Here is a 56266-nt window from a genome sequence, read left to right as displayed (position 1 = left end):
AGTTTTTACCTAGGCCGCCGCAAAGCTGATTGGCATTGATTGCACGTCTCCCGATTTAGGCCCTGAATTGCTTGAGTTTTCCCGGCAGAGAAAATGAACGCTCGAAACGGGGGCCACGGGTCATGCCGCTAGCTTCCGCGACAGATCTGGCTGCAGCCCGGAACTGATATCCTGCACGGCATTCGCATACTCCGCTGGACTTAGCGCGCCACGCAAGCATTACTGATGCCACGCCCGGACGCCGTCCCGGGCTTGTCTTGGTACCGCAGGCTGGCATGTCGCCGCCCCGGAACTGCATGGAAACAAACCGATGACCCGCCCTCAAAAACTTACCAAGATTGAGACCGTACGCCAGATGCTGACTGCACCGAAAGGTGCCAGCCTTGCGCAGATTTGTGCCGCGACTCGCTGGCAGGCCCACTCGGTACGAGCGGCAATTAGCGGCCTGCGCAAGGCGGGCTTTGTGATTGAGCGTGGTGCCGCCACGGAAATCGGTGGTGGACCGGTTTATCAGATCTTCGCGTCGTCCATCGCCGTTGAGGAGGTGCAATGGTCACAGTTCTCACCGTCGCGGGTATCGCTGCAATGAACCGTGACGCGCTTGTGCAGCACTGGCCCGGTCTCATGGGGAGCCAAGTCCCAAAGGGATTGAGCCAACCTCTCATGCGCCGATATCTCGCTTTTGCCGTCCAAGCCCGCGGCTCGGGCGGGCTGCCGAAGGCACTCAAAATGCGGTTGGCAAAGAACGAGACCGACAAAATCCGCATGAAAGCACCAGCAATGCGTCCGGGCGGGCGGCTGCTGCGGGAATGGAATGGCGTGACCCATGTTGTCGATGTGACAGCGGATGGTTATCTCTGGCAGGGCAAATGCCATCGCTCGCTGTCTGCCATAGCTCAAATTATCACGGGCGCACATTGGTCAGGCCCACGCTTCTTCGGCCTGAATGCGGTGCAGGCTAAGGTTAGGGCGATGGCATCACCTGCTAAGTCTGGGCGCCGGTTATGACCGTAAAGCCAGTGATCCGCTGTGCGATTTACACCCGCAAATCCTCCGAAGAAGGGTTGGAGCAGGCCTTCAACTCGCTGGATGCTCAGCAAGAAGCCTGCACCGCCTATATCGTAAGCCAGCGGCACGAGGGCTGGAAACAGCTTCCCGAGCGCTACGACGACGGCGGCATCTCAGGTGGCACGCTTGAACGCCCCGCGCTCCAGCGATTGCTTGCCGACATCGATGCCGGGCGTGTGACCATGGTGGTCGTTTACAAGATTGACCGCCTGACCCGCGACCTGGCTGATTTCGCCAAGATCGTGGAGCGCTTCGATGCGGCAGGCTGTTCGTTTGTCTCAGTAACCCAAGCGTTCAATACCTCGACTTCAATGGGGCGGTTGACGCTCAACGTGCTCCTGTCCTTTGCGCAGTTTGAACGCGAAGTCACCGCCGAACGCATCCGCGACAAGATTGCCGCATCCAAAAAGAAGGGCCTTTGGATGGGGGGCATCGTCCCGTTGGGCTATGACGCAGATCCCGACCCCAACGTGCGAGGGCTGGTGGTAAATCGGCCTGAAGCAGAGAATGTCACCACGCTCTTCGAGCTTTACGATCAGCTCGACTGTCTACGGCGTGTAGAGGACGAGGCGAAACGTCGCCGCATCCGCTCCAAATTGCATCTCTTTGCCAGCGGCAAAAGCCGCGGGGATGTCGACCTGACGCGCGGCATGATTCACTATCTGCTCACCAACCCCATCTATCTTGGCCAAATTCGTCACAAGAAACATCTCTGGCCGGGACAGCAAGCCGCGATTGTAAGCCAAGACCTCTGGGACAGGGTGCAGGCGAAGTTGCAGTTGGGAAGTGCTCGCAAACGTGGTGTGCCAACTGCGGTTGATGGTGCGGCAAAAACGGATAATTCGTCGCCTCTGGTCGGCAAAATCCGTGATGAAACCGGTGATCGCCTCACCCCAAGCCACACTGCCCGTCATGGCCGACGTCTGCGATACTACGTTTCCAACCGTTTACTGACAGGCAAAACAACAGTTGGTTTGGCAGAGCCAAATGGTCGCGGCTGGCGCCTGCCGGCACAGGCGTTCGAACAGGCGGTAGCAAAGGTTATCGCCGATCATCTCGGTACGGCCGCCGCCGGGCAATATGTTCTTTACGCACCTGATGCTGCGACGGCCTCGCGCATCGCAGTCTCCGTCACATCCCTCGCGGAGCGCTTGCGCCAAGATGACAAAGCCACTCTGCGCGCGCTCGTCTCAAACGCCCAGATTAAAAATGGTGCAATCACGATCATTCTAGATCCTGCAGAACTTGCCGCTGCAATCGGCGTCCTTACTACAGAACTGAAGCCAGAGCTATCGATCGTGTCGGGGCCTTTCGCCCTTCGGCGTCGCGGCATCGAGGCCAAGATCATTGCCGGATCACAAGTCCCCGCGTCCGACCCTACACTGGTGCGGTTACTGACAAAGGCGCATCGGTGGGTTCTTGCCCTTGAAAACGGCACCCAACTAGCCGAGATCGCGAACCGCGATGGGCATTCAGACTCTTATGTCCGCACGCGCATCGCGCTCGCCTTCCTATCGCCCCGGATCCAGGCCGCAATATTGGACGGCAACCAACCTCCGGATATGTCGGTAGCGCGGATTCTGCACATCGGCATCCCGCTCGATTGGAGCGAGCAAGAGCGCGCCTTCGGTCTTAGCCGTTAAAGAACACCCGTGCCTGTTGTACAGATTGCACTCCCTGTTAAACGCCACACGCTTCCCTGATCATTGAAGTCAATTCCCTGTTCCATCAAGCAGGGAATTTTCTCTCAAGCCATTGATGTCGCAGCATGTTTGGAGCGTCGTTTCGATCGGAACGACCAGATTTTAGCAGATTTCCCTGTAGATCCATAGCTATCAGGGAAATTCCAAAACCGAACTGAGCGAACGGGACATCAGAGACTGGCCCGCAAAACGAGGCACTCTTCGCCCATGCGCGGCGTCTCAGGGAAAAACATCCCGCGCTAACCCCCGGAATACCGGGTGAATTTCGGACAAATTCCGCTTGCGGGAAGAGAGATCGGGGTGATTGGCGGATCGATAGGCTACCTAACAGCGTTTCGCCCTGTTGCGCCGAGTGCCGCCATATTCCTTTGAATCATAGACGCTTTTCCCTATCTTGTTCCGCCGAATTGCGCCAAGATTCCCCAAGTTCCGGCGACTTATGGGGGATGAAATGGGGGATGGGTTAATGACGGAACGTTCACCGCGCGCGCCAGCCAAGGCTTTGACCGCCCGCGCCGTCGATGCAGCCAAAGAACCCGGCAAATACTTCGACGGAAACGGGCTATATCTGCGCGTGGACAAGAGCGGTTTGCGCCTGTGGGTGCAGCGCATTGTCATTCGTGGCAAGCGCCGGGAAATCGGCTTGGGGTCGCCCGATCTGGTGAGTCTCGCCACCGCCCGGGAAAATGCCCGCCGCAATCGTCAACTGGCCTACGAGGGGCAAGACCCCATCCAACTTAAGAACGAAGCGCGCGCCGTGCCTACCTTTGCCGAGGCTGCGCGTACCGTTCACGAATTGCACAAGCCGACATGGCGCAATGAAAAGCACGCGGCACAATTCATTAGCACGCTCGAAACCTACGCCTTCCCAACTTTCGGCAATCTGCGCGTGTCGGAGGTGACAAGCGCCGATCTGATGAAAGCCCTCGCCCCGATCTGGACCGCAAAGCAGGAGACCGCGCGCCGGGTTCGCCAGCGTATTGGTGTGGTGCTGAAATGGGCGGTGGCGAAAGGGTGGCGCAAAGATAACCCCGCCGATGCGGTAAGCCTCGCCCTGCCTAAAGTGGGCAATGCAGTCGAACACCGCAAATCGCTGGGCTATGCCGAGGTAGCCGGGTGCATTCAAACGGTGCAGGCGTCGGGCGCTGGGCTGTCCACGAAACTCGCTCTTGAATTTCTGGTGCTGACTGCTTCCCGTTCTGGCGAGGCGCGCGATGCGCTTTGGTCTGAAATCGACTTGGCGGCAAAGCTGTGGACCATCCCTGCCCTGCGCATGAAAGCCAAGCGCGCTCATCGGGTGCCACTGTCGGGCCGCGTAGTGGCGATACTGAAAGAGGCGCGCGGGCTGTCAGAGGGCGATGGGCTAGTATTTCCCGGCACAATCAAGGGAAGGCCATTGTCAGATATGACGCTGATTAAGCTGGTGCGGGAACTGGGCTTCCCTATCGACATTCACGGGTTCCGCACCTCGTTCCGCACATGGGCGCAAGAGCGCACCACATTCCCGCGTGAGGTGGCCGAGGCAGCACTTGCCCATATGGCCGGGGATGCCGTCGAACAAGCCTATGCCCGCTCTGATCTATTCGAGAAACGGGGCAAGATGATGGAAGCATGGGCCGGGTTCCTGTCGGAACGTCGCGGCGAAGTGGTGAGGATTGCATGACAAGAGTTTTTTCGGCTCGTTCTAGTGATGACGAGCATATGCACCTCTTCGAAGTCGCCCATTGGATTGCTTTAGGGTTGATGCCGGACCCCGGTTACAGAATGGACCGGGACAAGATTATGGATATGCACGGAGCCCAGTGGACGCCGACGCTATGGCTAACGGAGGCCGAAGTAGCGATGTTCTCCCCGGCGTTCCGGTTGAAGAGTATATGCATCTTCGGGAAATCTGCTTAATGGCGACCCCCGAAGAGTTGATGGAGCGAGATCGGTCTTACATGGGCAATTTATGGGAGAGTGCTCGGGCTGATGCTGATTACGCAATGATGCTTGCTGAAAAGGAAATTGCTGAAGCAAACGAACTTGACGCAGCAAAGCAAATGAAAGCACTTCATGTGCCGCTCAACAGGGCAATTAACCGTGCAAGGGTGGACGTGCTGAGCGCGCTTATGGACGGAAAGCTGATTGGCACAGGGTTACTGGCCTTTGGATCAGATGAAACAGAGTGGGCTGATTACCGCGATTTTGAGGAAATAAAGCCGGATGAATGGACTATGTGGGGGGTGGATTTTGAAAGTTCAAATTTAGCAATAAAGGGCGGCTGCTATTTTGCGGTGACTGTGCCGATTTCCGACTGTCTCCGGGTGTTTTCGGGAACAATGGTGGAGCCTCGCAGAGTAAGTGGGTGGCTTCACGGAAGCACCATTATTCTAGACGAAGGCGAGAGTAACACTGTCAAATCTATCACCCGCCCCCGACCGGGACGCACGCCAATGGGCGACGGAATGGCGGAAATTGCCGTTCTTCACGCAATGCAGATGAGGCGAAGCGAACTCCCGCGAAAAAAAGAGGCCATTTTGGCAGAAGCGCAAGAATGGTATCTTGCTCACTTCAATAAACCTCTGTCCAGAAGCACGGCCCAGCGATACCTAGCACCACTTTTAGCGACTTTGCCCAAATTGGCCGAGGAAATGCCCATAAGTGGTGCGGAGTTGCCCAGAGGGGGATAGCTGATTTGCGGGCGGCAACCACAACATATGGGCCGTCATTTATTTGAACACAGCATAAATTTGCCCCCAATGTTGCGCCATGTAACGCCAACATTCGGAGGCCACCATGGTTGAAAAGCATCTTCGCCGCCCTGCCGTTCTCGAACTTACGGGGCTGTCCACCACGACGATTTACGACTTGATGAAAGAGGGGAAATTCCCCCGCCCGATCAAGCTGACTGGCCGGGCTGTTGGATGGCCGGAAAGCCGGATTGCCGACTGGCTGTCAAGCCGCACCGCCGCTTAAACGAAAACCGCCACCCGGCACGGGCAGCGGCTCTATTCGTTTCGGCGGTAACAGGATACCCCGACAATAGCGCATGGCCGCCCGAGCCGCAACAAAAGGCATCGAGCAATGACGCATAAACGCTGGGCCAAAGCCCGTTTCACCGTTCACGATAGCGACGGCACAATCGCCGAAATCACAGTGCAGGGCCGCGACCGCTGGGCCTTGGAATGTCTTATTAGTGCCGGGGCGCTGGGCTGCACGCCGATTGATCAACCCGGCCCCCGCTGGTGCGCATATGTCCACGCCTTGCGCCACGAGCGCGGGCTGGCAATCGAGACGATCCACGAAAAGCACGAAGGGCCATTTGAGGGCAACCATGCCCGCTACCTCCTGAAATCACGTGTCACCCTTGCCGAGGGGATGGGCCTATGAGTGATGCACAAACCCTCACACAAACGCTGGGCGGCGAATGGCGGGGCCATACTGGCCTTGCGCCCTGCCCTGTCTGTCAAACCGAGCGCCGCGCCGATCAACGCGGGCTTTCCATACGCGCCGAGGGTGGAGCGTTACTGGCGTTCTGCCACAAGACCGGCTGTGACTTTCGCGACATTGTGCGGGCGGCGGGCCTGCCCCGCGATAGCGTGCGGATTGACCCGGTTGCGCAGCGCGTGGCCGAGGCCAAGCGCGAAGCCTATGCTGTGGAACAACTCGCCAAAGCGCGGCGGCTCTGGGCCATTTGCAAGCCGTTGCAACGCACCAAAGGAGAAACCTATCTGCGGGGGCGCGGTATCACCTGCCCGTTGCCGCCGTCGCTTGGCTGGGCCGCTGATGCCTTCCACGCGCCCAGCGCCCGCTGGTTGTCGGCAATGGTGGGTGATGTGTCCACTGGCGGCGTCCATCGCACCTATTTTGAGAAATCCGGAAGGCGCATCATCGAGCACTCAAAGATGATGCAAGGCCCCTGCGCAGGCGGTGCCGTGGCGCTGTCAGAGGCCAGCGGTCCGTTGGTCGTGTGCGAAGGGATAGAGACGGGCCTAAGCCTCCTGAGCGGGCTTCTGGCTGGCCCTGCCACGGTATGGGCTGCTTTGTCCACTTCAGGCATGAAAGCCCTCGCCTTACCCAAGCCCCCCGGCCAACTGATTGTTGCAACCGATAGCGATGATGTCGGGGCCGGATGGCAGGCGGGCAATGCCTTGGCAGAGCGTGCAGCGGCGCTGGGCTGGGCAGTGTCGATGTTGCCAGCGCCGGAGGGGCAGGATTGGAACGACGCGCTGCGCGGGGGGATTGCCGCTTGAATATGCCCAAGCCCATCCCCTTCACACCGCAGGCCCCGTGCATGCCGCTATCCTACGATTTTAGGGCATGGCAAGAGATTGACTGCGCGCAAATCCCCCGCGTGCGCTTCGTCTACGGCGACACCTTTGCGGCGGGTTATCTCAGCGTGACCTTTGCCGCCCCCAAGACAGGCAAGAGCCTGCTGGCGCTGTCTGAGGCGATAGACGCCGCCACCGGGCGCGGCTTTCTCACGGGCAAGCCCGCCGCACCGACCAAGGTTTTGTATTACAATGCCGAGGATGATTTAGCCGTCATTGAAGGCCGCGTGGCTGCGGTGTTGCAGGCATGGCAGATACCACAATCAGAAATAAGCGGGCGGCTGTTTGCGGTATCGGGCGTGTCGGCTGAACGCCCGGTTGTTTTGATCAAGGGCGAGAAAGGCGATATTGCCGAGTCCGCCTTCCAGGCTCTTGCGGATCTGATCAAGCGCGAAGCCATTGCCCTCGCCATATTCGACCCGCTGCAAGACCTCAGCCAAAGCCCGGAAACAAACGAGGTTTTCCGCGCGCTGGGCGGGCGCATCCGGTCGCTTGCATCCGACACCGGGGCCGCAATTGGCCTTGTCCACCATACCCGCAAGCCCTCCCCCGGCATACAACCGACCCTAGATGATGGCCGAGGTGGATCGGCGCTGCGGGGCGTGGCGCGGTTCAACCGCTTGCTGGTGCCTATGACGGAGGCCGAGGGTGCGCAGGCGGGTGTTGACGATTTCCGGCATTACTTCCGCATCGGTGAGGCCGAGAGCAATCTTGCGCCACCGTCATCAGATCGGAACCGCTGGTTTGTGAAAACGGGCGTGATGATTGCCAATGGCGAAAACGTCGCGACCATCCGGCCTTGGGTCTGGCCTGAGGCGTTTACGGGCATCACTGTGAATGACGCTTGCCGAGTGAGGGCAGAGATTGCCGCCTGCGAAAACCCGCCCCGCGAAAACAGCCAAGCCAAAGGTTGGGCCGGGGACATAATTGCAGAGGTTCTGGGTCTTGATGTGTCCAAAGCATCGGACAAAGCGCGAGTTAAGACCATGCTCAAAAAGTGGATCGAAAGCGACGTTCTGCGGATTGAGCGCCTGACCTATGGCGACAAGAACAAGCAGGCAGATTTTGTCTTTGCTGGGGAGAATAACCCGGGGGTGCAAGAATGACGTTTCCCCCACTCACCCCCACCTACCCCCACCTTCCCCCCACCTTGCAAAAACCCATTACCTCGCCCCCCACCCCCACCTTGTATAGGGGTGTGGGGGTGGGGGTGGGGGAAGTAGGAACCGCCCCCAGCTTTCCCCTACCTTGCATTTTTCACGGCTCTGCCATCGCGCCCAGATTGACAGGCAAGGCGGCTGCAATGGGGCTGGCTATGCCGCTGGTGTAATGACCCCGTGCCGGTCTACCGCCGCGCCGATGCCTGTTATTGCTCGCAGGGGTGCCGCAAGCGCGCCGCGCGAAGCAGGAAGGCCGAGGAATGACGGATGCGGGGGGTGTGCAAATGTCTGCGGATGGCAAAGCAGGGGACCGCATAGGAAGCGTGACAGAGGTAAACCGCAACATTTCAGGGGCCGAGTTGCGTGCCATGCGCAAGGCGGCAAAGATAACTCAAGCCGATCTGGCAAAGCGCATTGGCGTGTCGCGCGATACCGTCCAGTATTGGGAAGCCAAGCCCACTATCGGGCAGCGTAGCGCGGGCGAACGCATGGCCGAGGCTTTGGGTTTGCGGATTAATTGGCAGTCTGACGCGCACGCGGGGGGGTGGGGTGTTAGCTGGCAAGAGAAAATGGATGCCGAGGCGGAGGCGCTATTTGCCGCCAGTGCTGCCCGTCGCAAACAACGCGAAGCGCATCACCTCGCCTCCCGGCGCGTCATATGCGGGGCCAAGACGCGCAAGAGCGGTGCGTGTCGAAATAAGTCAGAACCCGGCAAGCGGCGCTGCAAGTTTCACGGCGGCAAATCCACCGGGGCCAAGACGCCCGGGGGCTTAGCACGCATTGCATACGCTCAAAGAAAGCGATGGGCGCTCGTAAATTCTGGGGACTGTTAGATGGGTCGAAGTAGTTTTCGGAAGCCGTAAAAGTATGCCTTACGCACCAATACGCTCGGTCAGGTACGATGCTCTTTGCCGATGCCCACGCCAGAGCCCCTGCCCGCAGCAGGTGCGCTTTTGGGCTTCGGGTCGGCGGTCTGGTGCTTCTTCAGCGTCGCACGGTCTGACGCGTTAGGAGGGATTTACGATTAGTGGCAAGAGAACGCTATCTGGGTGCTGTCAGACGAATGCGAACCTCTCTGGTCCCCTACCCCACCCGAGTATAAAGCGGAAAAGAGCCGCGCCGCGAGTGGTGCCGCGAACAATGTAGGCGATCCCATAATGACATGCCTCAAGATTGCGGAGACGCCGTAAGGCCACGGCGTTTCTGTGCAAATAATATGCCAAACATCATCGCGCTGATCAGCAAAGGCAATGAGGCGGGTAAAGGTACGGTGGATGGCGATCTGCATTCGGCGGCGGCAAGATATTCGCCATTTTCAGTTGTAAAGCAGACCTTCGAAGTGTCCGTTGTCCAGTATCCGGGCCGCGTCGAGTAAAATAGGTCCCAAGGCTCAAAATAGTATTCGTCGTAAATTGTGCTGCCATTCAGGTTTTGAGGATCCGACGCAGAGCGATCCAAGATCAATTTTGATGGATCGTTTGAAGTTGAAAAGGCCACTGCGCCAGCCCTGCTCCTATCCCCTAAATATGCCCATTTATCAATGTTTTCATTGCTGTCGAAGGATACGTGACCGCTTTGGTTATCAAGAATGAGTTCACTTACAATGTAGAAAGTTTCCACTACACGATCTGGAAACGCACTGTCTAGACCCGCACCGCTCAAGTTCAAAGTCTTTCCGGCTAATCTGTCTGGCTGTAACCCTAGCAGTGCAAACCCGAAAGTCACCATTTTAGAGAACCCGGTTGTTTCGCCTGTCGAAGATGCCAGCCGAAACTGAGGATTGTAATGGTCTAGCACTGAAATAGATGGAGTCGGCGCATAATAGGTAAAGTCATAATGCAGCCGTTCGCCGTACCCGTAAGTTGCCGCGCCCGCGCTTGTCGCCACCCCAAACGCCGCCATCACCGCAAACAATTTCCTCCACATTTTCACCTCCCGAAATATGCTCAAAAGACAGACGTGGGGCGGCGCTGCATTGCGTCAATGATTCGCGCGATCTGGCTATACTGATATTGGCAGAATCGCCCGCAGTTCGCTATCCATTCTCAAATGTGGACGCATCGCCCAATTACTACAGGCGGAAAAACCCGCCCCGGCGACCGGCAGCTGCGTGACGGCAAGTCCGGAGGCCGGGTTGTACTTTGGTGAGAACTACATCGCGGCAGTGCAATGGCGGGGGTTCCCCCGACCTGTAGCTGGTGTGGTGGGATGCGAAGGAAAACGCCCGTATCGCCCGCAACCTTGCCGCCCGTGCCGCTGCCAGCGCTGCCCAGTTTGCCAACGTCACAGCCGCCCAGCTTCGCGCCGATCTTTTTGCTTTCGAATGCAAAGACACCATGCGCGGTTCTGACTGGAAGCGCCTTGACGCCATGCGCGCCATGCTGAGTAAAGCCGAAGCCCGCGAGGCCGCCGCCTGGCAATACCGAACCGCCCGAAAAACTCCCCGTTATGAAGGAAAGCCGACGAAAGACTTGCTTGATGCGATGGACATAATCAGCGATGCCCGCCACTTTGCCGAGGCCATTCGCATGGCGTTTGCCGACCCAACCTATGATGAAGCCAAGGCTATTGCAGCCCTCGCGTTTCATGTCACCACCCTGCTGGTTACCACATTGGCCGGGTTGGAAGCCCTAAGCCCCGGCATGGCAGAAGTGGCGCAATGGCCGCGACTTTAGACCGCGATACTATCGCTGTGCTTATCGAAGATGTCTCTAGCCTTGTGGGCCTCGCCCTTGATCTGGTGTCAGAGTTGAATTTCGTGAATGCTGACGGCTCTCGCATCCGGGGCATGGATCAACTGGACTCGCTTAGTGGTTAACCCTTGCGCACCTCATAGGCTGTTCGATTGCGTCATCGCGCCGATAAGCATTTTCCACGGCGCTAGCCGCTCCACATGGATGCCCAGACCGAATCACTTGTCGAATTTCGGCCCTCCCGATACTGTAATATTTAGTCGCAATTCATTTGGCAGAAAGAAGCTTTGATGTTGCTAAGGCCCAATGTTTTGACATTATCTCTCGTTGCAGTCCTGTCGTGCTCAGTTGCGGTTAATGCAGCTACACTTTCATTGCGAGCGCAGGGTGTTCCAACACGCACGGATGAGAGAAACAATGACTTATATGATCGTCTTTTTGGTTCGAGCGGTATCTTCAACTTAAACTTTCAATTTTCCAGTTTCGCGCCTGTCTTGCAAATTGGATCGAGCTATTCCAGTTATGACTTAGAAAGTGTTGAAGTCGTTGCAGGCAATGGATTTAGTTTCGTTGTACCTACAGATGGACTGGGTATAGGTGACAGTGACGCCGTCGGAGAAGAATTCTCATCTTTGGGATTTTCGCGGTCTGAGTTTCTAAATTACACTTTCGTTGATCGCTATGGCCCAAAAGATACGGAAGTAATCATCACTAATTTTGAGTTTCGGTTCTTGAACGCCTTTCCCGATGTGTTGACGTCACCGCTTGGTGTCTTAGGCTTCCCAGACGCCACTCTTTCTGCCTTTGAATACCTAGGTAATGTGCCGACACCGACCGATCAACGGTTCTCTGTTTTTGGTGTCACGCGGTTCCTCCCGGACGGCACACCGATTTTTGACGAGATGGAATTCGATATTGACCTGAGCAACTTTGAGGTAGTTTCTAAGTCGCCTTCACCTGTGCCGCTTCCTGCGGGCGGCGTGTTGCTTGGCACAGGACTGTTGGCGCTGTTTGTTTTGCGCACTCGAAACGCATTTACTGGCTTTGAGCACACAGTTTTTGCCTCATAAGCGCGCGAGGCCAAAGGGGGAGTCAAATCTCTGCCCCGTTCGCGCAGCGGGACCGATGCAGGAGCCTCCTTAGCACTGAGAGCAGACGGGAAAGGGTGGTAGCGGTGAGCCGACCTAACTTGACCGGGGCCTGACAAAACCTGTCATTGCGGCGCTGTGGAATCGTCGCGCATGTTGACGTTTGTTGACACTGCCAACTTCCCCCGCCCCGAGCGCATATTAAGTTTTGTTATGGCTCGCGAGGCGCTGGGGAAGGTATCTTTGCTCCGAACATTCCATTGAACGATTGTCCCGCCCTAGCGCAGCCATCCTGCCGCCGATGACGCGCCCGCGCGCGAGGCTGTTTTCCAGAATGCAGGAAAAGCTGGGTTTTCCTTATGGGGAAAGGCCGGGGTTTCCATCATACGGAAAGGCGTGATGCGGGAACCTCACACAAGTATGCGCACGCGGGGGGATGGGGTGTTAGCTGGCAAGAGAAATGGACGCCGAGGCCGAGGCGCTATTTGCCTCCAGTGTTGCCCGCCGCAAACAACGCGAAGCGCATCACCTCGCCACCCGCCGCGTCATATGCGGGGCCAAGACGCGCAAGAGCGGTGCGTGTCGAAATAAGTCAGAACCCGGCAAGCGGCGCTGCAAGTTTCACGGTGGAAAATCCACCGGGGCCAAGACGCCCGAGGGCTTAGCCCGCATTTCAGAGGCCCAGCGGCGGCGCTGGGCGCGCCACGCCGAAAGCCCCTGCTAGGTTTTTAAACATTCTAAGAGACGTAACCCTGACGCCCTTCTAAAAAATTGGGGCGCAAACTTCTTAAAGTAAGAAATCCGAGGCCCCTACACTCGAAACCCCGATAACTTGAATTTCAAAATCAGCAACTCTATCGCCGTTCACGTCACCTTTGACGATTACGTTGCTGCCTTCGGCGCTAAACCAAATTGAGTGGGCTTGGGCGGTCTTGCCGCTGAAAAGAAAGGCGTCATTAGTGGCAGAAGTTGCCGAGCGCGCATCGATGGTTCGCAGGTCAATATCATCTGCGCCTCTCGTGAAGTTATAGACGACATCGCGGCTTGCTCCGACGGCAGTATGTGAGGCGGCGGTGAAGACAAAGACATCAGCAAGCCCATCCGTGCCCCCATATGATTTGTCTGAACCCGCTCCGCCTGAAAGCGTATCCCTTCCTCCACCTGCATAGATAATGTCGTTTCCAGCGTTGCCAGAAAGCGCGTTTGACGCATTATTGCCGGTAATCGAATTTGCCAGCGCATTGCCACCCCCATTGGCTGCAGACCCTGTCAAAATCAAAACTTCCAGATTTGCTCCGAGAACATAGCTGGTAGATGATCTGACAGTGTCTTTGCCCGCGCCTGCATCCTCGAATATCTGGTCACCGGTTCCTCGCACGTATGTATCATTGCCAGTACCGCCGATCAGTCTGTCAGAGCCGGAGCCCCCCTCGAGTGCATCATTTCCGCTGCCGCCAAAGAGCGTGTCATTGCCAGCGTTTCCAAGCAGACTATCGTTGCCAGCGAAGCCCACAAGTGCATCCGCAAAGACTGAACCTGACATTTTGTCGTTCCTAGCGAATGCCATTTCGTAGAGTTGAACAGCAGCACCGTCGTTGATTAAGGTCATATAATCATAGGCATCCAAGTTTAGACCCGTTATAGATACTTGGAGTTTGCCGCCATAAAAAATTTCGTAGCTATTCAACTGACCAAATACGTTTCCAAAATCATCATATGAAAAATTGCCCCGATAAGTGCCGCTAAGAAGGCCCGCCCTGATGGTGATGTGCGTACTATTGAAGGATTCCAGAACACCAAACCAGATTGACGGCACTCTCATATCAGCGGCTTCGGAAGCGACTAAGATGGCCATAAAATGACTCCAAAAAAAATGTTAATTGATTCGTTCTAGCGAACTTGACCCATGAACCGACGTTTAGTCAAATATTTGACGAGGTAATTCTCATTCGATGCCAACGCGCGCCTTCTTATGATTGCCGTTCGCACGGCTGTAGCACTTCGCGTCAACCTGAATTGGCTATGACCCTCGCACCGCATGGCAGCTCCGGGAACCGCTGCGGATCCCAAGGATGGCGCGACCCTAGCCGCAACCTTGCCGTCAGAGATTGCGCGACTGTTCGATGACTGGACCGCCGCCCGCGCTGCCTCAAACCTTCGCGCCGAGGATACCAGCTGCGAACATGAATATGAAGAATAGGTGGCGGGGCTGATATAGGTGCCAGCAACTTGATCGGGTTGCGGGGCGCAGGCAGCAAGCGAGAGAACTGCCAGCATGGCGGGGGCGTGGCGGACAAACATATTTGATCCAATCAAAGAGGTGAGTGACGCTAGGTCACGCGTCTGTGATAGGTCGCCCACGACGGCAGCGGAATGACGGTGGGGCGGCTTAAATAAGATGCAACTGCTTCATTTAAGGCAGGTGTGAGAAGCTTCGCGGCGCGCGGCTGTTTGCACAATACCGGAAAAGGCGGGCTTCCCTGATGGGGAAAGCTAGGGCCGTCCAAGGCGGGTGCAAAGTGCCGTTTCCAGCATTCAGAAAGCCGAGATGCACTATCCGCGCAGAGATACACGCACGCGGGGATGGGGTGATAGCTAATCGGTGCGCAGTAACGCGCGCAGGCGGGGATGGGGTGATAGGCCGAGGGAAGTGTCGTTCCCGTATCGAGCCTCAGCATCGGGCTTCGCATGTTCTTGAAAATTGTGCCGTGAAAGACACGCCCAAATCTGCAAGGTGGGGGATGGTATGGGGGATGAAAAACCACAACTTCCATAAAATGCATTAGTTTCAATATGTTATGTGGAGATATTGGCGGATCGATAGGGATTCGAACCCTAGAGACGGTTCCCCGCCTACACACTTTCCAGGCGTGCGCCTTCGACCACTCGGCCACCGATCCGTTGCGGGGTGTTTAGCCTGCAATAATGCGGGGACGCAAGGGGGGCGGGCTTGGTTTTCTTCGGCCAATTGAGGGAATCTCTGCTGGTTTAATCGACCAGCAACAAACTCACCCTTCGATTCTGCTTGCCCTTATTCTCAACTTTGCCGATCTCTACCCGACCGATTTCGGCGGTGCGGCCAACATGGGTGCCGCCGCAGGGTTGCAGATCAATTTGCGTGGCATCATTGCCGATCCGGACTAGGCGGATCTGGCCCTGCCCCATCGGTGGGCTGACCGACATGGTTTTGACCAAGCCCGGATTGGCCAATAACTCGGCGTCGGTGATGAAACTGTCGGTGACAGGAAAATCGCGCTCGATCAACAGGTTAAGCGCCTCATTCAACGCGGCCACGTCCGTAGGCGCCTCTGGCATCATAAAATCCAAGCGGCCTTTGTCAGCGCCGATCTGGCCACCCGTGACCGGCAGCGGGATCACCACAGACAGCAAATGCAACGCGGTGTGCATACGCATATGACGGTGGCGGCGGTTCCAATCCAAGCGCTGGGTGATCTTCGCGCCGACGGGGGGCAACGAGGTCGCTTCCGATGGCACCAAGGCGATCAGACTACCCTCGACTTTCACTGCCGTCGCAATCGGCATCCGACCACCCGACCAAATGATAAAGCCGCTGTCGCCGGGCTGACCGCCAGCCGTGGGGTAAAAGATTGAGGCATCCAGCACGATGCCACCCTCTTGCGTATGCGCCAACACAGTAGCCTCGGCCTCGCGCAGATAGGCGTCTTGGCGAAACAGCAATGTAGTGCTCATGCGTCGGTATCCTTGGGCACATCGGGCGAGGCGCTGCCGGTTTTCGAAGCGTCGGGCTGCGAAACAGCTGGATGAGATTCATCCGGCTGGAAGGTATCCGGCCGCGACTTATCTGCGCCACCCGCTTGGGATATCCGTTTGGGCGCTGGATCTGTTGACAAAAACGCGTCAACTGCATCCAGAGCAGCTTGCTCCTCTGCCGCCGCTTCGGCGTCGGCGGCAGCCTCATCCGCCAGACGCTTGAGATAATCACGATGCGCGTTAGAGAACAAAATGCCTTCAGCCCGAAACCGTTCAGCGATCTGATGATTGATCTCCGAGCGCACTGGCACCTGAAAATAGATGTCGCGCACGATGACGCGAATTTCAAAGTTCATCAATTCGCCACTGAACCCCATTAGCGCAATCGTCGGTGGCGGGCTTAGCACGGCCAAGGGCTGCGCCTCGACAATTTCACGCAGAATTGCTTCGACCCGGCGGCTGTCGGTGGTGAACGGCACCGAAACCGGCACGATCATCCGGCCTGACATATTGAACCGCGTCCAGTTCGTCACCCGTCCGGTGATCAGATCGGAGTTCGGCACGATCACATCGGATCGGTCAAAGGTCTGGATGCGGGTGGAGCGTACCGAGATCGCCTTGACGATGCCGGATGTGGTGCCAACCTCAATCCAATCGCCCTCGGAGACCGGGCGTTCCACCAGCAAAATTACACCCGAGACGAAGTTTGAGACGATGGTTTGCAAGCCAAAACCGATACCGACGGATAGGGCTGACGCCACCAGCGCGAAGCCCGACAGATCAATCCCCGCCGCCGTGATCGCAAGCAACGCCGACAGGAAAATCCCGGCATAGCCGACGCCCGACGCAATCGCATTCTGCCCGCCCTGATCCAAAGTCGTGCGCGGCAGGATCGACGATTTCAAACCGCCCTGCACCAGACGCGTCACCGCGTAGCTGACAGCAAATACCGCCACCAATATCACAAAGTTCGAAGGCGAAATTCGCACTCCGCCCAGCGAGACGCCGCTGCGGAATGAGGTCCAGACGTCCACCAGATCGACAATGCGCGCGCCCCAGATCAGCGCCAACACCGGCAGCGCCGCGAACAAGATCACGATCCCCGCCAGCACCGGCAACAACGCGTCATGCCGCGCATCCGCCGACCGCGACAAGGCCACATAAAACTCGGCAAAGTAGCCCTGAAACACCACCAATATCGCCAGCAACGACAGCGTGTTGATCGCAGGCCAAATCAGCGCATTCGCCGCGCTGACATAGCCGATCACCCCCAGCGTAGGGGCAATCACCGCAATCGCGATCGCCACGGATGAGACCCAATAGATCAGCGTCGAACGAAACGCCGCATCATCACTGCTCTGCTGCACAGCACTTTGGCGCCGCAGGATTTTGCCCAAGCGAAACAACGCAATGGCGGCGAAAATCTGCAACGGCACCACCACCACCGAGATCGCCGCATCGGTCGCCAACGCCACCTGCTGCGCCCGATCCGCCGCGATATTGCTTGCCGAGCCACCGAGGAAATTCGCAGCCCTCGGTACGATCCACGTCGCCACCAGCCCATAAACCGCGACCGAAATCCCCAGCAGCACCGCTTGCAGCCTGCCCTCAGCCCGGCCCTCGACACCAAATCCAATGGCACTGGCCTGCTCAGGACTATACGGAAATATCCGGACCGCGAGCCAGCGCGTCAGGAAAATCGTCAACACCAGCGCCGGCAAGGCTTGAAACAATGACAGGATAATCGGCCCGAACAAAGAGGTCCGCTCCAGCGCCGTTGCCAGCAGCACAGCGCCCACCACCGGGACCACCACCTGCCCCAGCGACACGAAGCCCGAGATCAAACCCCGCCAACGCGGTTGCGTCTTGCTCAGCAGCCATCGCGTGAGCCGCCGCATCCAATGCCCGCCACGCAGCAACAAAAACAGCGCCGCCAGCAACAGCCCCACGATCAACGGCGCATTGTCGCGCAACTGATCGACGTTCATCGGCCGGGTGAAACGCCAGCGCGTCTCATCCCACATCCACTGTCCCATCCAGCGGAACATCGACGCCGCTGTCGGCCAGTTCACCGGATTGAGCGCCGACGGCGACAACCGCAGCAACTTATCCGCCTGCCGCTCGCGGATCAGCTTGTCGATGGATGCAATGGTGCTATCCGCCCGAGTAGCTGCCTCCGCCGCCGTCAGCACCGGAACCTGCAACTTCGCCAGCGCATCGTTCAAATCAATCCGCCGCTCGGCAATCGTCGTATCCTCGACCTGCCCCTCGGCAGGCACCGGGCCCAGCGCCGCGATCTGGTTTTTCACGGTCGCAATCTGGTCGGCGTTAATGCCTTGGGCTTCGGTAAACGTGGTGCGCCACTTTACCATCTCCGCCCGCATCGCGCTCAAACGGTCGTCATTGACCTGCGCTTGAGTGACCACATCCTCAATCTGCGACACCGTGGTGTCGAAGGTCTTGTAATCATCAACCGCAGGCGTGTCCTGCGCGAAAGCCGGCGCTGCAAGCACCAGAACCAGCAAAATAGCGCGCAGCATTGCGAAGGTCATGCGTCTTCAAACACCGTCGGAATATTCGACGGCGCGCGATCCAGCCATTTCGGCACCGGCAGACCCTTTTCCTTCAGGAACGCCGGGTTATACAACTTCGACTGATAACGGTTGCCGTAATCGCAAAGTATAGTAACGATGGTATGCCCCGGCCCCATATCGCGCGCCATCCGCATCGCACCGGCGATGTTGATGCCCGATGAGCCACCTAGACAAATCCCCTCATCCTCCAGCATCTCAAAGCACAAAGGCAGCGCCTCGGCGTCCGGGATGCGATAGCTGAAGTCCGGAGTAAAGCCTTCCAGATTGGCGGTAATCCGACCCTGCCCGATGCCTTCGGTGATCGAAGACCCCGGCGAGTCAAACACTCCCGTCGTATAAAACGCGTGCAACGCAGCCCCTTCAGGGTCCGCCAGACCGATCTTGACACCCTTCGGCTGTAACACCATGCCGACGCCCGCCAAAGTACCACCCGAGCCCACGGCACAGACAAAGCCATCGACCTTGCCGCCAGTTTGCTCCCAAATCTCCGGCCCGGTCATCTCAATATGGCTTTGACGGTTGGCGATGTTATCGAACTGATTTGCCCAGATCGCGCCATTACTCTCCGTCCGCGCCAAAGCTTCCGCCAGACGGCCCGAGTAGCGCACATAATTGTTCGGGTTCTTATACGGAGCAGCCGGAACCTGCACCAATTCCGCCCCCGCCAACCGCAGCATATCCTTTTTCTCCTGAGATTGCGTCTCAGGAATAACGATCACGGTGCGAAACCCCATGCTCGCGCCAACCAGCGCGAGCCCAATTCCAGTATTGCCCGCCGTGCCCTCAACAATCGTGCCGCCCGGCTTCAGCAAACCCTTCGCCACCGCATCGCGGATCATATAAAGCGCCGCGCGATCTTTCACCGACTGGCCGGGGTTCAGAAACTCGCATTTGCCCAAAATCGTGCAGCCGGTCAGTTCCGAGGCGCGTTTGAGCTTCAAAAGCGGGGTGTTGCCGATCGTGTCAGCCAAATCACTGTGAATCCGCATACGGTAACATCCTTTATATCGTTGCCAAAGGTTTAGGCGAGCCGCAGGGCAAACTCAAGCGCACCCGGCGCGAAAAGGAAATCCGCACCAACCCCAGCCGATCCACTGAACCGCGTTCCAGCCTCCCCCGCTTAAACCAAACGATCCCCACCCTTCGGTTTTCATACTGGCCCAATATCCTCGCCCAAGGTATCGACGTCGCGACCAACACAACACCCGACGTCGAACACTTCCACCGGCATTTCATACTGGCTTAAATATCCCCGCCGGAAGCATCGGCGCTATGCCCAATCACCGCCAGCGGAAACCGCCCACAGCTAGGGCTTTCATCTTGGCCTAAATATCCCCGCCGGAGGCATCCGTCCTGCCAACCCTCGCAACCCCACAATTCCAACACCCCTTGACCACCAACCACAAACATACCAAACGGACGGTATCTAAAGGAGCCGCCGCATGTCCCCCCTCGTCACCGCCTACCTCACCCTATTCGCAGCCATCGTCAGCGAGGTCATCGGCTCAGCGTTCCTGCAACGCTCCGCGCAGTTCACCAAACTGGTGCCGACTGCAATGATGGTGGTGTTCTACGTCGTCTCTTTCTACCTGCTGTCACTGGCTCTGCGCGCACTCCCCCTCGGCTTTGCCTATGCGATCTGGGCAGGCTTGGGCATTGTGCTGACCGCGAGCATCGGGTTTTTCGTCTTTAAACAATCGCTGGACACCCCGGCGCTGGTCGGCATCGGCTTCATCATCACCGGCGTGCTGATTATGAACCTGCTGTCACACTCGACGGGTCACTGATGCCCACCGCCTATCATCGAAAGAAAGACCCCGAAGCGGTCCGCGAAAAGCTGCTCGCCGCCGCCGAAACCATTGCGCTTACCCAAGGTATGCAGGCGGTGACGATGCAGGCGGTGTCAGATGCCGCAGGCGTCACCAAGGGCGGCTTTCTGCATCACTTCCCCAATAAGGAAGCGCTAATTCAAAACCTGTTCGCGGCTTACGTCCAACGACTTGAGATGCTGCTGGATCAACTAATCCAAGCCGACCCGCTGCCGCATGGCCGCTTCAGCCGCGCCTATATCCGCGCCGCCCTAGACCCCGTGGCCGCGTCAAACGCAAACTTGTCATGCGGCATTGTTCCGGTGTTTGTAGGCGACCCCGACCTGCGCCGGATGTGGTACGACTGGCTGGCGGCGATTGAAGCCAAGCACAGCCAAACCGACAGCAGCGCAACCTTACAAATCGCCCGCCGCGCCGCAGATGGCTTATGGTTCGCACGCATGGACGATGCAGAGACCGGCCCATCTGACGCGCTATTGCACAGCCTGCTTGCCCTCACAGCCAACGCCGCTGCATAGGCCGCCCGGCCTGTAACAGTCGTTAAAGATACCCTAACAAAAAATCCAACCTCATGATTCAAATACACAATCTCGGCCTGTCCACATGTGGACACGTCACGAAAACGGGCGGAGCCTCACAGCCCCGCCCACAAATTCCCTTGCAACAGCCTCAGATCACTTAAACAACCCGTCCGCCTTCAACCCCGCATAGCACTCATCAATCGAGGTGAAAGCCCGATCAATCAGCACATCAATTTCTTCCGGCGTGATCACCAGCGGCGGCGAGATAATCATCCGATCGCCGACGTGCCGCATGATCAGATTGTTGGCAAAACACCGCTCGCGGCAGCGATACCCAACGGTGCCGTATTCCGAAGAAAACCGCGCCCGCTCGGCTTTATTGGGCGTCAAAGCAATCGACCCCATCAACCCCACAAGCTGCGCATCCCCCACCATCGGATGCTCCGCCAGCGCCGCCCATTTCTTCGCCAAATAAGGATGCGCCACATCGCGAACATGCTCGACAATGCCTTCTTCCTGCATGATCCGCAGGTTCTCCAAAGCCACCGCCGCCGCCACCGGATGCCCGGAATAAGTATAGCCGTGGTTGAAATCGCCGTGGCTGCCCAAAACCTCAGCCACCTCATCACAAACCACCGAGCCGCCAATCGGCTGATACCCCGAAGACAACCCCTTCGCGATCGTCATAATATGCGGCTTAATCCCGAAAGTGGTCGAGCCAAACCAATTCCCCGTCCGCCCAAACCCAGTGATCACCTCATCCGCGATCAACAGAATGCCATACTTGTCCACGATCCGCTGAATCTCCGGCCAGTAAGTACTCGGAGGAACAATAACCCCGCCAGCCCCCTGCACCGGCTCGCCAATGAACGCCGCAACATTCTCGACGCCCAGTTCAAGGATCTTCGCCTCCAACTCCTGCGCCCGCATCAGCCCGAACGCCTCCGGCGTCATCTCGCCACCCTGCGCCCAATAGTTCGGCTCACCGATATGCACGACACCCGCGATCTTGCCGCCGTGATTATGGATCGCAGACATGCCACCCAAAGACCCGCCGCCCAAAGTCGAGCCGTGATAGCCGTTGTGCCGCGCGATGATGATGCGCTTTTCCGACTGCCCCTTGATGTCCCAATAGCGCCGCACCATGCGAATATTGGTGTCATTGGCTTCGGAACCGGACCCCGCAAAGAACACATGGTTCAAATCGCCCGGTGCCAATTCAGCAATCTTTGCCGCCAGCGCAATGGCAGGCACATGGCTGGTCTGGAAAAACGTATTGTAATAAGCCAACTGATCCATTTGCGCCTTGGCCACATCGCCCAACTCGGTGCGACCATAGCCGATGTTGACGCACCAAAGTCCCGCCATGCCGTCGATAATCCGGTTGCCCTCAGAATCCGTCAGCCAAACCCCTTTGCCCGCCGTCATAATCCGCGCGCCCCTTTTGGCGAGCGCCGCATTTTCAGTAAACGGGTGCATGTGGTGGGCCGCATCCAGCGCCTGAAGTTCAGCCGTCGGCATGTGGTTGGTGATTTTGTTCATGGCTTGACCCTTTTGCACAGCACAGCCATCCCCGAATCCGGGCGGCTTTGGAGCAGGATATGATCAAATTCACCCGCATTCAAGAAATTTGATCAAATTATTGAAAGCAGTGCTCTGCGGCTAAATCTCACCGCGTTGCAACGCCGCGCGGACCTGCTCCACACCCTGCGCAATGTCGCGTTGCATCGCCGCTGACAGCCCTGCGGCATCGCCTGCGCGCATCGCCACCAATGCCTCTTTGTGCGAGTCCGGCAGGTTCGCAGCACCACTGCGAGAAGAAACCACCCGCAGGCTCGGCCCAAAGCGCAGCCAAAGCGATCGCGCCATATCGAGCAGCACCCCCGCCCCGGCCGCCTCATACAGAGCGAAATGAAACGCGTGGTTGCTTTGCAGGTAGCCTGAAACATCATCCGCCCGGATCGCCGCATCGACGCACGTATCCAGCGCCTCCAGCTTTTCGATCAGCGCAGGCGTCACCACCGCAAGCCCCGCCAGATGCGGCTCTATCGTCAACCGAGCAAACGCCACCTGATCCAAATCCGCAGCCGTCAAACGCGGCACCGTCACCCGACGATTTCCCTGCGGCAACAGCGCGCCCTCGGCAGCCAAGCGTCGAATGGCCTCGCGCACCGGAGTCATTCCGGCCTCTAGTCCAGCCGTCAGACCCTGGATGGTCACAGGCTGACCGGGCTGCAAAACCCCAAACAGGATCATGTCGCGTAGGCGGGCGTAGGTGACCTCGTGGGTCGGGATTTTGCGGGCGTCGTCGGTCATGCGGCCTGAACTCATTGGGTTTGCGCCGTTTATGACGGCAATCGCCTGCGTTGCAAGCCCGGCGTTTATCGAGATGGGCCTTGCGGGCTCCAGCATGCAAAATCGGCACGCCTCTCTGTGCTTTTGGTCATCCTCTCTGCTGAAATATCCTCGGGGGTCCGAGGGTAGAAAACCCCCGGCCTTAACCTCACCTCAGCAAAGCCCGCGCCGCATCTGGCCCCAAAGCCTCGGGCCGCGTGCAGGTGGTGGTCAGCGTGATAAACTCGCCCGTCTCGCCCGATTTCAAAGCCGCCGTCATCACATCAACCCCGTGCAACGTCCGCGCCAGCGAACAGCGTGCATCTCGCCCCTCGGTGATCGCCAGCACCATATCGGCCATCCCTGCCGTGCGGTAATTCGCCAAATCCTCGCCGCGCTGGCCCTTTTGGTTGATGATGCTGAACGGATGGTCCCAAGCCTCCACCGCCTGAACCACGCCATCGCGTCCAGCAATTTCCAACGGTCCGCCGAAGAAATTCGGATCGGGCACATAGAGGGTGCCTTCGGTGCCATAAAGCTCAAAATGGCTGCGCTTATGGCTCCATACATCCCACGACGCGGAAAAGTTGATGGTCGCGCCCGAGTGAAACTCGAAAAGCGCCTGAATGTTAGACGGTGTTTTAACCTCGATCTCTTGCCCCATCCGATCCCCCGAGCCGATGATCCGCGTAGGACTAGCCGACGAAGTCAGCGCACCCACCCGGCGCACCGGGCCGAGCAGGTTGATCAGATTGGCGATGTAATACGGCCCCATATCCATGATTGGGCCCGCGCCGGGCAGATAGAAAAACTCAGGGTTGGGATGCCAGCTTTCCGGGCCGTGACCCTGAATAGCGGCCCCCCCGGTGGTGATCACCCCCAAGCGCCCCTCATCAATTAAAGCCCGCGCTTGCTGGTGGGTGCCGCCCAAAAACGTGTCAGGTGCACAACCCACCGACAAGCCCTTGGCCTCGGCGAGATCGCGCAAAGCCACGCCCTGTTCCAGCGTCAACACCAGCGGCTTTTCAGAATAGGCGTGCTTGCCCGCCTCCAAAATCCGCTTGGTCACGCCATAATGCGCGTCGGGAATGGTGAGGTTGATCACCAGCTCCACGTCGTCATTCGCCAGCAAATCGTCAACCGACTGCGCTTTGACGCCAAACTCCTCTGCCCGTGCTGTCGCTGCGGCCATGTTCATATCCGCCACGCTGCGCACCTCTAGCCCTTTGAACAACGGCGCCAGCCGCAGATAAGAGGTAGAGATATTGCCGCACCCAATGATGCCAATGCCCATATTCGCCATGATGTTTCCTTACAAATCTTGCGCCGAGGCCAACGAGCGCCTTGCAAAGCGCGCGTGGTCGGCGGGGTTGTCATGTTCCATCACAAAATTCGTGACGCCGATTGCGCGCAGGGCTGGCAGGATCGTCGCCCAATCCACCACGCCGTATCCAAGATCGGCCCAACCATCTTCGGCCAGATTGTCACCCTTGGCCGCGATGTCTTTCACATGCGCGGCGATAATGCGGGATTTGTGCTCGGCAATCCACGCCAGCGGGTCCGCGCCGCCTCGGATCACCCAAGCCACATCCATCTCCCAAGCCAAATCCGGCCCGCCCTCAAACAACGCGGTCTGCGGCATGGCGCCATCGGCGGTTTTAACGAATTCAAAATCGTGATTGTGCCAACCAAATCGCAAACCCGCATCGCGGATCGGTTGACCTGCCTTCTGCAACCGCACGCCCAAATCGTGCCAGCCTTTGCCTGTGGTGGGCCGCTCATCCGGGTGTATCCACGGCACGATAACCTGCTGCATACCCAGCGTTTTCGCCACCGTGATCGCCCAATCCGGCGTATCCTCCACCTGCGCCAAACCGAAATGCCCTGACGGCATTTTCAGGTCGTTCGCCCTTAGACCTGCCGAGATATCAGTCAGACCTGCTTGGTCGGCGTAAAGCCCGCCAAAACCCTCAACCGCGCGGTAGCCCGTTGCGGCCACCATCTCCAAAGTCTTAGCCAAAGGCGGAAAGTTACGTGAAGAATAGAGTTGATAACTGAACATGAATGCCTCCTCAGGCAGCCGCGCCGTAGGTCGCGGAATGAAGGTCTCGGATGGTGAAACGGGGTTCCGCGCCGGGGTGGGCGGGGGTGAAGGTGATCGTGGCGGGGTAGCCCGGAAACAGCGCAAAGCCATTCAGCGAGAACCGCCCCGGCTGATCGGCCTCGACGGCGACAAACAGCGCCAAGGTGTCAGTGGTCAGGGTGACCTCATAGTGATCGGCCACCGCGCGTATTTGATAACTCAGCTTCGGCGGCAACAAATCGTAGTGTTTGTATGGCTTTGGCGCGAACACATCGCCCGAGATTTGCTGATCACCCTCGGCCCATGTGAAAACCAGCATCTCTTGCGAGGCGAGATCCCCATCATCAATCCGCAGCGCCACTACAGCCGATCCCGCGACCTCCACCACCGCCTCGGCCAGCGGCCGCGTCGAGCCATCCATTGCCGCAGCCCGCGCCGCGACTGTGATGGCTTTCGGCCCACCATCATTCACCACACGCAACTCAATCCCGCCGGCCACTGGGATAGCCGACACCAACACCTCCTGGAAAAACTGCTTCGCCATATGATGCAACAGCTTCCAGCCGCCGCCGTGATCAAGGCTCGACCACGAACACACCGGCCAAGTGTCGTTCAACTGCCAGATCAGCGTGCCCATGCAATGCGGCTTCAAACTGCGCCAATGCGTGACGGCGGTTTTGATCGCCAGGCCCTGTTGGACCTGAGACAGATAAACGAAGTTCTCAAAACCCACTGGAAAGCGGAAATAGCGGAACATGGTTTCCGCGATCCGCGCATTGCCGCCGGCGTTCTTCTGATGACTCTCCATCACCGGGGCGGCAATGTTGAAATCTTTCGGGTCGGCAAAGCGCCGGATCACGTCCAGGCTCGGATAGCTTTGAAAGCCAAACTCTGAACAAAACCGAGGGCTTACATCGCGGTAATGGTCAAAATCGCGGCCCTCATGCCACACGCTCCAAAAGTGCATGTCGCCCTTGGAGTCGTCATGCCAAGCGTCGCCAAAATCCATCGGGCCGGGGCTTGGACTAGACGGCCACCACACCGCATCCGGCACCGCCGACTTCAACGACTGCTCAATCGTTCGGTTCAAACGATCATAGCCGACCAAGTACAAATCGCGGTTGGCGCGGGTTTCCGGGAACCAGGTCAGCGCCCCGATCAACTCATTATCGCCACACCACAGCACCAGACTGGCGTGGTGGTGCAGGCGCTTGGCTTGCTCGGCCACCTCAATCGCCACGTCGTTCAGGAAAGCATTGTCGGCGGGATAGATGTGGCAAGAGAACATGAAATCCTGCCAGACCATCAGCCCCAACTCATCGCAGAGGTCATAGAACCAGTCCGGCTCATAGCGCCCGCCGCCCCAAACCCGGATCATGTTCATATTGGCATCCACCGCCGATTGCAGCAGATCGCGGGTGGCCTCAACCGTGATGCGGCCCGCCAGAGCATCCTGCGGTATCCAATTCGCACCCTTGGCGAAGATGTCGCGGCCATTGATGCGGAACTTAAAGCCAAGACCCACCGCGTCTTTTTCGTTGATCAACTCCGCCGAGCGCAGGCCAATGCGCCGAGTCACAACCTGATCGCCAAAGCCGATCGCCAGATCATGCAAAACCTGCGCGCCCTGCCCCGCTGGCCACCACAAACCCGGGTTTTCTACCACCAGCGCAGCCACCGCCTGCCCGCGTTGAACTTTCGCGCGCGCATTCAACCCGCACAACGAGAAGGACACCTCGGCCCCCTCCGCCTCACCCTCCAGTTCAGCCGTCACCGTCACCACCGCGCGATGGGCGGAATGAGACTGCGCAATCCCTACCGACGCAATCCGCACCAAGGCCAAAGGCTCCAGATAAAAACCACCATAAACGCCGAAATTGCCCAGAGCGATATTCCAATCCCAGCCGAAATCGCACGACGGCTTGCGCAGCATATTTCCGTTGTGAATCGGGGAGTTATTCGCGCTGAACGGCACGAAATACGGCTGCGCCGCCTGCCGCTTGGCCGCCTCCACTTCGGGTGAGCGAAAGATGATCGCAATCTCATTTTCGCCCAACCGCAGCGCGGCAGACAGGTCCACGCGGTAACTGCGGAACATATTGTCCGAAACCAGCACCACCACCCCATTCACCGCAATTTCGGCGACAGTGTCCAGCATCGACACCACCAGCACCAAATCGGCACGAGCGACCGAAAAACTCCGCTTCGCCACCCAATCGCGGCCACAAATCCAGCGCAGATCGTATTCGTTGCGACCCCAATACGGGTCAGCGATCAGCCCCGCCGCACACAGCGCCGAAATCCCGTCACTCGGCAGGCGCATCGGCGCGGTGTAAGCGCCGCTTTCGTCGGTAAGTGTCCAGCCCTCGGCCAAATCCATCATCTCAGACCCGCTGTTCGGTTCCGGTGTCGAAGATCGAGGCTTTCGGAATATCGACCTTCAGATGCACTTCCGTGCCAGCCGCCATTCGCCGCTCCACCGGCACCCGCACCGACATTTTCAAACCACCCTCAGCCTCCAGCCACACCAGACTATCCGCGCCCATCGGCTCATCAATCTCGACCACCGCCGGGATGGTTAACCCCGGCTCCGCATGGTCCTGAATGTGAAGATGCTCGGGCCGCAGGCCAAGGATGGCGCGCGGGCGATCCAAAACAGCGCCGCCCTCATAACCCGCGAGATTGACCCTCGTGCGGCCAAACTGAAACGCCCCACCACCCTCAATCGTCGCCCCATGCAGGAAGTTCATCGACGGACTGCCAATGAAGCCCGCCACAAACAGGTTCGACGGCCGATTATAAATCTCCTGCGGCGCCGCCAACTGTTGAATAATCCCGCCGCGCATCACCGCGATACGGTCAGCCAGTGTCAAAGCCTCTATCTGGTCATGCGTCACATAGACCATCGTGTTGTTCAGCCGCGAATGCAACCGTTTGATTTCTACGCGTAATTCCGAACGCAACTTGGCGTCCAAGTTCGACAACGGCTCGTCAAACAAGAACACATCAACGTCGCGCACCAGCGCCCGACCAATCGCCACCCGCTGCCGCTGCCCGCCCGAAAGTGCCGCTGGCTTGCGATCCAGCAGAGCCTCAATCTGCAAAATCTCCGCCGCCCGCGCGATGCGTTTTTCAATCTCGTCCTTCGGCATCCGCGCGTTTTTTAAGCCAAACGAAAGGTTCCCACGCACCGTCATCTGCGGATAAAGTGCGTAGCTTTGGAACACCATGCCGATGCCACGCTCGCTAGGTTCCGCCCAAGTGACGTTCTTGCCTTTGATCCATATCTCGCCATCGGTGATGTCCAACAACCCCGCGAGGCAATTCAAAAGCGTCGATTTCCCGCAACCAGACGGCCCCAGAAGCACGATAAACTCACCCTCGGCCACGTCGATATTCATGTTTTTCAGCACCGAAACCGAGCCGAAACTCAGCGTCAACTCCTTGACCTGAATGGAATGGGTCTGCACCGCAGTAGTCTCGGCAGCAGCTTGGGTCGCAGTCTGATTTAAAGAATTCATCGGTCAGCCTTTCACGGCGCCAGCAGCAATGCCGCGAACAAAAAGTTTGCCAGAGACGAAGTAGATAATCAGCGGCACAAGCCCCGTCAGCAAAGTCGCCGCCATGTTGACGTTGTATTCTTTGACGCCCTGCACCGAGTTCACGATGTTATTCAGCTGCACCGTCATCGGGTAGGTTTCTGGCTTGGTGAACACCACGCCAAACAGGAAGTCGTTCCAGATGCCAGTAATTTGCAGGATCAGCGCCACCACGAAAATCGGCAGGCTCATCGGAACCATGATCTGAAAGTATATCCGCCAAAACCCAGCGCCATCGACGCGGGCGGCTTTGAACAATTCCTCGGGCAAGCTGCTGAAGTAGTTGCGAAATAGCAGGGTCAGGATCGGCATCCCAAAGATGGTATGAACCAAGATCAGCCCGTAAAGCGTGCCGTAAATCCCAAGCTCGCGCAGCAATATCACAATCGGATACAGCATGATCTGATACGGGATGAAGCTGCCAAAAATAAGGATCGTAAAGAATACTTCTGACCCCTTAAACCGCCAATTCACCAGCGCATATCCGTTCACGCTCGCCACAATAATCGAGATGATCACCGATGGCACCGTGATCCAGACCGAGTTCCAGAAGCCACGCGACAGCCCATCGCAGTTCAAGCCAGTACAAGCCTCTGACCACGCCTTGACCCACGGCTGGAAGGTGATCTCGACCGGCGGAGCAAAGATGTTGCCCATGCGGATCTCCGGCATCCCCTTCAGCGAGGTCATCACCATCACCCACAGCGGCAAAAGATAGTAAACCGACACCACAAACAGCGTGCCATAGAGCATGATATTACTGCCCGAAAACCGCGCTTTCGGCTTTGCTCCGCGTGGCTGCACCGCACTGACCGCGACGCTAGGCGGGGTGATTATGATTGCGGCATCAACCATGCTTCTTGCCTCCGAATTCCAGATAAGCCCATGGGATCAGCACGATAAGCACCGACAGCAGCATCATTGTGCTGGCGGCAAAGCCCTGGCCAAGGTTCTGCGCGGTGAACATATAGCGATAGACATACATCGCGGGCACTTGGCTGGCATTGCCCGGCCCGCCTGAAGTTTGCGCCACAACCAAATCATAAAGCTTAATAATCCCCGCCGCGACGATCACCAGCGTCGTCACAAACACCGGCCGCATCATCGGGATCACCACATAGACATAGGTTTTCCACTTTGGGATGCCGTCCACCCGCGCGGCTTTCCAGATATCCTCATCAATCCCGCGCAAGCCTGCCAGCATCAGACACATGGTAAACCCGGTGCCCTGCCACAGCCCCGCGATCAAAAGACCATAAAGAACCGTGCTCGGGTTGTGCAGCGGATCGAAGGTGAAGGTCTCAAACCCCATCCGACGCACCACTTCTTGAATCCCCATCTCAGGGTTCAAAATCCACTGCCAGACTAGGCCCGTGACGATGAAAGACAACGCAAACGGATACAGCATGATGGTGCGGAAGGTGTCTTCGAAGCGAATTTTCTGATCCAGCAACACCGCCAGCACAAAGCCCATCACGATGGTGAAAACCAGCGACATCACGCCATAAAATGCGAGGTTCCAGATGGCGGCATTCCACAGATCATTCGACCACAGCCGCTTGTATTGATCGAGGCCGACAAACTGCATCCGCGGCAACAGCTTGGAATTGGTGAACGAATACAGCACCGTCCACAAAGTCCCGCCGACAAAAACCACCAGCGTTGTCAGCACCATCGGCACTGCCGCAACCTTGGCGTTCAGGTTGCGAAACAGCCGCAGTCCGGTTGGTCTACCAGTTCGCGTTTGTTTACCGGCCATGCCCTGATCTCTCCCCGCACTGGTGACAAAAAGGCCGCCCGAACTCGCCGGACGGCCCTTACCGCGAAGGGCTTAAAGCCCGGTTTTCAAAATCTCGACATAGCGCGCCTGTGCGTCTTCCGGGGTCATATCGCCGCTCCAGAATTCGCTTTGCATGTCACCGAGCTGCGTCTGCACATCCGGCGACCAAACCTGATCACCCGCTGGCACGACATTGCCGGATTTCAAAATCTCCAGTCCCTTTTTCATGCAATCATTGGCGGCGGACATATCAATGTCACCCCGGATCGGCAGCGAGCCTTTCTTCAGGTTGAACGCCACCTGCACTTCAGGGCTGACGAGCAGCGCCGCGAGACGTTTCTGCGCGGCTTCCTTGTCTGGATCGGTCAATTTCGGGAAATAGAACGCGTCGCCACCGGTTGAGAGGTAAGCGTTCAGCCCCAGACCCGGCAGACAGGTGTAATCCTTGCCCGCAACCTTGCCCGCCACGGCAAATTCACCCTGCGCCCAGTCGCCCATGATCTGACCAGCCGCGTCGCCAGTAATTACCATGTTGGTCGCTTGGTTCCAGTCTTGCACTGTCGACTTCACCGCAAGCTTACGCGCATCAGCCGAGGCTTGAAAAACCTTCAGCATCTCAGGCCCAGCGGCAACGTCCATATCTTTATCGACGTTCACTTTCTTCCAAAGGTCGAGCCCGCCGACCCCGACAGCAATCGCATTAAATGCCAAAGTCGATTGCCAAGGCTGACGCCCCAGAGCCAACGGAATCTTGCCCGCCGCGTCAACCTGCGGTGCTGACGCTACAAATTCCGTCCAGTTGGTCGGGATCGGAATACCCAAATCCTCATAAATCTTGTTGTTAATCCACAACCACTCCGGCGAGTGAATGTTCATCGGCGCACAGTAAACTTTCCCGTCAATCGTGCAACCTTCCAGCAATGAGATTGGGTTGACCACGTCCTTCCAGTTGTTTGCCACTGCCACGTCGGTCAGATCCAACATCAACCCGGCTTGCACCAATTCTAACGCTTGCTGGCCGTGGTTGAACTGTGTTGCGCCCATCGGATCGCCGCCGGTGATCCGCGCGATCATCACTGGGCGCGCAGTATCCCCACCACCCGCAATTGCGCCATCGACCCAGTGATCGCCCGATGCATCAAACGCCTTGGCAAGCTCCGCCACCGCCGCCGCCTCACCCCCCGACGTCCACCAATGCGTCACTTCAAGATCGGTCGCATACGCCCCAGATGGCAATGCTACTGATAACAACAGGCCAGCGGCCAGTTTCCAATTCTTCATTGAGTCCTCCCAGATTCGTTGAAATTTCAGCTTCTATATCGTTATAGTTCGATCCTATAACGTTATAGTTTTTCCGATCAAGCAATCTTTTTGCTTGTAGGCGGCAATTTTCTAAGTCTTGATTGGGGCTTGCAGCAAAGTCGATCCAAAGTGAAAACACGGGCGCGTCGGTTGGGAAGTCTCTGATTTCATGGGTATCTCCGTCGACACAACCTGCGCATGAATGTCAGCTTAGCCCTGCTGCGCCACGCGATTGGCGCAGTGCTCTAGGCGAAGTGCTGAAAGATCGACTACATAGCCGCAACAGAAGCGTCACGCTTCGGAACAGATGACATGACAGAATCACCGCTTCCCGTGATCGGGGTGGAACGTCCAACGCTCAAGACCATCGCAGCCGCCACCGGCCTCGCGATTGCCACGGTCAGCCGGGCATTGAAGGATGCGCCCGATATCGGTGAGGAAACCAAGCGCCGCGTGCGCGAGACCGCCTTGCGCTTAGGCTACCGCCAAAACCGCGCCGCTGTGCGTTTGCGCACAGGAAAAACCAATGTCATCGCGCTGGTTCTCTCGACCGAAGCCGATGTGATGAACCACACCTCAAAGCTGATCTACTCCATCGCCGCCGCCCTGCGTGGCACCGCCTATCACCTCGTCGTCATGCCGTTCTTCCCCGATCAAGACCCGATGGAGCCGGTGCGCTATATTGTTGAGACTGAAAGCGCCGACGGTATCATCCTGAACCAGACCAAACCCGACGATCCCCGCATCCGCTACATGACCGACCATCACTTCCCATTCGCCACGCATGGCCGCTCGGATATGGCGCTCGATCACCCGTATTTCGACTTCGATAACGAAGCATTTGGCACCCTAGCCGTGCAATCGCTCCCCTCCCAGCGCCGCCATGTTTACATGATCGCCCCACCGCGCAATCATATGTATGGCCGCCATATGATCATGGGTGCCAGCCAAGCCGCCGCGGCTCGCGGGATGCGATTTGAACTCGCCGAACCCGTCACCTCTGACACTCTGGCCGATGAGATCGAAGCCGTTGTGACAAAGCGCTTCCAGCAAGACCCCATGCCCGACGCCATTATCGCAGGTTCGACCAATGCCGCGATGGCCGCCGCCGCCGGGGTGGAGTTTGGCGGCAAAAAACTGGGGATTGATTTCGATATTGTCTCAAAAGAGGCGATCCGCTTCTTGCACCGCTTCCGCAAAGAGATGATCGTCGTGCAAGAGGACGTGGGCCGGGCAGGCAGTTTTCTCGCCCGCGCCTTGCAAGACGCCATCGAGGGCCGCGCGCCCAAAGAGGGTCAAGGTTTGGAGGTGCCGCGTTTGTCGGACTTCCGCACGGGAATATAGGGAGTGACCATGAAGACGATCAAAGGACCGGCGCTGTTTCTGGCGCAATTCGCAGGCGATACCGCCCCATTCAACAGCTTTGCCGCCATCACCAAATGGGCCGCCGATTACGGCTATAAAGGTGTGCAAATCCCCACATGGGACGCACGGCTGATTGATCTGGACCGCGCCGCCAGCTCAAAGACCTATTGCGATGAGTTGAAAGGTGTGGCCGCTGAAAATGGCGTCGAGATCACCGAGCTTTCCACCCATTTGCAAGGCCAGTTGGTCGCGGTGCATCCGGCCTATGACACCCAGTTTGACGGTTTCGCCGCCCCGGAAGTGCGCGGCAATCCGAAAGCCCGGCAAGAATGGGCGGTCGATCAGGTGACCAAAGCCCTGACCGCCTCTAAAAACCTCGGCCTTACCGCCCATGCCACCTTCTCGGGCGCGCTGGCTTGGCCTTACCTTTACCCATGGCCACAACGCCCCGCAGGTCTGGTCGAGGAAGCTTTTGACGAACTCGCCCGTCGCTGGACGCCTTTGCTAAACCACGCCGACGCCTGCGGCATTGACCTATGTTACGAGATTCACCCCGGCGAAGACCTGCATGACGGCGTCTCATTTGAGATGTTTCTGGAGCGTGTGAACAACCACCCCCGCGCCAACATGCTATACGACCCGAGCCATTACGTTCTGCAACACCTTGATTACCTTGAACATATCGACATCTACCACGAGCGCATCAAGATGTTCCACGTCAAGGATGCCGAGCTTAACCCAACAGGCCGCCAAGGCGTTTACGGCGGCTTCCAGTCGTGGATCAACCGCGCAGGCCGCTTCCGCAGCTTGGGCGATGGCCAAGTCGATTTCGGCGGCATCTTCTCGAAACTGACGCAATACGGCTTTGACGGCTGGGCTGTGGTCGAATGGGAATGCTGCATCAAGCACCCCGAAGACGGCGCGCGCGAGGGTGCGGCGTTTGTCGATGCCCATATCATCCGCGTCACCGAAAAAGCCTTCGACGATTTCGCCGACGCAGGCACCGACCGCGCCGCCAACCGCCGCATGTTGGGATTGGAGTAATCATGGCGATCACCGCGACAGACAAAAATGGCAATCGAGTAGATGCCTACTTTGTCAAAGGAAAAATCAAGGGCATCGACGGAAAGTCGGCTGGATTCAAATGTTTTCCCCCAAGCTGCAATGATGCAACCAAAGCCCGAAACTTTGATACTGTTAGCGACGCAGCTAAATTTCTAAGGGGAAATCCATCATGGGGTATCCGCATGCACCCGGGTAGTGGAATTTTTACAAACATCTTATTGGATGGACTTAAACGATGACAATCACCGCAGCCCACACCGCCCGCAGCCCCCGCATCCGTCTTGGCATGGTCGGCGGCGGACGCGGCGCTTTCATCGGTGCAGTTCACCGCATCGCCTCCCGCATTGACGATCAATATGAACTGGTGGCGGGCGCGTTTTCCTCCGACCCCGAACGCTCCGCCGCCTCTGCCGCGGACCTTGGCGTGGCGCGCAGCTACGGCTCTTTTGCCGAAATGGCGCAGAAAGAAGCCCGCCGCAAAGACGGGATTGAGGCGGTGGCGATCGTCACCCCCAACCACATGCACGCCCCCGTCGCTTTGGAGTTTCTGAAACGCGGCATCCATGTGATCTGCGACAAACCGCTGACCGCGACACTGGCCGAGGCGAAAAAGCTGGCGAAAGCCGCTGAGGCGTCCGGCGTGGTCTTCGCTTTGACCCATAATTACACTGGCTATCCGATGATCCGCCAAGCCAAGGCGATGGTTGAGGCTGGCGATTTGGGCGATATTCGCCTTGTGCAAGTCGAATACGCGCAAGACTGGCTGGCGCATGAGGTCGATAACAAACAAGCCGAATGGCGCACCGATCCGGCGCGTTCGGGGGCCGGAGGCTCCACCGGCGACATTGGCACCCACGCCTTCAACCTTGCGAATTTCGTGAGCGGCCTTACCCTCGCCGAACTCGCCGCCGACCTGCAAAGCTTCGTCCCCGGCCGCCGAGTTGATGACAACGCCCATGTTCTGCTGCGCTACAACTCTGGCGCGCGGGGGATGCTGTGGTGCAGCCAAGTCGCTGCAGGTCAGGAAAACGGCCTGCGTCTGCGGATTTATGGCACCAAAGCAGGTATTGAGTGGGAACAAGAGAACCCAAATTACCTCTGGGTCACCCCCATCGGCGCCCCCCGCTACCGCCTGACTCGTGGCGGTGCAGGCACAGGCGACGCCGCCGCTCGCCTGACGCGCATTCCCCCCGGCCACCCCGAGGGCTACCTTGAAGGCTTCGCCAATATCTATTCCGAAGCCGGTCGCGCCATTATTGCCCGCCGCGATGGCACGCCACTCGAGAGCGCCGTCAGCTTTCCGGGGCTTAAAGAAGGCTTGGAAGGCGTAGCTTTTGTCGATGCCTGCGTGCGATCTTCCGGAAAAAACGGTGCTTGGACCAAATTGGCGCTGTAAACTCCTAGGCGCGAGGCCCTCAGGTCTCGCGCAACCTAGCCCTATTCTGCGCCAACCAAAACGCCGTTAAAACCGTTGGCGCGTTAGAAATCTCACCCGACGCCACCAACTCCATCATCCGATCAAAGCTGATAAGATGGCCGCGAATATCCTCGGCCTCGCCCTCTACGCCGAACACCCCGGCGACTGCATCCGGCAGATCGGTAACTGCCACGAACGAATACAAATACTCCGCAGAACACCCCGGCGACGGATAATAGCTGGCCACCGGCAGCAGATCTGCCAGTACCAACCCGGCTTCTTCCACCGCCTCGCGCCGCGCCGCCTCAACCGGAGTTTCCCCCGGATCAATACGCCCGGCAATCGCCTCAATCTGCCACGGTTGCGGATCGCCGCGCAGATATGGCCCGGTGCGAAACTGATCGACCACCAGCACCCGGTCGCGCACAGGGTCATAGGGCAGCACGGTCACGGCATCGCAGGCAATAAACCCCGCCCGCGTCACCTGCGGGCTCATGCTGCCATCAAACCGCCGAAAGCTGACGTCGATTTCCTCCATCGCGAAAAACCGCGCGTAAGGTTCACGCAACGCCGCCACCGCCACGTCACCCGCAACGGTGTGATGGCGCAATTCGGTCGGCGCTGCCTGCGCGGCCCGCACCCGCGACGCCCCACGCGTCAAAATCTGCTCAAACCGCGCGGCCACCGCACGCGGCGGTTTCAGCCCGAACTGCGCCAGATAATCCCGCGCCATCGCCTCATATTCAGCACCAAAACGCTGCTGCCAATTTTCCAGCCGCCACGCCGGCCCCAAGTCTGTCGGTATCCCGAACGGCTCCGGCCGAAAAATTTGCGCGTCAACGGGCTCACCGCCCCGTATCACCTGAACCGGATGCGCAGAAAAGCCAAAGCCGCCTTCAAAGAAATCCAACCGATCCACATCGGACGCGGATTGTCCCTCACGCAAAACCCCCTCTGCCTGCTCGCCGGGACGATACAGCATCACCGGAAAGCTGCCATCCCGCGTCCAATACAAAGCGTGATCGGCCAGCCAAGCCGTCTGAACTTGCACGGGTCGGCCCAACACAACTTCCAGCAACGGCAGATGCCGTAAAATACCGAAGAAAAAATAAGGACGCGTCACGACCAACGTTTCCCCGCCCACTCCGAGACAAACCCCGCCAGCACGCCACCGCCCAAAATCACCCCGAGCATGTCCGGCGTTACCAACATTTTTCCATAATCAAACATCAACTCGAAAATCCCCAACACGGCCTCCATCGGGCCATCATACATCATATGCATCGATTTCTTTACCATCAGGTAAATCGCGAACGCCAGCAGCACCCAAAATACCAAGACTAAAGCCGTCAGCAACCCGGAGTTGACCGCCTCACGGTAACCCTTCCGAGTCAACTTTCCCATCACGAACCAACCGACCGCAAAGCCAATCGCTGCGGTAATTTCGCGAAAATGCCCCAGCGGCGTTCCTTCCGGCAGATGCTTCACAAAGGTCTGCGCGGCAATAAACCCCAGCAAAGCAAACGCAATCGCTGCGGCAAGTTTTGAGGCAGTCGGCATGGCGGTCCTTTATGCGTTGGGGCCTTACGAGTTGGGCCGCTAAATTGGAGCCTTTTAAAACAACATGCGCAGCCCACGCGGGACAATCACCTTCAGCGTTACGATCCCGGCCGGATCAATTGGGCCGGATCAATTGGGCCGGGTCAGCGTGATCTGCGTTACATCGCAGTTTCCGCCCTCAAACGTGCCAGCACAAGAGCAGAGATAAAAGTTCCACATCCGCCGAAACCGCTCATCAAACCCCAAACCCGACGCTTCCGCCCAGCGCGCGTTGAAACTGTCATACCAACGCCGCAAGGTCTGGCTATAGCTTTTGCCAAACTCGATGGAGTTTTTCACCCGCAGCCCAGCCCGTTCAGCTTCCCGCCGCAGCACCGATGGGCTGGGCAGCATCCCGCCCGGAAAAATGTATTTCTGAATAAAATCAACGGCTTTACGGTAAGCCTCAAACCGAGCCTCATGCACGGTAATCACCTGCAAAGTCGCACTGCGCCCCGGTTTCAGGCGGTTGCGCACGGTGTCAAAATACACCGGCCAATACTTCTCACCCACCGCCTCGAACATCTCAATACTGGCGATGCCGTCGTAAAGCCCGGTCTCGTCGCGGTAGTCTTGCAGCTTGATTTCCACGAGGTCAGACAGCCCCAACCGTTGCATCCGTGCCACGGCGTAATCGTGTTGCGCCTGACTGATCGTCAAAGCCGTGACCCGCAAACCACGTTCCTTCGCGGCATATTCCGCAAAACCACCCCAACCGCAGCCGATTTCCAGCACATGATCGCCGGGCTTCACCCCCATCTGATCGACCATTGAGGCATATTTCTGCGCCTGCGCGGTCTCCAGACTTTCTTGCCCGGTGCGGTAAATCCCCGCCGAATAGGTCATGCTTTCGTCCAGCCACAACTGGTAAAAGTCGTTGCCCAGATCATAGTGACGCGCGATATTCTTGCGGGCTTGGCGTTTGGAGTTTGATTGCAGCCAGAACCGAAACCGCTCATAGGCCTGCACCAACGCCATGCCGGGGAAGGCGTCATAGACCTCGCCGTTGCCCTCGTGCACCAGATCCATGAACGCCATCAGATCGGGCGTGGACCAGCCACCTTCGACATAAGCCTCGCAGAACCCCAGATCGCCCTCCCGGATCAGCCGCGCAAACAGATCGGCGTCATGCACCTCGATCTCTGCCACCGGGCCGGCCTCTGGGCCTTCGACCCGAAACCGCCGCCCGTCTGGCAACACGAAATCCATCCGGCCCTTTTTCAGCTTTTTGGCCATCTCGAACACCGCCGCGAAGTATCGCGGCAGCTCGGATTGACCCTTGGTTGATGTCAAAACGTCCATCTGTCCCTCCAACCAAAACGTCATGCCGCAGCCCCACGGCTTTTGGCATAGGCGGCCAAAGCCCGCGCGCGCCCTTCGGCCAAACCAACAATCGGCGCTGGATAGGCTTTACCATCCATCCGCCAACTGCGCGGCACTGCGTCGAAAAAGCTCTTTGCCTCTGCGCTGGGACTCACACTTAACTCAGCAATCCAGCGTCGCCGATAATCGCCCTCACTGTCAAATTTCTCTGCCTGTCCAGCTGGATTAAAAATGCGGAAATAGGGTGCGGCATCTGGCCCGCATCCTGCCACCCATTGCCAGCCGAGCGCGTTTGAGGCCGGATCCCAATCCGTCAAGCACTCTGCAAACCACGCCTGCCCAACTCGCCAATCTGTCATCAGATGTTTGGTCAGATATGACCCCACCACCATCCGCGCCCGGTTGTGCATCCGCCCGGTGACAAACATTTCACGCATCGCCGCATCGACCAATGGCTCGCCAGTCATACCGCGCCGCCACGCCTCGGCTTGCGCATTATCACCCCGCCACGGGAAATCATTCCAGCCCTCACGCCAGCTTTGCGTCAGAATTTGCGGCGAATGGTGCATCAGATGATAGGCAAATTCGCGCCAGACCAGTTCCTTGCCGAAATGCTCCGCCCCCGCATCACCCTGATGCATGGCCCGCAGCCCCGCAGCCCAAATCGTCCGAGGCCCAATCTCACCCCAGGCGAGGTTCTCCGAAAGCCCCGAGGTCGCGCCAGCTTGCCCCGGAAAATCCCGCGCCACCTTGTAGCGATCTACCGAACCCTCAATAAACTCGTCCAATCGCGCCAATGCCTTGGCTTCACCGACCCGTTGATACGGCAAACACACCGCCGCCCCACCCTGCATCGCAGCTCCAAGCCGCCAATCGGCCAAATCATCCGACTCAGGCCAGACCGCAGGCGCGCGCAAACGCGTCACCGCAGCCAGTGGCTCTGCAAACCCACGTGCAGAAACCGCTTTCCAGAACGGCGTATAAACCTTGTAATAGCCGCCCTGCCCGGTTTCGACTTCCCAAGGCTCAATAAGCAACGCGCCGGGAAAACTCTCCGCCACCAGACCCTCAGCCTTCAGCGCCGCCTTCACCGCCGTGTCGCGCTCAACGGCTTGCGGGTCATACATCCGCTGCCAGATCACCCCCGCCGCACCCGTTTCGACGACCAAACCCTGCAAAACCTCCAGCGCATCGCCACGCCGCAAAATCAGCCGCTGGCCCAATGCCTCAAGGCTCTGTGCAAACCGCTCCAGCGCCAGCCCCAACCGCCACTTCGGCGCGGCCCCCAGACTTTCCGCCTGAGCGTCCAGCACGAAAACCGGCAGCAACGGCCGCCCCGAGGCCACAGCCGCCGTAAGCATAGCATGATCCGAAAGCCGGAAATCCCGGCGAAACCACAAAATCAAAGGCTGATCTGGCATAACATCCCATACTGTTTCAAACGCTTACGCGGCAAACGCCTGATCAGATCAAAAGTTCATCCTTTGTGGGAAAATATCCTGCGGAAAGTCGCAGCGGGGGCGCAAAGCCCCCACTTTCATCGGCAGCTACAGCACCCGGTCCAGCGCCGCGATCAACTGCGCCACCTCCGCCGCGCTGGTGTAATGCACCAGCGACATCCGCAGCACACCCTGCTCTAAGTCCACCCCCATCGCAGTCAACGGTCGCACCGCATAGAAATCGCCCGCCCAACAGGCGATCCCCTCGCGCCCCAACGCCTCTGACACCGGCTCTGCCGCCCGATCCAACACCACCGCCACCGTCGGCGCCCGAGCCTCTGCCGCCCGAGGTCCGATCAACCGCAGATCGTTGCGCGCGCCCAAATAATTTAACAGCGGTGCCATCACCGCCACCTCATGGCTTCGCATCAAATCATGCACCGCCCGGTTCCGCTGCGCCGCATCCGCCTCGGCTCCAAAATGATGCCCATGCAACGCGTCAATATAGTCCGCCATCCCGGCACAAGCCGCGATCTGCGCATGATCCGGCCCCGCAGGCGTGAAACGTTTGTACAAGCTACCCGCATTGAAATAATGCCCCTGCGCTGGCAATTCCGCGCCAAACTCCTCGGAAATCACCATTATCCCCTGATGCGGCCCATAGGTTTTATAAGCTGAATACAAATACACATCGCAGCCAAGCGCCGCAAAATCCGGCAGCCCATGCGGCGCATAAGACACCCCATCGACCACAACACGCGCCCCCGCAGCCCTAGCCATCGCCGACAAACTGGCCACATCGTTGATCTCTGCCACAACGTTGGAGCAATGCGGCATACACACCAATCGCACCTTACCATCCGCCAACAACGCCTTCAGCCCAGCCGGGTCCAAACTCCCGGTCTGCGGATCAATCTGCCACTCGCGCACCTCAATGCCCTCATCAGCCAACCGACGCCAGACGCCCGAGTTCGCCTCATGGTCCTGATTTGTCACTACAATCGCCGCGTTAGCACCCTTCAACCAAAGCCGCACCGCCTGCGCCAGCACGTAAGTATTCGCGCTCGTCGAAGGCCCAAACGACACCTGCTCGCCCTTCACCCCCATCAGCCCCGCCAAACGGTCGCGCGCCTCATCCATCTCGGCCCCGCCCGCCTGCGCCCCCGGATAGGGGCCGTAAGGCTGCACCTTGCGATCCATGTAAAACCGATGCAGCCGGTCCACCACCTGACGGCAGGGATACGACCCCCCGGCATTCTCAAAAAACGCATGGCTTTCGAGCACAGCACTGTCAAAAGCCGGAAATTGGCTGCGCACGAAGTTCAGATCAAGTTGGGTCATCAGACGCCCCTTATTGCGGTTAAAATGACGGCCCAGCGGAGTTCCACGGAAGAAAAGGCCGTGGCAGGTCTTCCAGCCAAGCCGCAGCCCCGCACAGGCGCTGTGGCAGATCCCGCGCATCACACGGGCTCACGCCAAACCTAGCCAAGGATTTCCTCACGGTAAACCCCCCTCTCATTCCCCTAAGTTTTCCCGTGGGGAAGCTCGTTTGGCAACAAATGTGCTCGGATCTGTGAAACGCCCCTGCTAAGGCCAGCAAAACGCATGATCGCTTGATCAAAATTCCAGCATCCTCCACCCCGCCCCTCCCGATCACGTAATAATAACTTGAGCCAAGCCCCTCCCCGCTCTAGCTTTCACCCATCGCCAAACCGAAACCCGACAAGCGGCCCCCAACAGCCGGAAGGAATCCAATGCGCCTTACGAAATTACTCGCCAGCACCGCCATCGCCTTCAGCTTCGCAACCCTCGCAAACGCCGCCGACCCAGATATTACCGTGTTCGACTGGGCGGGTTTTGAAAACCAATCCCTGATCGAGGCTTACGTTGCCAAAAACGGCGATATGCCGACCTATTCCTTCTTCGGCGATGATGATGAGGCGTTCCAAAAGGTCTCCAACGGCTTTAAGGCCGATGTCGCCCACCCTTGCGCGCAAATGGTACAGAAATACCGCGACGCTGGCCTGCTTGAGCCATGGGATATAAGCAAAATCCCGCTTTATGGCGAGATTGGTGAGCGCTACAAAAAGTCCAAAATCTTCGCCGACGAAACCGGCGTTTGGTACATCCCAACCGACGGCGCTTATACTGCGGTCGCCTATAACACCGATTTGGTGAAGCCCGAGCAAGTAGCCTCGCTGCAAGTCTTCGTCGATCCGGCCTTCGCGGGCAAAATCTCGCTGCCAGATAATACCGATGACACTTGGTCGCTGGCCCTGCTCGCCACCGGCGTTTCCGACTGGACCAACGTGACCGAGGAGCAATTTCAAGCCGCCGGCGCTTGGCTGCGCCTCGCCCATGCAAACGTGCGCACCTATTGGGCCGACCCTTCCGAGCTCGCCCAGCTGATGAAGACCGGCGAAGTTGTGATCGCTTGGACATGGAACGACGGCGTCGCTAACCTGAGGAAAGAGGGCGTGCCAGTGGCGTTCAACCGCACCCCGAAGGAGGGCGTCGCCAACTGGTTCTGCGGCTACGTCAACTTCAAGGACGCCCCCGGCAGCGAAGACAAAGCCTACGATTTTATCAACGCTTGGCTCGACCACGGCTCAGCCAAGGGCTTGCTGGATAATTTCGGCTACGTCCACGCCAACGATGTCGCGATGAAAGACATTCCGGTTGAGGAACTCAAAGCCCATGATGTTGACCCGGTCGATGGCATCCTGCTGTCTCAGGTGCCGATTGACCCCACCATGCGCGACCGCATGACGCAAGAGTTTGAGATGATCAAATCCGGCTTCTGATCCGGCAAGGTGCGTGCCAGCACGCACCTTCCTCCCCCTTGCGCCCCGCGCACCCCCGCCCTATATTCACCCTGTCCGGGGCAACTCGGACTATGGCGATAAACGCACCCATAATAAACGGCTCGGACCCGGGGGCGGTACCCGGCGACTCCACCAATTCACCCTCTCATTTGGGGCGTGTGGGGTCGAAATAGGATCGACGAACGTCTAAAGGGGCCAGCTTTCGCTCGGTGAGGTACCACCGTCATCGGTCCAAAACGTACAGTTGCAAATGACAACCGTGCTCCGGCAATGGCTTTGGCTGCGTAAGCAGTTCGAGTCGCCGAAACTAAGTCCTTGCGCTTAGCCGCGTAAGGCGGGGTCCGCCGGAACCTGGCAACAGAATCCGGCACCTTTCCCACTTGCAGTCAGTGGTTCAGTCGAGTCCGAATTGATCGCAATCTGGCCGTCCATTCTCGCATTTATCCCGCAATTGCCGAGTATTACTCGCCCAGTAGGGCGTCTCAAAACGCGCAAAATATCGAACGCCGCCCGCATCCCGCTTGACGCGCTCGCCCTAATTTTCTATCCAAACCCATGGGGTCCGCGAACACCCCGTGAGGCTCAGGCCCAAGGCTCGCATCCATTGTCACCGCACAGGATGCCCCATGCCCGGACCAAACCAAATCACTCCCGCTCAACTGATGCGCCTGATCGGCGTGCCCGACGCGCCCGCAATCGTTGATGTGCGCCTGCCCGAAGATCTCGCCGCCGATCCCCGTCTGATCCCCGGCAGCCTCATCCTGCCGCATGATCGCTTCGATCCTGCCCCAGCAAATCTGCACGGCCAAAAGGTCATAGTGGTCTGCCAAAAAGGCCGCAAACTCTCTGAAGGTGTCGCGGCCCTGTTGCGCACCCAATCCATCGACGCACAGGTTTTAGAAGGCGGATCAATGGCTTGGGCCGAGGCAGCCTTGCCGATGATCCCGCTCAAAGCTTACCCAAAAACCAACCTCTGGGTTACGCGCCATCGCCCCAAAATCGACCGCATCGCCTGCCCATGGCTGATCCGCCGCTTCATCGACCCCACCGCCCGCTTCTTGTTCGTAGCCCCAACCGAGGTGCAAGCCGTCGCCGACCGCTTCAGCGCCACACCTTTCGACATCGAAGACTGCTTTTATAGCCACCGCGGCGAAACCTGCACCTTTGATACTTTAATCACCGAATTCGCCCTGCACACAGAACCCCTGCAACGTCTCGCCCAAGTCGTGCGCGCAGCCGACACAGATCGTCACGACCTCTCGCCGCAAGCCGCTGGCCTGCTTGCAATTTCTGTCGGCCTGTCCCGCCAATTCCGTAACGACCTCGAGCAACTCGACGTCGGAATGACGCTATACGACGCGCTTTACCGCTGGGCCCGCGACGGCCATGAAGAAGGCCACGACTGGCCCGCTGGCCGCAGCGCATGACCACCATTCCCGAACTGACCCGCGCCTTCGCCCGCATTGGCATCTTGTCCTTTGGTGGCCCCGCCGCACAAATAGCCTTGATGCACCGCGAACTCGTCGATGAGAAACAATGGGTGTCCGAGGACGAATACCTCTCGGCCCTGTCGTTTTGCATGATGCTGCCGGGGCCAGAGGCGATGCAACTCGCCACTTGGATAGGCTGGCGCAAACACGGCACCATCGGCGGCCTGATCGCGGGCGGCCTCTTCGTCCTCCCCGGCGCGCTAATAGTGCTCGCCCTCTCAATGATCTACGCTGCATGGGGCACAATCCCGCTCGTCGCGGCCCTGTTCACCGGAGTCCAAGCCGCCGTCCTCGCCGTCGTGATCGAAGCCCTAATCCGCGTCTCCAAACGCGCCCTGAAATCGCGCACGCAATGGGTGATCGCAGCCCTCGCCTTCACCGCCCTGTTCTTCTTCGCAGCCCCCTTTCCCGCCGTAATCCTAGCCGCTGGCCTCTGGGGATTCTTCACTGCCAAACCCGACCAATCCACCGCCACCACCCCAGCCCCATGGCTGCAATCCATCCGTGCCGCCGCAATCTGGGGCGCTGTTTGGCTGATCCCCCTCGCCCTCACCCTGCTGTTCGCCCCGCCAATCCTAGGCCAAATCGCGCTGTTCTTCTCCAAACTCAGCCTGCTCACCTTCGGCGGCGCCTATGCAGTCCTAACATGGATGGCACAGGACGTCGTGCAGCAAAAACAATGGCTTACCTTACCACAAATGATCGACGGCTTGGGCCTGGCCGAAACCACCCCCGGCCCGCTGATCCTCGTGACCGAATTCGTAGGCTACCTCGCCGCCATCAAACATGGCCTGCTGATTGGCCTCGCCGGAGCCATCCTCACCCTCTGGATGACCTTCGCACCTTGCTTTTTGTGGATCTTCGCAGGCGCTCCATGGATCGCCCGCCTGACCCACGCCCCTCGGCTGTCCCAAGCCCTGAAAGCCATCACTGCGGCTGTTGTCGGCGTCATCGCCAACCTGTCACTATGGTTCGCAGCCCACGTCATCTTCGCCACCGTCACCCCCCTCGCGTTAGGCCCGCTGCACCTGATCGCCCCCGATCCCACCTCGCTAAAACTACTCCCCACTGCGCTCGCCCTGCTCGCAGCCCAACTGCTGCTGCGCCACCACTGGCCACTTCCCCTCGTGCTTGCTCTCTGCGCGATAACTTCCGCTGCAGTTGCAGCATTGTAAGCCTCCCCCCTTCCCTTTAAGACCGAATCCCCTATGGTGGCAAAATTAAGCAAAGGTGGCCCATGGCGAAATCTATTGATTACGGAAACCTCATGCACCGCGCGATGCGGGGATTGATCCAGACCGTTCTCAAGGATGTGGGCGCCAATGGTTTGCCCGGCGCGCATCACTTCTTCATCACGTTTGACACCACGATCCATGGCGTTGTGATGGCCGATTGGCTGCGCTCGCGCTATCCTGGTGAGATGACCATTGTGGTGCAGCATTGGTTTGAAGATCTGATCGTCACCGATGAAGGCTTTGAAATCACGCTAAATTTTGGCAATCAGCCAGAGCATCTGGTGATCCCATTTGACTCTGTCCGCACCTTTGTTGACCCCTCGGTAGAGTTTGGTTTGCGCTTTGAAACCCATGAAGACGACGAAGACGAAGACGAGGATGATCCCGAAGATGATCCAACCCCGCCGCAGGGCGACGCGGAAATCGTACGTTTGGATAAGTTCCGCAAGCAATAGAATGCTTTAATCCTGCGAGGAGGCTGCAATGGCCAACGAAGCTATGCTGTTCTTGCGTCAATTTATCAGCAACCCCCTGCAGGTGTCCTCCGTCGCCCCCTCCTCCCGCTGGCTCGCCCGCGCCATGGCGCAAAGCCTCGGCCCCAGCTCCGGGCGCGTTGTGGAGTTCGGCCCCGGCACCGGCGTGCTGACCCAAGGCATTCTCGCCGCAGGCGTCGCCGCCAAAGACCTCACCCTGTTTGAGATGAGCCCCGATTTCACCAAACTGCTGCGGCAGAAATTCCCCGATGTCACCGTGCACAACGCCCCGGCCCAATCTGCGGTCACCTCGGTGCAGCCCGGTGTTTCGGCTGTAATTTCTGGCCTGCCGCTGCTGTCGATGCCGCTGGCCGTTCGCGAATCCATTGTCAAAGCCGCCTTCGACATTCTCGCCCCCGACGGTGTCTACGTGCAGTTCACTTACGGTTCCAAACCTCCGCTTTCACTTGAGCAACTCGCACAACTTGGGCTGAAAGTCAGCGAGCGCCCGAAAGTCTGGCTTAACATCCCCCCCGCCCGCGTCTTCCACTTCCGGCGCGCTTAAACAGCGGTATACTGTCGCATACAGATTGAATTCCAAGCCCTTTCGCGCTATGCCGCAGCAACCCTATTATAAGGCTTGCACATGTCCGCCACCCGTACCGAAACCGATAGCTTTGGCCCGCTGGACGTTCCCGCCGACAAATACTGGGGCGCGCAAACCCAGCGCTCAATTCAAAATTTCCCGATCGGGTGGGAGCGTCAACCAATCGCCATCGTCCGCGCTCTGGGCGTGATCAAAAAGGCATGCGCGCTTGTGAACATCGCGCAAGGCGACATCGACGCAGGGCTTGGCGAGACGATTGCCAAAGCCGCACAAGAGGTCATCGACGGCAAGTTTGATGACAACTTTCCGCTGGTGGTGTGGCAAACCGGCTCCGGCACTCAGTCGAATATGAACGCCAACGAAGTGATCTCAAACCGCGCAATTGAAATGCTCGGCGGCGTAATGGGCTCGAAAAAACCCGTGCATCCGAATGATCACGTCAACATGGGCCAATCGTCAAACGACACTTTTCCCACCGCAATGCACGTTGCCATTGGCATGATGGCGCGCGATGTTCTGCTGCCGGGTCTGGTCAAACTACACGCGGCTTTGGATGCCAAAGCCATTGAATTCAAAGACATTATCAAAATCGGTCGCACCCATACGCAAGACGCCACGCCGCTGACTTTGGGCCAAGAATTCTCCGGTTATGCCAAGCAAGTTGAAAAAGGCATCGCGCGGGTCAAGATGTGCCTGCCCGATATCTGCGAACTCGCCCAAGGCGGCACCGCCGTTGGTACCGGCCTCAACACCCGTGTTGGCTGGGACGTCCGGGTTGCCGCCGCGATTGCCGAGATCACCGATCTGCCCTTCGTCACCGCCCCAAATAAGTTTGAGGCTTTGGCCGCGCATGATGCCATGGTAATGTTTTCAGGCGCATTGAAAACTGTCGCTGCCAGCCTGTTCAAAATCGCCAACGACCTGCGTTTGCTGGGGTCCGGCCCACGCTCGGGCCTTGGCGAGTTGATTTTGCCCGAAAACGAACCGGGCTCGTCAATCATGCCGGGCAAGGTCAACCCGACCCAAGCCGAAGCCCTCACCATGGTTTGCGCGCAAGTGATGGGCAACGACGCGGCCGTCGGCTTCGCAGGCTCGCAGGGCCACTTTGAGCTGAACGTTTACAACCCAATGATGTCCTATAACGTCTTGCAATCTATGCAACTTTTGGGCGACGCGGCGGGCTCTTTCACCGATAACATGGTCGTTGGCACTCGAGCCAATATCGCCCGCATCGACAAGCTGATGAAGGAATCGCTGATGCTGGTCACGGCATTGGCCCCAACCATCGGCTATGATGCCGCCACCAAAGTCGCCAAAACCGCGCATAAAAACGGCACGACATTGCGCGAAGAAGCCATCGCGTTGGGCTACGTTGACGGCGAAACCTTCGACCGCGTGGTGCGGCCCGAAGATATGGTTGGACCGAAAGGTTAATGGCCGAAATCATCAATCTGCGCAGCGTGCGGAAGGCCAAAGATCGGCTGGAAACCCGCGCGCAGGCAGATGCCAATGCGGTGAAATTCGGTCGCCGTAAAGCCGATAAATCGCTGGAAGCCGCGCGTCTGGAAAAAGCCGCGCGTGATCTAGACGGTCACGCTTTGTCACCCAAAACCCCAGAATGAGCGGCCGTCCCGTCAAACATTCGGTGACGCTGAAGGGCCACCGCACCTCTATCTCGTTGGAAGCCGCGTTCTGGGACGGGTTTTGCGAAATCGCTCGGATGCGAGGCCAGACACTTAACGCCTTAGCCGCCGAAATCGACGCCGCCCGAGATAATGACATCGGCCTCGCCTCGGCAATCCGGGTCTTTGTGCTGGCCGAATTGCGCCGATAGACCCCTGATTCGGGCATCATAATTAACGGCCACAAGGCCCGCCCAAACCCCGCCAGCAATATGGCCGCTTTCCATATAGAAAATGGCCGCTTTCTGGGTCATTAACCTTTCGTTAAAGAGGCTGATTAACAACGCGATTTCATCCACTTACCGGACGATCCTAACGTCGGCTGACCCGCAACCAAATCCCATCCTTAGCCCGCACCGTCAAATGCGCCACCGGCACCGGCAGTTCTCGCGTCAGCTCAAAGCGAAACGCCCGCGCCAGCATCGCCAGCAGCAAAGTGCCCTCCACCATCGCAAATCCCGCCCCGGTACAAACCCGTGGTCCCGCCGAAAACGGCATGTAAGCGTCCCTGACACAGGCGCGATTTTCCTCGGTTTGCCAACGACTTGGGTCAAATTCGTCGGGCCTATCCCAGATGCGCTCGTGACGATGCAGATGCCACGCGCTAAGCACAATCTGCGCCCCCGGAGCCACCTTGCGCCCCCGCATATCCTCAGGCTTGGCGTTCTCGCGCACCATCATCGGCACCGGCGGATACAGCCGCAAAACCTCACGAAACACATCACGCGTAAAGCGCAGCTTTGATAACGCACTGAATTCAGGCGTATTTCCCAAACCCTGCGCCTCGGCAGCCACCTTCTCCTGCACCTCCGGATCCATCGCCAACATCAATAACGCCCAAGACAAAGCCGAAGCACTCGTCTCATGCCCCGCGAGGAAAAAGATCGCCACCTGATCGACCATCTCGCCCGTCTCAAACCGTTCGCCAGTCAGCGGATCAGCCGTCGTCATGATCTTCGTCGCCAGATCATCCGGCGCAGTTTCAGCCGCAATCTGAGCCGCTCGGCCCTCCGTCAACCGCGTTATCAACGCCCGAATTACCGCCGCGGAACGCTTAGTTGCTCGGCGATGAAACCGAGGCACCCATTTTGGCAACGGCAAGAAAGCCGCAAGGTTTAGAATGGGTTGCGTGCGTTGATAAGTGCGGAATTCGGCAAAAACTGCCGAGGCCACCTCGTGTTCAATCGGAATTGAGAACAGCGTGCGAAAGATCACGTCCGCCGCCGCGTGGCTCATCTCCTCCTCGACCTCAACCTCGCCCAACGGCATCCGAGCCACCGCCGCCTGCCCCGCCGCCCACATCGCAGGATAGGTATCGCGCAAACGGCCGCCCTCGAATGCCGGGTCAATAATCCGCCGCTGCCGCTTCCAAACCTCGCCATTGGTCACGAAAACCGAGTTGCCCAGCAGCGGCTTCAGCCCTTCGCCGATGCGGTTGGACTTCGGAAAATCATCGGGGCGCTCAACCAGCACCCGGTTCACCAAGGCCGGATCGTTGCACATATAACTGCGAAAAAACGCCGTGCGAAACTCCGCCATCCAAGCCCGATACAACCGCGCAGGTTGGGCGGACAGGATATCAGCGCGGAACAGACGAAGGTACTGAAACAAAGAGACTTTATCAGCCCGTGGCGTCGGTCTTGGCGGGATCATGCCATATCCCGGTAGCCCGAAGCCGCCCGTTCGACCCTGCTTTTCGATGGCGGCCGATCTCGGTAACGGTCAGCCAAGCTGACTGGCCCGGCAGTAATCTGGAAATAGTCGTATTCTCCGGGGCGGTCAAAAGCGCAAAGATACTGAAAATGCAGCCTAAAAAATTTCCAGCGCAATTCTTTCCAACGTTCTGGTGACAGGGTTTGTGTGAAGGCAGCCGAAATCACCAAAGGCCATAATTTGTCCGGCGGGGCCACGCCAGTTACCGCGACCGGATCACACAAAGCAAACGCGCAGCCGTCACCGGGGGCGGTCACATCGACCCAAAACAATTCATTTCGTGCAGAAAGATAATGCAAATCACCGCGCAAGCGCTTGGCTTTCGGCAGGAATGACACCATCGGAACAACTTGGCCCAGCGACACAAAACCAAGCTGCGCTGAACCAGCAGGCAGCCCTTCGCGCAGCAAATCGGCCAGTACAGACACCGCCAAATGCGCGCCCGAGGAATGGCCAACCACCAAAACTTCATCAAATCCTTGGGTTAGCGCCTCGGCGATCGACAACCGAAACGCAGTCATCCGCGCCTCTAACTCGGGCGGATTTGCACCACCCGCTTGCGCCGAATATGCATAATCATGCATCAGATAGTAGGCGAATACCTTGTTATCCCAGCGTTTAAACGCCCGCAGCAAAGCCCAGATCACGCCCAGTCCCGCAGCCCAGCCGAGCAGCGGATGCACCCAAGCTACCAGTTCGCCGATGCCCCAACCTGCCAAACAGGCGAACAGCAGTTGCACCAGCAAAAACACGATCGGATACAACGCCGCGATCATTGGGCCCTTACGCAAGCCCGCCAATCTGAACAGCGCACCCGACCCGACATAAGCGTAAACCGTGTGTGCCAACTGCATATAGGTCGCCAGAATCCCGCGCGACATTGAGGTTTTGACGATATCCGACCAAACCAACACCTCAATTTCGGCTTCGGTCACCGCGCCGTCAATGGTGCTTTTGACGTGCCAGCCATACGGCCCTCCAGTTTTTTTGGGTTTCAATGCAAGCTGATAGCCTGAAATCTTCGCCTGCGCGGCACCCTCTTTGCGATATAGCTCGCGGTAACGCCGTGGATGAATAGGATCATAACCCGGGATGTAGAAAACTCGCCTACGATGCACGCGTGGATCGGGTGTGTCTTGCTGAATTGTCGGTTCCATTGCGCCCCTGTCTGGTTGCCGCTATCATGGCAGAGGAACGCGGGGATTTTAAGGGTAAGAATGTCAGTCGGGGATGTCAGCCCAAAGTCGACAGAAATGGCATGTTTTCAAGCAGCCAATACGAGAATGACGAGAAGCCTCCGGTCAGCATCAGCAGACCAATCGTCCATAGCAGAAGCCCCATAATTTTTTCGATCCGCTCGGCATGACGTTTCATGAAGGCGACGAAGGGCGCAAGCCGAGCGAAAAACGCAGCTACCAGCAGGAAAGGGATGCCCAAGCCTGCCGCATAAACCGCCAACAACGTCATGCCGCGCGCAACATTGCCCTCTTGTGCGGCCAGCGACAGGATCGCGCCAAGTTGCGGACCGATGCAGGGCGTCCAGCCAAAGGCGAAAGCCAGCCCAAGGACATAGGCACCAAATGCCGATCCGCCTTGGTCTCCCGCATCAAGCCGCATCTCGCGGTCGAGGAAGCCGATGCGGAAGATGCCGATGAAATGCGCGCCAAAGATCATCACCACGATCCCGGCAAACGTCGCGAATATGGTCGCATTGCCCAGAAAAAACGCGCCGAACGCCGAGGCTGCGAGGCCGAGCAGTAAGAAAACCGTTGACAAACCTAAGACGAAAAACAGCGCGGCCAACAGCGGCGAGCGGCCTGTTTTCATCTCCGAAACCGAAATCCCAGACATATAAGCCAGATAAGGCGGTACAATCGGCAGGACGCAAGGGCTTAAGAACGACAGGATACCCGCGATTAACGCTACCAGCATCGCCGGGATCAGACTTGCGTCAAAGATGTCGATGCCGAACATGAAAACTCCGTTTTGACCGATCTAACGCAGTTGGCGGCAAAGGTCACGCGGGGTTGCCTCACGTCTGCGTGCGGCATTTTAGACTGGTGTTCGTTGCCTTCGGCGGGGATATTTGCGCGCAGAGGATGGATTCTGTAATGAAATGGGATGTGGAAATTGATTGCTTGGGCATGTTGTGCCCTTTGCCGGTTTTGCGGGCGCGCAAGCGGCTGATCGGCATGGCTGCGGGCGATGTGTTGCGGGTGCTGGCCAGCGACAAGATGGCGGCGATTGATTTGCCGCATTTCTGCGTCGAGGCTGGCCATAAGTTTCTAGGAACCAGCGACGTGAAAGGTGGCAGCGCTTATCTGATCCAGCGCGGGATGTGAGAAGGGCGGCAGGTTCCCCCACCGCCCATTCTGTTGTCTTTTCAGTGCCTTAGCGACCCAACGACCACCAGCCGCGCTTCTTCGGCTTCGGCGTTCCATCTTCTTCAACAGGTTCACTCGCATCGGATTGAACGTCAGCCTCAGCGGCCGTTTCAGCTTGAGCCAATTCTACTTGAGCTGGTTCGGGCTGGGGGAGATCGGGCTGCGCTGGTTCGGGTTTCCGCGCATCTGGTTGCGGCGCAGGGGTTTCGACAGCTTCAAGCTCGGGCGCTTTCGCTTCGGCTTCGACAACCACAGCATCGACCGGGGCGTCAGCTTTTGGCTTTGCGCGGCTGCGCCTCGGTTTTGGCGCTTCCACCACTGCCGGAGCTTCGGCCACAGGCGCATCGGCGATCGCGGCATCCGCCACGGCAGCCTCAACATCAGCCTCAGGCTTAGCTGTTCTGCTGCGTGAACGGCTGCTAGCGGGTTTTGCCACCTCCGCTTTCGGAACCTCTGCAGCAGCCGCAGTTGACTTGCTGCCACGCGGCGCACGGGTGCGGGTCGGTTTTTTGACCTCCGGTTCTGCCACTACGACAGGTGCCTCGGCGGCAGCTTCGGTCAACGCTGTCGGCGCGTCATGGCCTGCGTCGTCATCCGCGCTTACCGCGTCGTCGCCGTCGTCATCACCTTCTTCACCATCATCGCCTTCGGCTTCCGCACCGGCAATAGCCTCACCCGGCTGACCCGGCTTTTTGCGCCGACGCCGACGCCGACGCTTTTTGCCCGTACCTTCGCCATTGGCCGCAGTAGGCGTCGCCGCAGCGGCAGCGGCCGCCGGAGCGGCCTCAACGACTTCGGCATCTTCGACGTCATCCACATCGTCAATGATATCGTCATCTTCTTCTTCAGCCACCGGAGCGCCCATCAGCGAGGCGTTGCCCGAAATTACCGAAGAAACATCCGGCACCACGCGGGTCGCAGTTTTGAACTTCTCAATCGAGAAATCGGGGCTGATCATTAATGGATCACATTCGATGCGCACGGCCATGCCGTAACGCGCCTCGATCAAAGCAATATGTTCGCGCTTGCCATTGATCAGGAAGTTCACGATGCCAATCGGAGCGCGCAAAAGCACTTCTTTCGAGCGTTTACGCGTGCCCTCTTCTTCCAAAGCGCGCAAAACCTGCAAGCCAAGGCTGTCGTCCGAGCGGATCAAACCAGTGCCATGGCAATGTGAGCACGGTTGAGTGGTCGATTCCAACATCCCCGGACGCAAACGTTGACGCGACATTTCCATCAGGCCGAAGCCAGAGATCCGGCCAACTTGAATCCGTGCGCGGTCGGTCTTCAGCTTGTCTTTCAGCTTTTTCTCGACGGCGGCGTTGTTGCGACGCTCTTCCATGTCGATGAAGTCGATCACGATCAGGCCAGCCAAATCGCGCAGACGCAACTGACGCGCAACCTCCTCGGCTGCCTCAAGGTTGGTCTTTAAAGCGGTGTCCTCAATGGACCCCTCTTTGGTGGCACGACCGGAGTTCACGTCAACAGCGACCAGCGCCTCGGTGATACCGATCACAATATAACCGCCGGATTTCAGCTGCACGGTCGGGTTGAACATGCCGCCAAGATAGCTCTCGACCTGATATTTCGCGAACAGTGGCGTCGGCTCATCATAGCGCACCACCGATTTGGCGTGGCTCGGCATTATCATCCGCATGAAGTCTTTCGCGATGCGATAGCCCGCCTCGCCTTCAACCAAAATCTCATCAATCTCGCGGCTGTAAAGGTCGCGGATCGTGCGTTTGATCAGGTTGCCTTCCTCATAAATCGCGGCAGGCGCGATGGATTTGAGGGTCAGCTCGCGGATCTGCTCCCACAGCCGCATCAGATATTCGTAGTCACGCTTGATCTCGGGCTTGGTGCGTTTGGCGCCAGCGGTCCGAATGATCAGGCCAGCGCCTTCTGGCACTTCAATCTCAGTCGCGATCTCTTTCAGCTTTTTGCGATCAGCTGCTTGTGTGATTTTGCGAGAAATCCCGCCGCCGCGCGCGGTGTTGGGCATCAGCACGCAATAGCGACCAGCGAGCGATAGGTAAGTCGTCAGCGCCGCACCCTTGTTGCCGCGTTCTTCTTTGACAACCTGCACCAGCATAATCTGGCGGACTTTGATCACTTCTTGGATTTTATAACGCCGTGCCCGAGGCTTACGCGGTGCCGCGATTTCTTCCGACACATCTTCATCAGCGATCGACTCGATCTCATCATCGGTATCCGAGGCGTGGTCGATGGAGCGGTAAACCGGCTCTGCTTCATCGCCATCAACCGACGCCACGTTGTGCGTGTGGCTGTGGTCGTGGTGCGGCTGTTCAACCACGTCTGCGGGCGCAGACTGCATCAACGCATCAGCGCCGGTTTCGTCTCCTAGATCAACCACATCCATGCTGCTGATTTCGGACGACTGCACGGCGTCGCCTTCGACGGCCTCAGCGTGCGGGCGCTGTTGTTGCTGCTGCGGCTTGGGCCGCGGACGCGAGCGGCGATTGTCTTCTTCATCTTGCGCACGGTTAAAGGCGCGTTCTTCTTCCAGCAAAGCTTGGCGATCGGCGACCGGGATCTGGTAATAATCCGGGTGAATCTCTGCAAAAGCCAAAAAGCCGTGGCGATTTCCACCGTAATCAACAAAGGCTGCTTGCAGCGAAGGCTCTACCCGGGTGATTTTGGCGAGGTAGATATTTCCGGCAAGCTGGCGCTTGTTTACAGTTTCAAAATCGAACTCTTCGACCTTGTTTCCGTCGACCACAACAACCCGAGTCTCCTCGGCATGGGTGGCGTCGATAAGCATTTTCTTTGACATATCAATCCATTGCGCCTGTCATGACAAAGCCCTCCCGGCGGTGCGGAAGGGGAGTTTGACACAAAGAGGCGGCTTGTTCGGGCGGCTGCGCGCAACGCAAATAGGCGGGCTGTGCCCGGTGGGCACCCCTCGCCTTGAATTGCCAATGTCGCGCACATCATCGCGGTTCACGTTTGGGCTGCTTGCGCGGCCCACCTTAAAAAGCCCGGTTCGATCCTGTATTATCAGTCACTTACGAGCAATAATCCGGCCTTGCGACCGATCCGACTACCCCGGTTTTTGGTGCGAGTTGCGCGCCAGATCGTCAGGGCAGAGAATTCCGTGGCAGCGCAAAGCCGCCGTGGCTAACCCTAGCGGGAAACCAGATGCGATGACAATGGCTGATTTCAGTCACGAGCGATGCGTCGGGCGGGGTATGCCCCACTGCCCGACGACAATCTAAGCCATACCTACGGTCTACACATAGTCCTGCCGTTGCAGACCATACTTCGCCATTTTCTCGTTCAACGTCCGGCGCGGCAGGCACAGCTCATCCATCACGCCAGTGATCGACCCTTTGTGGCGGCGCATGGTGTTGTCGATCAACATCCGTTCAAACGCCTCGACATAATCCTTCAGCGGCTTGCCCTCGGTGGTCAGCGCAGGCCCGGAAGCTTCATTATCCGCCATCAACAGCGAGGCAATCGAGCCCGAGCCTCGGCGGTTCTGCAACACCGCACGTTCTGCGATATTCACCAACTGCCGCACATTGCCCGGCCACGGCGCTTGCAAAAGTTGCGCCGCTTCCTGCGCCGTCACCTGCGGCGCGTCGCAGCCATACTCTTCGGCGAATTGTTCCGAAGACCGGGTGAACAACGTCAGAATATCTTCTCCGCGCGCCCGCAGGGGTGGGCAGATGATCGTCATCGCACCCAAACGGTAGAACAAATCGGATCGCAACACATCTTCCAGCGTCTTGTCGGGCGCATGTTCGTTGCAGATCGCGATGATGCGAGTTTCGGGCGGCATCCCCTGTTCGTTGATCAGCGTCAGCAGCCGCGATTGCAGCGGATGGCT

The 56266-nt window shown here is 58.3% G+C and carries 54 protein-coding genes, 1 tRNA gene and 1 other RNA gene (1 of these 56 cut by a window edge); 31 read left to right on the top strand and 25 right to left on the bottom strand.

Annotated elements, in window-relative coordinates; all coding sequences use genetic code 11:
• The first annotated feature begins 310 nt into the window (after window positions 1–310).
• The 10 genes from JWS10_RS15195 to JWS10_RS21265 all read left to right on the top strand — a co-directional run bounded on the left by JWS10_RS15195 (window position 311) and on the right by JWS10_RS21265 (window position 9077).
• Entirely contained in the window at window positions 311–589 is a 279-nt protein-coding gene (locus tag JWS10_RS15195; RefSeq protein ID WP_299508714.1) for a DUF3489 domain-containing protein, read from the top strand.
• A complete protein-coding gene (locus JWS10_RS15190) occupies window positions 550–1008 on the top strand; it encodes a DUF2924 domain-containing protein (RefSeq protein WP_299508713.1) in 459 nt (152 codons plus the stop codon). Before JWS10_RS15195 ends, JWS10_RS15190 begins: the two co-directional genes overlap by 40 nt.
• Window positions 1005–2711, top strand: coding sequence for a recombinase family protein (locus tag JWS10_RS15185; RefSeq protein WP_299508712.1), 1707 nt, complete (start codon window positions 1005–1007; stop codon window positions 2709–2711). Before JWS10_RS15190 ends, JWS10_RS15185 begins: the two co-directional genes overlap by 4 nt.
• A 526-nt stretch (window positions 2712–3237) precedes the next feature.
• Entirely contained in the window at window positions 3238–4434 is a 1197-nt protein-coding gene (locus JWS10_RS15180; protein WP_299508711.1) for an integrase arm-type DNA-binding domain-containing protein, read from the top strand.
• A 235-nt stretch (window positions 4435–4669) separates the two neighbouring features.
• Window positions 4670–5443: a hypothetical protein gene (locus tag JWS10_RS15175; RefSeq protein ID WP_299508710.1), complete on the top strand. Its 774-nt coding sequence runs from the start codon at window positions 4670–4672 to the stop codon at window positions 5441–5443.
• Window positions 5444–5549: 106 nt separating this feature from the next.
• Window positions 5550–5729, top strand: coding sequence for an AlpA family transcriptional regulator (locus tag JWS10_RS15170; protein ID WP_299508709.1), 180 nt, complete (start codon window positions 5550–5552; stop codon window positions 5727–5729).
• 108 nt (window positions 5730–5837) lie between these two features.
• Window positions 5838–6143, top strand: a complete 306-nt coding sequence (locus tag JWS10_RS15165) for a hypothetical protein (protein WP_299508708.1) — start codon at window positions 5838–5840, stop codon at window positions 6141–6143.
• A complete protein-coding gene (locus tag JWS10_RS15160; protein WP_299508707.1) occupies window positions 6140–7006 on the top strand; it encodes a toprim domain-containing protein in 867 nt (288 codons plus the stop codon). Before JWS10_RS15165 ends, JWS10_RS15160 begins: the two co-directional genes overlap by 4 nt.
• Before the next feature lie 41 nt (window positions 7007–7047).
• Window positions 7048–8190, top strand: coding sequence for an AAA family ATPase (locus JWS10_RS15155; protein WP_299508706.1), 1143 nt, complete (start codon window positions 7048–7050; stop codon window positions 8188–8190).
• A gap of 314 nt (window positions 8191–8504) precedes the next feature.
• Window positions 8505–9077 (top strand): helix-turn-helix transcriptional regulator, encoded by a 573-nt coding sequence (locus tag JWS10_RS21265; protein ID WP_366943547.1) that lies wholly within the window; start codon window positions 8505–8507, stop codon window positions 9075–9077.
• A 334-nt stretch (window positions 9078–9411) separates the two neighbouring features.
• Here JWS10_RS21265 and JWS10_RS15145 read toward each other — a convergent pair whose 3' ends face one another.
• The gene (locus JWS10_RS15145) at window positions 9412–10170 is read right to left on the bottom strand and encodes a hypothetical protein (RefSeq protein ID WP_299508705.1); all 759 of its coding nucleotides are present in this window, start codon (window positions 10168–10170) and stop codon (window positions 9412–9414) included.
• Between the two features lie 272 nt (window positions 10171–10442).
• Here JWS10_RS15145 and JWS10_RS15140 point away from each other — a divergent pair, with 272 nt between their 5' ends.
• The 4 genes from JWS10_RS15140 (at window position 10443) to JWS10_RS15125 (ending at window position 12749) form a co-directional block, all read left to right on the top strand.
• Entirely contained in the window at window positions 10443–10919 is a 477-nt protein-coding gene (locus JWS10_RS15140; RefSeq protein WP_299508704.1) for a hypothetical protein, read from the top strand.
• Window positions 10904–11062: a hypothetical protein gene (locus JWS10_RS15135; protein WP_299508703.1), complete on the top strand. Its 159-nt coding sequence runs from the start codon at window positions 10904–10906 to the stop codon at window positions 11060–11062. Before JWS10_RS15140 ends, JWS10_RS15135 begins: the two co-directional genes overlap by 16 nt.
• 165 nt (window positions 11063–11227) lie before the next feature.
• Complete coding sequence (locus JWS10_RS15130; RefSeq protein WP_299508702.1) at window positions 11228–12007, top strand: hypothetical protein; 780 nt, start codon at window positions 11228–11230, stop codon at window positions 12005–12007.
• A 478-nt stretch (window positions 12008–12485) separates the two neighbouring features.
• The gene (locus JWS10_RS15125) at window positions 12486–12749 is read left to right on the top strand and encodes an HGGxSTG domain-containing protein (protein ID WP_299508701.1); all 264 of its coding nucleotides are present in this window, start codon (window positions 12486–12488) and stop codon (window positions 12747–12749) included.
• Window positions 12750–12812: 63 nt separating this feature from the next.
• On the opposite strand, the gene JWS10_RS15120 is transcribed toward JWS10_RS15125, so the two are convergent.
• Window positions 12813–13880 carry a M10 family metallopeptidase C-terminal domain-containing protein gene (locus tag JWS10_RS15120; protein WP_299508700.1) on the bottom strand — a complete coding sequence of 356 codons (1068 nt, stop codon included), beginning with the start codon at window positions 13878–13880 and terminating at the stop codon, window positions 12813–12815.
• A 183-nt stretch (window positions 13881–14063) separates the two neighbouring features.
• On the opposite strand from JWS10_RS15120, the gene JWS10_RS15115 reads away from it, so the two are divergent.
• Window positions 14064–14225 (top strand): hypothetical protein, encoded by a 162-nt coding sequence (locus JWS10_RS15115; RefSeq protein WP_299508699.1) that lies wholly within the window; start codon window positions 14064–14066, stop codon window positions 14223–14225.
• A 610-nt stretch (window positions 14226–14835) separates the two neighbouring features.
• Here JWS10_RS15115 and JWS10_RS15110 read toward each other — a convergent pair.
• The 4 genes from JWS10_RS15110 to JWS10_RS15095 form a co-directional block, all read right to left on the bottom strand.
• Window positions 14836–14925: transfer RNA gene (locus JWS10_RS15110), tRNA-Ser, on the bottom strand.
• An 88-nt stretch (window positions 14926–15013) separates the two neighbouring features.
• Window positions 15014–15736 (bottom strand): alanyl-tRNA editing protein, encoded by a 723-nt coding sequence (locus tag JWS10_RS15105; RefSeq protein ID WP_299508698.1) that lies wholly within the window; start codon window positions 15734–15736, stop codon window positions 15014–15016.
• A complete protein-coding gene (locus JWS10_RS15100; RefSeq protein ID WP_299508697.1) occupies window positions 15733–18309 on the bottom strand; it encodes a DUF3772 domain-containing protein in 2577 nt (858 codons plus the stop codon). The genes JWS10_RS15105 and JWS10_RS15100 overlap by 4 nt, the downstream gene beginning before the upstream one ends.
• Window positions 18306–19340 carry a cysteine synthase A gene (locus JWS10_RS15095; protein WP_299508696.1) on the bottom strand — a complete coding sequence of 345 codons (1035 nt, stop codon included), beginning with the start codon at window positions 19338–19340 and terminating at the stop codon, window positions 18306–18308. Before JWS10_RS15095 ends, JWS10_RS15100 begins: the two co-directional genes overlap by 4 nt.
• A gap of 453 nt (window positions 19341–19793) precedes the next feature.
• Here JWS10_RS15095 and JWS10_RS15090 point away from each other — a divergent pair, with 453 nt between their 5' ends.
• Both JWS10_RS15090 and JWS10_RS15085 read left to right on the top strand, forming a co-directional pair.
• Window positions 19794–20138 (top strand): multidrug efflux SMR transporter, encoded by a 345-nt coding sequence (locus JWS10_RS15090; protein WP_299481586.1) that lies wholly within the window; start codon window positions 19794–19796, stop codon window positions 20136–20138.
• Window positions 20138–20698 (top strand): TetR/AcrR family transcriptional regulator, encoded by a 561-nt coding sequence (locus tag JWS10_RS15085; protein WP_299508695.1) that lies wholly within the window; start codon window positions 20138–20140, stop codon window positions 20696–20698. Before JWS10_RS15090 ends, JWS10_RS15085 begins: the two co-directional genes overlap by 1 nt.
• 156 nt (window positions 20699–20854) lie before the next feature.
• On the opposite strand, the gene JWS10_RS15080 is transcribed toward JWS10_RS15085, so the two are convergent.
• The 9 genes from JWS10_RS15080 to JWS10_RS15040 all read right to left on the bottom strand — a co-directional run bounded on the left by JWS10_RS15080 (window position 20855) and on the right by JWS10_RS15040 (window position 31778).
• Entirely contained in the window at window positions 20855–22243 is a 1389-nt protein-coding gene (locus JWS10_RS15080; RefSeq protein WP_299481592.1) for an aspartate aminotransferase family protein, read from the bottom strand.
• Between the two features lie 120 nt (window positions 22244–22363).
• Complete coding sequence (locus JWS10_RS15075; RefSeq protein WP_299508694.1) at window positions 22364–23017, bottom strand: GntR family transcriptional regulator; 654 nt, start codon at window positions 23015–23017, stop codon at window positions 22364–22366.
• 187 nt (window positions 23018–23204) lie between these two features.
• The gene (locus tag JWS10_RS15070) at window positions 23205–24338 is read right to left on the bottom strand and encodes a Gfo/Idh/MocA family oxidoreductase (protein ID WP_299508693.1); all 1134 of its coding nucleotides are present in this window, start codon (window positions 24336–24338) and stop codon (window positions 23205–23207) included.
• A gap of 9 nt (window positions 24339–24347) precedes the next feature.
• Window positions 24348–25097, bottom strand: coding sequence for a sugar phosphate isomerase/epimerase (locus JWS10_RS15065; RefSeq protein ID WP_299508692.1), 750 nt, complete (start codon window positions 25095–25097; stop codon window positions 24348–24350).
• Window positions 25098–25107: 10 nt separating this feature from the next.
• Window positions 25108–27501: a glycoside hydrolase family 2 protein gene (locus tag JWS10_RS15060; RefSeq protein ID WP_299508691.1), complete on the bottom strand. Its 2394-nt coding sequence runs from the start codon at window positions 27499–27501 to the stop codon at window positions 25108–25110.
• A 1-nt stretch (window position 27502) separates the two neighbouring features.
• Complete coding sequence (gene ugpC, locus JWS10_RS15055) at window positions 27503–28639, bottom strand: sn-glycerol-3-phosphate ABC transporter ATP-binding protein UgpC (protein ID WP_299508690.1); 1137 nt, start codon at window positions 28637–28639, stop codon at window positions 27503–27505.
• Window positions 28640–28642: 3 nt separating this feature from the next.
• Entirely contained in the window at window positions 28643–29572 is a 930-nt protein-coding gene (locus JWS10_RS15050; protein ID WP_299508689.1) for a carbohydrate ABC transporter permease, read from the bottom strand.
• On the bottom strand, window positions 29565–30476 hold the full coding sequence (locus tag JWS10_RS15045) for a carbohydrate ABC transporter permease (protein WP_299508688.1): 912 nt from the start codon (window positions 30474–30476) through the stop codon (window positions 29565–29567). Before JWS10_RS15045 ends, JWS10_RS15050 begins: the two co-directional genes overlap by 8 nt.
• 72 nt (window positions 30477–30548) lie before the next feature.
• The gene (locus tag JWS10_RS15040) at window positions 30549–31778 is read right to left on the bottom strand and encodes an ABC transporter substrate-binding protein (protein WP_299482781.1); all 1230 of its coding nucleotides are present in this window, start codon (window positions 31776–31778) and stop codon (window positions 30549–30551) included.
• A gap of 333 nt (window positions 31779–32111) precedes the next feature.
• Here JWS10_RS15040 and JWS10_RS15035 point away from each other — a divergent pair, with 333 nt between their 5' ends.
• From JWS10_RS15035 to JWS10_RS15020, 4 genes are read left to right on the top strand one after another with little or no spacing between them, the layout of a single operon-like run.
• Window positions 32112–33143, top strand: coding sequence for a LacI family DNA-binding transcriptional regulator (locus JWS10_RS15035; protein ID WP_299508687.1), 1032 nt, complete (start codon window positions 32112–32114; stop codon window positions 33141–33143).
• A 9-nt stretch (window positions 33144–33152) separates the two neighbouring features.
• Complete coding sequence (locus JWS10_RS15030) at window positions 33153–34208, top strand: sugar phosphate isomerase/epimerase (protein WP_299508686.1); 1056 nt, start codon at window positions 33153–33155, stop codon at window positions 34206–34208.
• A 2-nt stretch (window positions 34209–34210) separates the two neighbouring features.
• Window positions 34211–34468 carry a hypothetical protein gene (locus JWS10_RS15025; protein ID WP_299508685.1) on the top strand — a complete coding sequence of 86 codons (258 nt, stop codon included), beginning with the start codon at window positions 34211–34213 and terminating at the stop codon, window positions 34466–34468.
• Window positions 34465–35625, top strand: a complete 1161-nt coding sequence (locus tag JWS10_RS15020) for a Gfo/Idh/MocA family oxidoreductase (protein ID WP_299508684.1) — start codon at window positions 34465–34467, stop codon at window positions 35623–35625. The genes JWS10_RS15025 and JWS10_RS15020 overlap by 4 nt, the downstream gene beginning before the upstream one ends.
• 19 nt (window positions 35626–35644) lie before the next feature.
• On the opposite strand, the gene JWS10_RS15015 is transcribed toward JWS10_RS15020, so the two are convergent.
• From JWS10_RS15015 to JWS10_RS14995, 5 genes are all read right to left on the bottom strand, one after another.
• Window positions 35645–36769, bottom strand: coding sequence for an NUDIX domain-containing protein (locus JWS10_RS15015; protein WP_299508683.1), 1125 nt, complete (start codon window positions 36767–36769; stop codon window positions 35645–35647).
• Complete coding sequence (locus JWS10_RS15010) at window positions 36766–37206, bottom strand: TrgA family protein (RefSeq protein WP_299508682.1); 441 nt, start codon at window positions 37204–37206, stop codon at window positions 36766–36768. Before JWS10_RS15010 ends, JWS10_RS15015 begins: the two co-directional genes overlap by 4 nt.
• Window positions 37207–37335: 129 nt before the next feature.
• A complete protein-coding gene (locus JWS10_RS15005; RefSeq protein WP_299508681.1) occupies window positions 37336–38547 on the bottom strand; it encodes a cyclopropane-fatty-acyl-phospholipid synthase family protein in 1212 nt (403 codons plus the stop codon).
• Between the two features lie 20 nt (window positions 38548–38567).
• Window positions 38568–39989: a deoxyribodipyrimidine photo-lyase gene (locus tag JWS10_RS15000; protein WP_299508680.1), complete on the bottom strand. Its 1422-nt coding sequence runs from the start codon at window positions 39987–39989 to the stop codon at window positions 38568–38570.
• A 126-nt stretch (window positions 39990–40115) separates the two neighbouring features.
• Entirely contained in the window at window positions 40116–41348 is a 1233-nt protein-coding gene (locus JWS10_RS14995; protein ID WP_299508679.1) for an aminotransferase class V-fold PLP-dependent enzyme, read from the bottom strand.
• A 413-nt stretch (window positions 41349–41761) separates the two neighbouring features.
• Here JWS10_RS14995 and JWS10_RS14990 point away from each other — a divergent pair, with 413 nt between their 5' ends.
• From JWS10_RS14990 to JWS10_RS14950, 9 genes are all read left to right on the top strand, one after another.
• Window positions 41762–42811 carry an extracellular solute-binding protein gene (locus JWS10_RS14990; protein ID WP_299508678.1) on the top strand — a complete coding sequence of 350 codons (1050 nt, stop codon included), beginning with the start codon at window positions 41762–41764 and terminating at the stop codon, window positions 42809–42811.
• Between the two features lie 34 nt (window positions 42812–42845).
• Window positions 42846–43204: a transfer-messenger RNA gene (gene ssrA, locus JWS10_RS14985) on the top strand.
• 254 nt (window positions 43205–43458) lie between these two features.
• The gene (locus JWS10_RS14980; RefSeq protein ID WP_299508677.1) at window positions 43459–44259 is read left to right on the top strand and encodes a sulfurtransferase/chromate resistance protein; all 801 of its coding nucleotides are present in this window, start codon (window positions 43459–43461) and stop codon (window positions 44257–44259) included.
• A complete protein-coding gene (chrA, locus tag JWS10_RS14975) occupies window positions 44256–45497 on the top strand; it encodes a chromate efflux transporter (protein WP_299508676.1) in 1242 nt (413 codons plus the stop codon). Before JWS10_RS14980 ends, chrA begins: the two co-directional genes overlap by 4 nt.
• A 62-nt stretch (window positions 45498–45559) precedes the next feature.
• Complete coding sequence (locus JWS10_RS14970) at window positions 45560–46012, top strand: ClpXP protease specificity-enhancing factor SspB (RefSeq protein WP_299508675.1); 453 nt, start codon at window positions 45560–45562, stop codon at window positions 46010–46012.
• Window positions 46013–46040: 28 nt separating this feature from the next.
• Window positions 46041–46595 (top strand): rRNA adenine N-6-methyltransferase family protein, encoded by a 555-nt coding sequence (locus tag JWS10_RS14965; protein ID WP_299508674.1) that lies wholly within the window; start codon window positions 46041–46043, stop codon window positions 46593–46595.
• An 81-nt stretch (window positions 46596–46676) separates the two neighbouring features.
• Window positions 46677–48071, top strand: coding sequence for a class II fumarate hydratase (fumC, locus tag JWS10_RS14960; protein WP_299508673.1), 1395 nt, complete (start codon window positions 46677–46679; stop codon window positions 48069–48071).
• Window positions 48071–48259 carry a DUF4169 family protein gene (locus JWS10_RS14955; protein WP_299479000.1) on the top strand — a complete coding sequence of 63 codons (189 nt, stop codon included), beginning with the start codon at window positions 48071–48073 and terminating at the stop codon, window positions 48257–48259. Before fumC ends, JWS10_RS14955 begins: the two co-directional genes overlap by 1 nt.
• Window positions 48256–48471 (top strand): ribbon-helix-helix domain-containing protein, encoded by a 216-nt coding sequence (locus JWS10_RS14950; RefSeq protein ID WP_299479003.1) that lies wholly within the window; start codon window positions 48256–48258, stop codon window positions 48469–48471. The genes JWS10_RS14955 and JWS10_RS14950 overlap by 4 nt, the downstream gene beginning before the upstream one ends.
• A 160-nt stretch (window positions 48472–48631) precedes the next feature.
• Here the strand turns inward: JWS10_RS14950 and JWS10_RS14945 are convergent, their stop codons facing one another.
• The 3 genes from JWS10_RS14945 to JWS10_RS14935 form a co-directional block, all read right to left on the bottom strand.
• Window positions 48632–49972 (bottom strand): cytochrome P450, encoded by a 1341-nt coding sequence (locus JWS10_RS14945; RefSeq protein WP_299508672.1) that lies wholly within the window; start codon window positions 49970–49972, stop codon window positions 48632–48634.
• Window positions 49969–51189, bottom strand: a complete 1221-nt coding sequence (locus JWS10_RS14940) for a hypothetical protein (protein WP_299508671.1) — start codon at window positions 51187–51189, stop codon at window positions 49969–49971. The genes JWS10_RS14945 and JWS10_RS14940 overlap by 4 nt, the downstream gene beginning before the upstream one ends.
• Window positions 51190–51265: 76 nt before the next feature.
• Entirely contained in the window at window positions 51266–52006 is a 741-nt protein-coding gene (locus tag JWS10_RS14935) for a cytochrome c biogenesis protein CcdA (RefSeq protein ID WP_299482974.1), read from the bottom strand.
• A 137-nt stretch (window positions 52007–52143) separates the two neighbouring features.
• Between JWS10_RS14935 and JWS10_RS14930 the strand changes: the two genes are divergently transcribed.
• Window positions 52144–52374: a sulfurtransferase TusA family protein gene (locus tag JWS10_RS14930; protein ID WP_299508670.1), complete on the top strand. Its 231-nt coding sequence runs from the start codon at window positions 52144–52146 to the stop codon at window positions 52372–52374.
• 49 nt (window positions 52375–52423) lie between these two features.
• Here the strand turns inward: JWS10_RS14930 and JWS10_RS14925 are convergent, their stop codons facing one another.
• Both JWS10_RS14925 and JWS10_RS14920 read right to left on the bottom strand, forming a co-directional pair.
• Window positions 52424–55210 (bottom strand): ribonuclease E/G, encoded by a 2787-nt coding sequence (locus JWS10_RS14925; protein WP_299508669.1) that lies wholly within the window; start codon window positions 55208–55210, stop codon window positions 52424–52426.
• Window positions 55211–55666: 456 nt separating this feature from the next.
• Window positions 55667–56266, bottom strand: the 3' portion of a protein-coding gene (locus tag JWS10_RS14920) for a sigma-54 dependent transcriptional regulator (RefSeq protein ID WP_299482967.1). 729 nt of this gene lie beyond the right edge of the window; only the last 600 of its 1329 coding nucleotides appear in the window; its start codon lies off the right edge, out of view; it ends in the stop codon at window positions 55667–55669.

Origin of the sequence: Cypionkella sp. (assembly GCF_028290025.1) — a bacterium.
Taxonomy (GTDB): domain Bacteria; phylum Pseudomonadota; class Alphaproteobacteria; order Rhodobacterales; family Rhodobacteraceae; genus Cypionkella.
The sequence above is the reverse complement of the archived record's forward strand: the minus strand, read 5'-3'. Positions and strand labels throughout refer to the sequence as shown.

Excerpts from the sequence above, each read along its gene's own strand:
- JWS10_RS15195 (WP_299508714.1), top strand. The coding sequence starts at position 311 with ATGACCCGCCCTCAAAAACTTACCAAGATTGAGACCGTACGCCAGATG.
- JWS10_RS15190 (WP_299508713.1), top strand. The coding sequence starts at position 550 with ATGGTCACAGTTCTCACCGTCGCGGGTATCGCTGCAATGAACCGTGAC.
- JWS10_RS15185 (WP_299508712.1), top strand. The coding sequence starts at position 1,005 with ATGACCGTAAAGCCAGTGATCCGCTGTGCGATTTACACCCGCAAATCC.
- JWS10_RS15180 (WP_299508711.1), top strand. The coding sequence starts at position 3,238 with ATGACGGAACGTTCACCGCGCGCGCCAGCCAAGGCTTTGACCGCCCGC.
- JWS10_RS15175 (WP_299508710.1), top strand. The coding sequence starts at position 4,670 with ATGGCGACCCCCGAAGAGTTGATGGAGCGAGATCGGTCTTACATGGGC.
- JWS10_RS15170 (WP_299508709.1), top strand. The coding sequence starts at position 5,550 with ATGGTTGAAAAGCATCTTCGCCGCCCTGCCGTTCTCGAACTTACGGGG.
- JWS10_RS15165 (WP_299508708.1), top strand. The coding sequence starts at position 5,838 with ATGACGCATAAACGCTGGGCCAAAGCCCGTTTCACCGTTCACGATAGC.
- JWS10_RS15160 (WP_299508707.1), top strand. The coding sequence starts at position 6,140 with ATGAGTGATGCACAAACCCTCACACAAACGCTGGGCGGCGAATGGCGG.
- JWS10_RS15155 (WP_299508706.1), top strand. The coding sequence starts at position 7,048 with ATGCCGCTATCCTACGATTTTAGGGCATGGCAAGAGATTGACTGCGCG.
- JWS10_RS21265 (WP_366943547.1), top strand. The coding sequence starts at position 8,505 with ATGACGGATGCGGGGGGTGTGCAAATGTCTGCGGATGGCAAAGCAGGG.
- JWS10_RS15145 (WP_299508705.1), bottom strand. The coding sequence starts at position 10,170 with ATGTGGAGGAAATTGTTTGCGGTGATGGCGGCGTTTGGGGTGGCGACA.
- JWS10_RS15135 (WP_299508703.1), top strand. The coding sequence starts at position 10,904 with ATGGCCGCGACTTTAGACCGCGATACTATCGCTGTGCTTATCGAAGAT.
- JWS10_RS15130 (WP_299508702.1), top strand. The coding sequence starts at position 11,228 with ATGTTGCTAAGGCCCAATGTTTTGACATTATCTCTCGTTGCAGTCCTG.
- JWS10_RS15125 (WP_299508701.1), top strand. The coding sequence starts at position 12,486 with ATGGACGCCGAGGCCGAGGCGCTATTTGCCTCCAGTGTTGCCCGCCGC.
- JWS10_RS15120 (WP_299508700.1), bottom strand. The coding sequence starts at position 13,880 with ATGGCCATCTTAGTCGCTTCCGAAGCCGCTGATATGAGAGTGCCGTCA.
- JWS10_RS15115 (WP_299508699.1), top strand. The coding sequence starts at position 14,064 with ATGGCAGCTCCGGGAACCGCTGCGGATCCCAAGGATGGCGCGACCCTA.
- JWS10_RS15105 (WP_299508698.1), bottom strand. The coding sequence starts at position 15,736 with ATGAGCACTACATTGCTGTTTCGCCAAGACGCCTATCTGCGCGAGGCC.
- JWS10_RS15100 (WP_299508697.1), bottom strand. The coding sequence starts at position 18,309 with ATGACCTTCGCAATGCTGCGCGCTATTTTGCTGGTTCTGGTGCTTGCA.
- JWS10_RS15095 (WP_299508696.1), bottom strand. The coding sequence starts at position 19,340 with ATGCGGATTCACAGTGATTTGGCTGACACGATCGGCAACACCCCGCTT.
- JWS10_RS15090 (WP_299481586.1), top strand. The coding sequence starts at position 19,794 with ATGTCCCCCCTCGTCACCGCCTACCTCACCCTATTCGCAGCCATCGTC.
- JWS10_RS15085 (WP_299508695.1), top strand. The coding sequence starts at position 20,138 with ATGCCCACCGCCTATCATCGAAAGAAAGACCCCGAAGCGGTCCGCGAA.
- JWS10_RS15080 (WP_299481592.1), bottom strand. The coding sequence starts at position 22,243 with ATGAACAAAATCACCAACCACATGCCGACGGCTGAACTTCAGGCGCTG.
- JWS10_RS15075 (WP_299508694.1), bottom strand. The coding sequence starts at position 23,017 with ATGACCGACGACGCCCGCAAAATCCCGACCCACGAGGTCACCTACGCC.
- JWS10_RS15070 (WP_299508693.1), bottom strand. The coding sequence starts at position 24,338 with ATGGCGAATATGGGCATTGGCATCATTGGGTGCGGCAATATCTCTACC.
- JWS10_RS15065 (WP_299508692.1), bottom strand. The coding sequence starts at position 25,097 with ATGTTCAGTTATCAACTCTATTCTTCACGTAACTTTCCGCCTTTGGCT.
- JWS10_RS15060 (WP_299508691.1), bottom strand. The coding sequence starts at position 27,501 with ATGATGGATTTGGCCGAGGGCTGGACACTTACCGACGAAAGCGGCGCT.
- ugpC (WP_299508690.1), bottom strand. The coding sequence starts at position 28,639 with ATGAATTCTTTAAATCAGACTGCGACCCAAGCTGCTGCCGAGACTACT.
- JWS10_RS15050 (WP_299508689.1), bottom strand. The coding sequence starts at position 29,572 with ATGGTTGATGCCGCAATCATAATCACCCCGCCTAGCGTCGCGGTCAGT.
- JWS10_RS15045 (WP_299508688.1), bottom strand. The coding sequence starts at position 30,476 with ATGGCCGGTAAACAAACGCGAACTGGTAGACCAACCGGACTGCGGCTG.
- JWS10_RS15040 (WP_299482781.1), bottom strand. The coding sequence starts at position 31,778 with ATGAAGAATTGGAAACTGGCCGCTGGCCTGTTGTTATCAGTAGCATTG.
- JWS10_RS15035 (WP_299508687.1), top strand. The coding sequence starts at position 32,112 with ATGACAGAATCACCGCTTCCCGTGATCGGGGTGGAACGTCCAACGCTC.
- JWS10_RS15030 (WP_299508686.1), top strand. The coding sequence starts at position 33,153 with ATGAAGACGATCAAAGGACCGGCGCTGTTTCTGGCGCAATTCGCAGGC.
- JWS10_RS15025 (WP_299508685.1), top strand. The coding sequence starts at position 34,211 with ATGGCGATCACCGCGACAGACAAAAATGGCAATCGAGTAGATGCCTAC.
- JWS10_RS15020 (WP_299508684.1), top strand. The coding sequence starts at position 34,465 with ATGACAATCACCGCAGCCCACACCGCCCGCAGCCCCCGCATCCGTCTT.
- JWS10_RS15010 (WP_299508682.1), bottom strand. The coding sequence starts at position 37,206 with ATGCCGACTGCCTCAAAACTTGCCGCAGCGATTGCGTTTGCTTTGCTG.
- JWS10_RS15005 (WP_299508681.1), bottom strand. The coding sequence starts at position 38,547 with ATGGACGTTTTGACATCAACCAAGGGTCAATCCGAGCTGCCGCGATAC.
- JWS10_RS15000 (WP_299508680.1), bottom strand. The coding sequence starts at position 39,989 with ATGCCAGATCAGCCTTTGATTTTGTGGTTTCGCCGGGATTTCCGGCTT.
- JWS10_RS14995 (WP_299508679.1), bottom strand. The coding sequence starts at position 41,348 with ATGACCCAACTTGATCTGAACTTCGTGCGCAGCCAATTTCCGGCTTTT.
- JWS10_RS14990 (WP_299508678.1), top strand. The coding sequence starts at position 41,762 with ATGCGCCTTACGAAATTACTCGCCAGCACCGCCATCGCCTTCAGCTTC.
- JWS10_RS14980 (WP_299508677.1), top strand. The coding sequence starts at position 43,459 with ATGCCCGGACCAAACCAAATCACTCCCGCTCAACTGATGCGCCTGATC.
- chrA (WP_299508676.1), top strand. The coding sequence starts at position 44,256 with ATGACCACCATTCCCGAACTGACCCGCGCCTTCGCCCGCATTGGCATC.
- JWS10_RS14970 (WP_299508675.1), top strand. The coding sequence starts at position 45,560 with ATGGCGAAATCTATTGATTACGGAAACCTCATGCACCGCGCGATGCGG.
- JWS10_RS14965 (WP_299508674.1), top strand. The coding sequence starts at position 46,041 with ATGGCCAACGAAGCTATGCTGTTCTTGCGTCAATTTATCAGCAACCCC.
- fumC (WP_299508673.1), top strand. The coding sequence starts at position 46,677 with ATGTCCGCCACCCGTACCGAAACCGATAGCTTTGGCCCGCTGGACGTT.
- JWS10_RS14955 (WP_299479000.1), top strand. The coding sequence starts at position 48,071 with ATGGCCGAAATCATCAATCTGCGCAGCGTGCGGAAGGCCAAAGATCGG.
- JWS10_RS14950 (WP_299479003.1), top strand. The coding sequence starts at position 48,256 with ATGAGCGGCCGTCCCGTCAAACATTCGGTGACGCTGAAGGGCCACCGC.
- JWS10_RS14945 (WP_299508672.1), bottom strand. The coding sequence starts at position 49,972 with ATGATCCCGCCAAGACCGACGCCACGGGCTGATAAAGTCTCTTTGTTT.
- JWS10_RS14940 (WP_299508671.1), bottom strand. The coding sequence starts at position 51,189 with ATGGAACCGACAATTCAGCAAGACACACCCGATCCACGCGTGCATCGT.
- JWS10_RS14935 (WP_299482974.1), bottom strand. The coding sequence starts at position 52,006 with ATGTTCGGCATCGACATCTTTGACGCAAGTCTGATCCCGGCGATGCTG.
- JWS10_RS14930 (WP_299508670.1), top strand. The coding sequence starts at position 52,144 with ATGAAATGGGATGTGGAAATTGATTGCTTGGGCATGTTGTGCCCTTTG.
- JWS10_RS14925 (WP_299508669.1), bottom strand. The coding sequence starts at position 55,210 with ATGTCAAAGAAAATGCTTATCGACGCCACCCATGCCGAGGAGACTCGG.